This is a genomic window from Nitrobacter sp. Nb-311A, assembly GCF_000152905.1.
Classification (GTDB): domain Bacteria; phylum Pseudomonadota; class Alphaproteobacteria; order Rhizobiales; family Xanthobacteraceae; genus Nitrobacter.
On record NZ_CH672425.1, the window covers coordinates 10400 to 55894 of the forward strand.

Sequence of the window (45495 nt, forward strand, 5' to 3'; positions counted from 1 at the left end):
GTAGGCGATGCACTTATCCAGAAGCCACGCGTTCAACTCGTCCAGGGTTTTGAACCGCAGCCGTGGCGTGAAGAACCGTTCCCGGACCAGCCCGACCTGGTTCTCGACCTGACCCTTCTCCCAGCCCGACGCCGGCGTGCAGGCGACCGGATCGATCAGATAGTGGCTGCACATCTGCAGGAAGCGGCGATTGTAGCGGCGATCCTTGCCGACGAAGATCGTCTCTACCGCCGTCTTCATGTTGTCGTAGATGCCGCGGCTGCAGGTACCCTTGAACAGTGCGAACGCCCGGTCGTGGGCGTCGAATACCATCTCCTGCGTCTCCCGCGGATAGGCCCGCACGAACAGCATGCGGCTGTGGCACAGCCGGACATGAGCGACCTTCACGATCGCCGTCACGCCGTTGAGGAGAACGATCTCATGGCTCCAGTCGAACTGGTAGGCTTCGCCCGCCGCAAAGCTCAACGGAACATAGGCCGCCGCGGTCGATTGCCCGCGCTCCTTGCTCCAACGCCTGGCGTAACGCCGTACGGCATCGTAGCCGCCGTCATAGCCGCGTCCGCGCAACTCTTCGAAGATCCGGATCAGCGTCAGCTGTTCGCGAGCCGATTTGGCCGCGTTCGCCGCCAGCAGTTCATCAAGCTCCGCCGCCCAACGCCCGAGTTTGGGGCGCGGCTGGATCGAACGCTCATACTCGAACAAGGTCTTGCCCGACCTCAGCACCTTCCGGACCGTGTTCCGCGACACCTTCAGGTCACGGGCGATCTCCTTGATCGTCTTGCCCTTGATGAAGTGTTCGCGCCGTATCCGCGCAATCGTCTCCACGATCAGCATCCCCGACCACCTGCTTCATGACAAAGCAGGCAGCGCAACAGCCAACCTGTAGGGGGTCAATTTTGGACGCCGATCCCCCGGCTTACGGGGTCAATTTTGCATGCCGAATGACAATCACCACGGCCGGTTATGACCGCCAATCGGTGTGTCGCCAGCATCACGAATTCTCGGTCAAAGCGCTGGAAGGCACGGTACCGACGGAGTCGGCTGACAGCTGGTTCGGCTACATCGCAACAATAGACGACGGCGACGACTGGACTGACCCAGAAGTCTGGGTGAAGGCCAATCCGAGCCTCGACGTCACCGTCAAGGTCGATGATCTGAAACGCCAGATCGATGAGGCCAAGGAAATGCCGGCGCAGCAGAATGCGATCCGGCGGCTCAGATTGAATGAATGGACCGAGCAGGTCACGCGTTGGCTCGACATGGGGGTGTGGGAAGAAGGCGGCCTGCCGGCCTCCACCGACTGGCGGATCGTCAAGCATGATCTGGAAGAGGTGGAGCAGAAGCTCATCGGCCGCGAATGCTATGGCGGACTCGATCTCGCCCGCGTCAATGATCTGTCGGCATTCGTATTGTTGTTTCCGCCGACGTTGGAGGACGAGCTCGGTGACCTTGCCAACAAGTGGATCGTGCTCTGCCGCTTCTGGATTCCGGAGGACGACATTCTGCGCCGCGTGCGGCGTGACCGCGTGCCTTATGATGTCTGGCGCGATCAGGGATTCTTGATCGCCACACCGGGCAACGCGACCGACTTTGCTTTCGTCGAGAAAGAAATACTCGATCTGGCGTCACGCTTCGACCTGCGCGAGCTTTCCTATGACCGCACCTTTGCCGGCGAGATTGTCCAGCATCTGCAGGATGAAGGGCTAAATCTGGTCCAGTTCGGCCAGGGCTTCTTGAGCATGGCCGCGCCCACGGCGGAACTGGAGCGGCTGTCGGTGTCGCGTGCGCTCTGGCACGGCGGTCATCCGGTGTTGCGCTGGAACGCCTCCAATGTCGCCGTGCGCCATGATCCGGCCGGCAACATCAAGCCGGACAAGGAGCGCTCGACCGAGCGCATCGATGGCATCGTCGCGATCTGCAACGCGCTCGGCCGGGCGCTGGCCCGTGACGTCAATGCCGGCCGCTCGGTCTACGAGACCCGCGGCATCCTGATGCTGTGAGCTGAGCAGCTTACGAAAGAAACCAATGGCATTCTGGTCGAACTGGTTCGGTGGTGCACAACCGCCGGCCGTCTCTCCGCGCGCGTCGTTCCAGGATGCTGGCGGTGGCCTGGTCATCACGACGGCGCAGCAATTGGAAGAGGCGTTGCGGGCCGGCAATGTTACGGCATCGGGCACAACGGTTACACCCAACAGCGCCATGCGGGTGGCCGCCGTCTATGCCTGCGTGCGTATCATCGCGGGCGCCGTTGCCACCCTGCCCTTGCACATCAAGCGCCGGGTCGACGAGCGCACCCGCGAGGATGCCTCCGACACGCCGATCTGGTCGGTGCTACGACGCAAGCCGAACCGCTGGCAGACGCCGTCGCAGTTCCGCCGCATGCTGCAAGCGCATCTGCTGTTACGGGGCAATGCCTATGCCATGATCGTGCGCTCGCGCGGATTGGTCCAAGAGTTGATCCCGCTGCATCCCGATCGGGTCGAGGTGAAGCAGACCGACGCTTTGGCGCTCGACTATGTTTACACACGTCCGGATGGCCGACGCATCAGGCTGGCGCAGGGTGAAGTCTTCCATCTGGTCGGACTGACGCTCGATGGCGTCCATGGCGTGTCGGCCATTTGCTACGCCCGCGAGACCATCGGGCTCTCGCTCGCCATGGAGGATCATGGCGCTGCCACCTTCCGCAACGGTGCCCGCGTCAGCGGCGTCTTGAAACACCCGAACAAGCTCGGGCCCGAGGCTGTCGCCAATCTGAAGGCAGGCCTCGACGAATTCCGCTCCGGTGGCGAGCAGGAGGGAAAGAACCTCATCCTCGAAGAGGGCATGGATTATGCCCGCATCGCCATGACGGCGGAGGATGCGCAGTGGATCGAAAGCCGCAAATTCTCGCGTACTGATATCGCCATGTTCTTCGGCGTGCCGCCGCACATGATCGGCGACACAGAGAAATCCACAAGCTGGGGCACCGGCATCGAGCAGCAGTCGATCGGCTTCGTCGCCTATACGCTCGAAGACCATCTGACCATGTGGGAGGAAGCCATCAACCGCGACCTGATTGGCGCGGACGACACGCTCTATGCCCGCTTCAACCGAGCGGCACTGGTCAAAGGCGACATCAAGGCGCGCTGGGAGGCTTACGTCAAAGGCCTGCAATGGGGCGTCTACAGCCCCAACGAAATCCGCGCGCTGGAAGACCAGAACCCGCGTGCGGGCGGCGACATCTTTTATCCGCCGCCGAATACGGCCGGCGTACCGCCGAATGAAGATGATCACGATCGCCGTGATGTCGGCGATGGCACCGATGCCGGAACTGACAGCAATCCCATTGATTGAGGACAAGAAAAGATGAGCATTCTGAACACGCTGAAGCTGACCTCGACGCTGATCGTGATGGTCGTCGTCGGCCTGGCCGTCATCAGCCCGGCCTTTGACTTCGGCATCTTTCTCAGCGGCTTTGTCCTTGGCTGGTTCCTGCTTCTCCTGCTGGAGAACTATTGATGAGCCTTCGCAAACTGCCTGAGGCGCGGGTCTTTGCGCGGCCGCATAACTATCAGTGGGACGCGCCATCCTATGTCCTCGCGAAATGGGCTGAGGCTCCGATCGCTGCCGGTGCCGATGGCAACACCACCATCTCCATGTTTGACGTCATTGGCGAGGATGTTTGGTCGGGCGGTGGCGTGACCGCCAACCGCATCTCGGCCGCGCTGCGCTCGATCGGCAATCGTGACATCACCGTGCGGATCAATTCGCCGGGCGGCGATATGTTCGAGGGCATTTCGATCTACAACATGCTCCGCGGCCATCCCGCCAAGGTCACGATTGAGGTGATAGGCTGGGCCGCGTCGGCTGCGTCCATCATTGCCATGGCCGGCGACGAAATCCGCATGGGTCTCGGCACCTTCATGATGGTGCACAATGCCTGGGGCGCCGTGGTCGGCAATCGTCACGATATGCGCGAGACCGCGGATATGTTCGACGGCTTCGACGCAGCGATCGCCGACATCTATGAGGCGCGCACCGGCATGAAGCGCGCAAGCATCGAGAAGTTGATGGACGCCGAGACCTTCATGGGTCCGTCCGAGGCCGTGAAGAACGGCTTTGCTGATGTCGTTGCGGATGACCTTTCCGCCGACGCCGGCGATGCGAAAAACATGGACCGGGGGCTGATGGCTCGCCGGCAGACCGAGGCCGCGCTCGCCCGCGCTGGCTTTTCCCGCACCATTCGCTCCGAGATGCTCTCGGAGCTTATCGGCTCGGCCACGCGCGATGCAGGCCAGCCGTCCGCCGCGCGTGATGCAGGCATAGACGAGGTCGCCCTACAGCGGCTGATCGACATTCTCAGATCATAGGAGACCCATCATGGGTATCGAGTTGAACCCGCGGGCCCGCGGGATCCTTGCCGTGCGCGCCGATTCCGGCAACACCACAAAGATCCTCGCCGAGTTGCAGAAGACCTTCGAGGACTTCAAGCTCGAACGCGACAAGGAACTGGCCGACATCAGGGCAGGCCTTGCCGACGTTGTGCAGACCGAAAAGGTCGACCGCATCAATGCCGAGCTGACCAAGCTGACCAGGGACATCGACAGCGTGAATGCTGCGATGGCCGCGATCAAGGTCGGTGGCGTCGGTAATGATCACGACCCGGAAAAGGCGGAGCACGCACAAGCCTTCGACCGCTTCTTTCGCCGTGGCGTCGATGCCGGTCTGCGCGATCTCGAGGTCAAGGCCAAGCTGACCACGCAATCCGATCCTGACGGCGGCTATCTCGTCCCGGAAGAGACCGAAGCCGGCATCGACCGGGTGCTCGGTACGGTGTCGACCATCCGCTCGCTCGCTCGCACCATCTCGATCTCGACCAATACCTACAAGAAGCTGGTCAATATGGGTGGCGCGACCTCAGGCTGGGTTGGCGAGGAACAGGATCGTCCTGGCACAGCCACCCCGACGCTGCGCGAGATCGCCATAAATACCGGCGAAATCTACGCCATGCCCGGCGCCACCCAGACCTCACTGGACGATGCGCGCATCGATCTGGCGGCTTGGCTGGCCGATGAAGTGTCGATCGAGTTCGCCGAGCAGGAGGGGGCTGCTTTCGCCAACGGCGATGGCATCAACAAGCCGCGCGGCATTCTTGCCTACGACAAGGTGGCGAACGCTTCCCATGCCTGGGGCAAGATCGGCTTCGTGGCGTCCGGCAAGGCCGATGGCTTTCTCGCTCCGACAGCATCGGTCAGCCCGGCTGATGCTCTGATCGACCTCTATTATGCGCTCAAATCCGGCTATCGGAACGGGGCGTCGTGGCTGATGTCGGACGCGACCATGAACACGGTTCGCAAGTTCAAGGACGCGGAAGGTGCCTATATCTGGGCACCGCCTTCGGGCGCAGCCGAGGTCGCCACCATTCTCGGCAAGCCGGTCTACACCGACGACAACATGCCGGCGGTGGAGGCCAATGCCTTGCCGATCGCATTCGGCGACTTCAACCGGGCCTATCTGATCGTCGATCGCATCGGCATCCGGGTCCTGCGTGATCCGTTCACCTCCAAGCCGAACGTCCTGTTCTACACCATCAAGCGTGTTGGCGGCGGCATCGTGAACTTTGAAGCTCTGAAGCTGCTGAAGATCAGCACCTGATCTCATGACGGGCGGCTTCGGTCGCCCGCCTCTTCCCTAATCCCATTCATTGAAAGGACTGTTGTCATGAAGGACGGTATCTCCGGCCTCGGCCTCGTTGCATCCCTCGTTCCCGCCGTGGTCACCGCCACGACCAAGGGCAGCCATGCTGATCTACAAGGCTTCAACCGAGCCACCCTGATCATCAACACCGGTGCGATTGCTGGCGACGGCCTCTACGTCATCGCCATGCAGGAGAGCGACACGACCACGGATGGCGATTTCGTCGATGTTCCGGCCGCCGATCTGCTCGGCGCCCTGCCGGACGCGCTTGAGGCCAGCACGGTCTACAAGCAGGGTTACAAGGGCAGCAAGCGATACGTCCGGGCGGTTATCACCAAGACCTCCGGCACGTCGGTCGCCGCCGGCGCTGTCTTTGTCCTCGGCCATCCACACGACGCGCCGGTGGCCTGATATCGCTCGAAGCGGCCGGTCATCACTCATCCGGTCGGCTGGTCGCTTCTCTTTATTATACGGTCGACCAAAACGTGCTCACCCCCATTCGCACCGTCGCCCCAGCCGAAATGCCGGTGACACTGGCCGAGGCCAAGGCCCATCTGCGTGTTGATCATGACGACCAGGACGATCTGATCACCGCCCAGATCAAGGCGGCGACTGCCTGGTTCGATGGCTATTCCGGCATTCTCGGCCGGGCGCTGATTACCCAGACCTGGCGGCAGGATTTTGCCAGCTTCACTGATCGCCTGAATCTGCCGCTGTCACCGGTGATCTCGCTTGTCGGCGTCACCTATTACGATACCGACAATTTGCAGCAGACGCTGGAGGCGGGCAGCTATGAACTGTTTGCCGATGCGCGCGGTGCCTATGTCACCCTGCGGCCAGGACAAGTTTGGCCGGTCACCTTCTATCGCCCCGATGCCGTCACCGTCACCTTTACAGCCGGTTTTGGCGCAGCGGCCGACGTGCCGGAGCCGATCCGGCAAGCTATCCTGCTGATCGTCCAGCGCCTGTTCGATGGCACCGATACCAGCATTGATGTTGCTATCGATCGCACCGTCCATGCCCTGATCGCGCCCTACCGCAGAAGTCCGATCTGATGGCCAGGATCACCGCCAATGATCTACGCGACCGCGTCAGCTTCGAAAAACGCGAGGAAGTCGACGACGGCTACGGCAATACCGTCGGCATGTGGGTGGCCCAGTTCGAGCGCGACGCCTGCATCCTGCCCTCCAAGGGCGGTGAGACCGTCATCGCCTCGCGCCTGCAGGAGGTGCAGCCGGCGCTGATCATCGTGCGCTTCGATGCCGAGACCACCACCATCACCGCCGAATGGCGGCTGATCGAGGTCCGCTCCGGCACCATCTATAACATCAGCACCTCAGCCGACATGGAACGTCGCGGCCGCTTCATCACCATGTTGTGCGAGGCTGGTGTCGCGACCTGAACGGCCGCGGGCAGCTTCGCAACCGGATATCAAAATCACCGGGAGAACCGCCATGACGCCGCCGGAAGCGAACGAGCAGTTCCGCATGTCCGAGACCGAGTTCGAGGTGCTGCTGGCACGCGCAGCCGAAACTGGCGCCCGCCGTGCTCTGCAGGAAGTCGGTCTCGATGGTAAGGATGCAGCGGAAGATATCCAGGATCTTCGTTCGCTCCTGGCTGGCTTCCGGCTCGCCAAGCGGACCGCCGTGCAGACCACCGTCCGCATCATCACCACCGGCATCATGATCGCGCTGATGGCCGGCGTCGGCATCAAGCTGAAGCTGTTTGGTCCCGGGCCGTAATCGCAAAACCAGAACCCGATTGATCTTTTGCCCGCTCGCGCCTCGCGCGCGCGGCGGAGCGTGTGTCATGAACACCTGTCGCTGTTGATGTGAGTCAATGTGAACTGGTTCACGGTATGATGGATAAATTTGGATGGCGGGGGTCCAGGTTATGGGAGATCAGGACAATGATTGCCAATGTAGGAAACTTGGACCGGGCGGTTCGTCTTGTGCTCGGCGTGGCGCTGATTGCAGTCGCGCTTCTTAGCGGCTGGGCCGTCTTTGATGGAGTTGCGCTGAAGTACGGAACAATTGTCCTGGGCATCGTGATGCTGGCGACAGCCACAATCCGGTTCTGCCCGCTCTACACCGTTTTGAGGGTCAATACATGCCGGAACTGACCGTTATCGAAACCCTTTTCACCCCCTGGCAATCGTTGGCGGGTGGTGTGCTGATCGGGCTGGCTTCGGTACTGCTGATGCTGACGCTGGGCCGGGTCATGGGCGCCACCGGCGTTCTCGCCGGCGTGCTGACCCCATCAGCGCATCCGGATGCCGGCTGGCGCCTAGCACTTCTGGCCGGGATGATCAGCGGTCCTCTGGTCGTCCTGGCGGTCACCGGACAGATGCCTGCGGTCGAAGTGCCGGCGTCCTTGCCGATGCTCCTGGCTGGCGGTCTGCTGGTCGGAATCGGGGTCACCTATGGGTCGGGTTGCACCTCGGGGCATGGGGTGTGCGGGATGGCGCGGTTGTCGCGCCGGTCAATCGCGGCCACGGCGACCTTCATGCTGACCACCGGATTGACCGTCTTTGTCATCCGCCACGTGCTGGGGGTCTAAGCCATGCGTCTCGTTTCAACCTATCTCATCGGACTGATTTTCGGCATCGGCATCGCAGTCTCGGGCATGGCTAACCCGGCTAAGGTGCTCAACTTCTTTGATGTCGCAGGCACCTGGGACCCGAGTTTGATCTTCGTGATGGGCGGCGCAGTTACGGTAGCCTTCATAGGCTACCGCATTGTGCTGCGAAGGCCCGCACCGATCATCGACGCCAACTTCCACTTGCCCGACAACCCGCGCATCGATGCGCGTCTGCTCGGCGGCTCGGCCCTGTTCGGCGTGGGCTGGGGCATCGCCGGGTTCTGCCCGGGCGGCGCACTCCCCGCCCTCGGAACCGGCCGGATCGAGGTCTTCGCCTTCGTGGCGGCCCTCATCGTCGGGATCTTTTCTGCCAAGGGGGTGATGGCGCTGACCCATGCTCGAGCTGCGCGCCTGTTGCGCCGTGAAACCTGAACCGAAAAGCAAACCGTCATGAACGACTATCCAATCGACATGTCCGTGAAACCCCAGGTCGAGGCGTTCTTCGATCCGGCGACCAACACCATCAGCTACGTCGTCAAGGACCCGTCCTCGAATGCCTGTGCCGTGATCGATTCCGTCATGGATATCGACTATGCGGCAGGCCGGATCACCTATGATCATGCCGACGCCATCATCGACTACATCCGCAAGAACGACTTGGAGCTGGAGTGGATCATCGAAACCCACGTCCATGCCGATCACCTGTCCGCCGCGCCCTACATCCAGAACGCCCCGGGCGGCAAGATCGGTATCGGTGACAAGATCATGGTCGTGCAGGATACCTTCGGGAAGATCTTCAACGAAGGCACCGAGTTTCAGCGCGACGGCAGCCAGTTCGACGCGCTGTTCGAGGATGGCGATACCTACATGGTCGGCAACATGCAGGCAGTGGCGATCCACACGCCTGGCCACACGCCCGCCTGCATGGTGCATGTCATGGGCGATGCGGCCTTTGTGGGTGATACACTCTTCATGCCCGATGGCGGGTCGGCCCGCGCCGATTTCCCTGGTGGCGATGCGGCGACGCTTTACGACAGTATCCAGAAGGTGCTGGCCCTGCCGGATGAGACGCGCCTGTTCATGTGCCACGACTACGGCCCCAACGGCCGCGACATCCAGTGGGAGACCACGGTGGCCGCCGAAAAGGAGCACAACGTCCATGTCGGGAAAGGGTCCACGAAAGAGCAGTTCGTGAAGTTGCGCACCGAACGCGACGCAACGCTGGCGATGCCGAAGCTCATCATCCCGTCGCTCCAGGTCAACATGCGCGCAGGTGAGGTGCCGACCGACAAGGACGGCCGTCCGATGCTCAAGGTGCCCGTCAACGGGCTCTGACCAGACACTCCGTAGAAGAAGCGACAACGGTCCACTGGAAGCCTGAAGCAGAAATAACCGTCGCATGAACGTCGCATCGCTCGCCCGCTATGTTCCGATCCTGAAATGGGGCCGGACCTATGGCCGAAACGCTCTGACGGGCGACGTGCTGGCGGCGGTGATCGTGACGATCATGTTGATCCCGCAATCGCTCGCCTATGCGCTGCTTGCCGGATTGCCGCCCGAGGCCGGGCTTTATGCCTCGATCGCACCCATTATCCTCTACGCGATCTTCGGCACCAGCCGGGCGCTGGCGGTGGGGCCGGTGGCCGTGGTGTCGTTGATGACGGCCGCTGCAATCGGAAATATCGCCGACCAAGGCACCATGGGCTACGCCGTTGCAGCCCTGACCCTGGCGGCACTGTCGGGCGCGATCCTGCTGGTGATGGGGCTTCTGAAACTTGGGTTCCTTGCCAACTTCCTTTCGCATCCCGTCATCGCAGGTTTTATCACTGCATCGGGCATCCTAATCGCGACCAGCCAGATCAAGCATATTCTGGGCATCAGCGCGGGCGGCGATACCCTGCCCGAAATGGTAATCTCGCTGGTCGGGAGTCTGTCTGCTACGAACTGGATTACGCTGGTGATTGGGGTCGGTGCCACCACGTTCCTGTTCTGGGTGCGCAAGGGGCTTAAGCCGCTGTTGTGCCGAATCGGGCTTGGCCCAAGACTGGCCGGTATGGTCACCAAGGCTGGGCCGGTGCTTGCCGTGATGGTAACGACGGCGGCGGTTTGGGGCCTCGGGCTGGATGCACAGGGGATCCGGATCGTCGGCGTGGTGCCGCAGGGCCTGCCTCCACTGACGCTGCCGTCGTTTTCAACCGATCTGATCCGCCTTCTCCTTCTACCAGCGCTGCTGATCTCGGTCATCGGCTTCGTTGAATCCGTGTCGGTCGCGCAGACGCTCGCCGCCAAGAAGCGCCAGCGGATCGACCCCAATCAGGAATTGATCGGTCTCGGCGCCGCGAACCTCGGAGCGGCCTTCACAGGCGGCTATCCCGTGACGGGCGGGTTTGCCCGGTCAGTCGTCAACTTCGATGCAGGGGCTGAAACACCGGCCGCGGGGATCTTTGCAGCTTTGGGCCTGTCCATCGCGGCCATCGCGCTGACCCCGCTGATCTATTTCCTGCCCACCGCCACCCTGGCCGCCACAATCATCGTGGCTGTCCTGTCGCTGGTGGATTTCTCAATCCTCAAGCGCAGCTGGACCTATTCCAAGGCAGATTTCAGTGCAGTTGCCGCCACCATCCTGCTGACACTGGGGCTGGGTGTGGAAACCGGCGTTTCGGCGGGGGTGGTCCTGTCCATCGCGCTCCACCTCTACAAATCATCTCGCCCCCATTTGGCCGAGGTAGGTCTTGTTCCGGGCACGCAGCACTTCCGGAACATCCACCGTCACAGCGTTCTGACCGACCCGACCCTTCTCACCATCCGCATCGATGAAAGTCTCTACTTCGCCAACGCCCGCTTTCTGGAAGATTATGTTGCTGATCGCGTCGCCACGGATCGCCCTATCAGGAACGTGGTGCTGATGTGCTCTGCCATCAACGAGATCGACCTGAGCGCGCTGGAAAGTCTGGAAGCAATCAATCATCGGTTGGAGACAATCGATGTGAAACTGCACCTGTCGGAAGTGAAGGGGCCCGTGATGGACCGGTTGAAGAAATCCGATTTTCTTGATTTGCTGACCGGCCAGGTTTTTCTGTCGCAATACGACGCAATGCGGACCCTTGCTCCTGAGCAGGCATTGACGTGAAGCGCTGTTGGCGGCGCCATGCCGGCGTTCCACGCACATGGCTTCGGCGATGATGATCCCCGGCGTGCGACGGGACGGCGACCAGAAGACCGACATTCGGACCACCGGCGAAGCCTGCTCTGAACTGGCGCGCTCGCCATTAGGCCTGCTGCTCCAGGTCCCAGCGCAGGTTTCTCTTTGCTCAAACGGCGGCTACGGCCTTGTCCAGCAAATCGCGCACCTGACCCGCGACCTCACGCAAGGCGGGGTTATCGATGGCCTGCATCGATGCAACGGGATCAACCGCGCTGACCTCGACCCCACCCTCGACCTCCCGAAGGATGACGTTGCAGGGCAGCATCGCGCCCACCCGGGGCTCTATGCCGATGGCCTGATGCGCCATCCCCGGATTGCAGGCGCCGAGGATCCGATAGGCCGGCATCTCGACATCCAGCTTCTTTTTCAAGGTTGCCTTGACGTCGATTTCGGTGAGGACGCCAAAACCATGCTTGCTCAGCGCGCTGCGCGCGCGAAGCTCAACATCGTCTATTGTGGCGTCTGCAATCATGCGATTGATTGTGTAGTTCATAGGTCATCCACTTTCTAGATTGGCCTGGGGTCGGTTTGCAAAAACACCAGACAGCGTTTGCTCTCTTCAGCTTGACCATGACAGCCCGAAATAGGCCACCACTTCCTGGGTTTACAAGCGGCCGTGGGCAGGGCGCAAAAGGAGCCGTCCTTCTGACTTTGGAACTTAGTGAACGAACACAAACTGACCTTGACGAACATCATCGTCGACACCATCGAGCGGCGCATTTAGTTCGGTCGACTTATGCCTCTCATTTAAGCGAGGGCTTTCGCGAGGCGTGCCCGTGGTTCGGATATTCTCTTTTAGAAGGTCGTTTCCGACCATGCCGACCATCATCTCGCGGACGCGAACCAGAAAGCGTTCAGCTTGGCCCTTTGGAAAGGGCAAGCTCACTGTTCTTGCCGTGCGCACCTGATGCACAACGCCGCTTCCGGACGAGCGTCTAGACGCTTGGCTGAAATCTGCTCTCCGCAGCGGACACACTCACCATATGTTCCGTTCTTGATTCGCGTCAATGCGCGCTGCACGGAAGCGATCTCTCGGACGAGGAGTGCTGCTTGTCCTTCGAGCGAAGCGTCATCCTCCAATTCAACCGCTTGTTCGGACGAGTCAGGATTGAGCGGTGTGGTCAAGTCCTGCGCAATCCTTTCCTGCCGTTCTTTAAGCTCCACAAGTTGCGCCTCAAGATGGGCTTTCGCTGCCGCAGTGTCGGCCATGCCAAACCTCCTTTGTTTGCCTCAATATTAACAGCCAAGATCGCTTTGCAAAGCTGCTCATCTCGGATGAAGCCAAGCCGCGACGCGGTCGTGGGTGATCAAGAAATTAGGCCTTACGCCAACAGACGACCTCGAAGAATTGACTGCCAGACTTTTGTTTCGGTGTGGGGTCTCAGCCCTTATCTTCATGCGGTCCATCATCATGCCGCTCAATGAGATCCATGGTCTGAGCGCGGCCATGATGCCGATTGAGGTCATCTTTCGATTAGATCCACATTCTGGGCATCGGGCATAACTATATCGAGGTGTTCTGGCAGCACTTTCCCTTCTCGCGGCTGCGATGAACCAGAAATTCCTCTCTTAAGCTTCGCTTTGGTCTGCTGGCGCCGGACGTGTCTTATGACGACACTATTTGCCGCTGTCCGTTTTGATCCAGCGCAATACGCACCGTCGATAACCTCCATAGCTTTGGAACTGTTGGTCGCGCGCCAGACAACAATATGGTCATGATGCAACGGCGGAAGATTCCGGAACGCCGTCGAATCGCGAATATAAAAGTTCGGCGAGCCGGTTAACCGATTTCTCTATTGACAAGTGGGAAGAGGATAATGCGGTGGCGGGTAGCACCTCTGGCAATTCGCTGGCGTCGTTCGCAGCGCGACGCAGAGTCAAATGCACGATTATCCGCCCATCGTGAAGAGCTTCGAAGAGGTTCAGAACACATCACTTGTTCCACCGAAGATCGCGCCCGCAGAGCGCGGCGCTTGTACAGTTACAGGGTGCGATCGTAGTAGCATTGATCTTTGCCGCTGCGCCCGCTGAGTGATTTAGAGCCGGATATCCGCGATACAGATCAGTGATAAATAGAGCGCGATCATGAACGACCCTGCACACGCCGCTGCTAGGCCGCTATCCGAGCAGAAACGAAAAAGCGCGACTTTCCTCACCATCTTTCGCATGCCGTTAACGAAATATGCGCTAACAGCGATCGGTGTCCTCGCTGTCGTAGCAGTGGCTATCTTTATCTATTCCAACCACACGATCAATGTTCAGGTGGCGACAATCGAGCGGGACGTTCCGATCCGAGTGTTCGGTTTGGGTACGACCGAGGCTCGCGTTCTCTCAAAGATCGGCTTTGAAGTCGGCGCCACACTGACCGAACTGCACGCCGACCATGGCGATCGTGTCAGCAAGGGCCAGGTACTTGCCCGGCTTAGCACCAGCGAACAGGACGCCAAGGTTGCCAAGGCACGTGCCGCACTGCTGATTGCCGAGGTCAATATTACCAAGAGCGCAGCAAATGTGGAGAAGGCGCGTGCGGTGTTCACTCAGAAGCAGGAGACTAATCGGCGCAAGCAGACCCTGGCAGGCCGCGACGTGGTGTCACAGCAAGCAGCGGAGGAAGCGGTCCGCGACGAGGCCGTGGCCAAGGCGGACGTCACGGTGGCCGAGAGCGAGGTGGAGAGCGCCAAGGCGCAGCTGACTGATGCCCACGCCCAGCTTCAGTATGAAGAAACCATGCTGCGGCACCGGACATTAGTTGCGCCGTTCGACGCGGTGGTCATTGAGCGCCACAAGGAATTGGGATCGGTGATCAAGGCTAGCGATCCGATCTTCACTCTCGTTGCGGTCGGTAGCTATTGGGGCCTCGCCTATGTCGATGAGGCGCGAGCCGGTTTCATTGAGGAAGGGCAACCCGTCGAGGTGCGTCTGCGCTCCCGGCCGCTCGAATCCTTCAACGGCCGCGTGGTTCGGGTCGGGCTGGAAAGCGATCGCGTCACCGAGGAGCGGCGCGTCTATGTGAAAGGCGAGAATCCGCCGGCCCGTGTCTACCTCGGCGAACAGGTGGAGCTTTGGATCACGGTTGCCAAGCTCGACAAGGCGCTGCTCGTGCCTTCGGCCGCGGTGCATGGCTACAACGGCCGGCAAGGCACGGTATGGACAGAGGAGCACGGACGTTTGGAGCGTCGCCTGGTTCAATTCCGTCATCGCACCGAAGATTCCCGCCTCGAGATCGTCGGTGGATTGCCCGCAGAAGCACGCGTCGTGACCCGGTTAGAGAATGGGCTACGCGAGGGTCGCGCAGCGCGCGCAGCCGAGGCGATGCCCAAATGAACCTCGCCTATCGTGACATCCGACACAAGCTCGGCCGCTTTCTGCTGACGTGCGTGGGGCTTGGTCTTTTGCTCGGCGTCGTGCTGGCCATGATCGGCATCTACCGTGGCCTCGTCGTTGATGCCCTGACGATCGCCCGGGCTCCGGCCGTCGATCTGTGGGTCGTGGAGGCCAATACACGCGGTCCTTTCGCCGAAGCTTCACGGATTTCGGGTGATCTCCGCGAGGCAGTGGCGCGTATCGCTGGGGTGACCGCCGCCGGGAGCATCACCTATCAGACTGTCGAAGCCGAGCATCAAGGCGGCAAACTCAGACTTTATGTCATAGGCTATGAATTGACACGTCCGGGCGGGCCGCCAGAGATCGCCGAAGGCCGCGATATCGCGCGCAGCCATTATGAGATGGCCGCCGACCGTTCATCGGGGCTGACCTTGGGCGAGCGAATTCGGATCGGCCGCAGAACGTTTACCGTCGTAGGGTTAACCCGGAATCAGGTTAATTCCGGCGGCGACCCCGCTGTCTACATCACGTTGGCCGACGCACAAAAACTACAGTTCGAACTCGCTCCGCCGGCGGCGCGGGTGCAGCTCGCCCGCGGCACAAGCAGTAGCAGCCTGAACACCGTCAATGCTGTAGTCGCCCGTCTACACCCGAATGCCTCCCCCGATGCTACCGCGGCAACGATACGACGATGGAAGCATCTGGCGGCGATCACGCAGGATGATCAGGAGCTCATCCTGTCGCGCTCGCTAGTCGACCGCGCGCGGCGGCAGATCGGGCTGTTCACCTCGCTGCTGCTGGTTGTCTCGGCCGTCATCATCGCGCTCATCATCTACACGATGACAATGGAAAAATTGAAACAGATCGCCACGCTGAAGCTGATCGGGGCGCCGGATCGCACCATCATCGGCATGATCGTGCAGCAGGCGATGGCTCTCGGGCTGATCGGTTTCGCCATCGGCGCCACGCTTATCATCGGAATCAAGGATTACTTCCCCCGGCGCGTGGTGCTGGAGCCCGACAACGTGGCCGTGCTCGGCGTGATTGTATTTGTGGTGTGCCTGCTGTCCAGCGGCCTCGGCGTCCGTGCGGCGCTGCGGGTCGATCCGGCAACAGCGCTCGGAGGCTGACATGGCAGAACAAGAATCAGACACGCCCCTGGTGCGGCTTGATGGCATCTCCAAGCATTTTGGCGAAGGCGAGACGCGCGTGGATGCACTGCGTGACGTCTCGCTCGAAGTATTTCCCCGCCAGGTGGTTGCACTGCTTGGACCTTCTGGCTCCGGCAAGACCACGCTCCTCAATATCATTGGCTGCATTCTTGATCCGTCGGCCGGCGCAATGGAGCTCGACGGCGAGCTGGTTCTGCATGAGGGGCAGTGGCAGCGCAGTGACCTGCGGCGTTTGAGGCTCGAAAAGATCGGATTTATCTTCCAGTTCCACAATCTACTGCCATTCCTTGATGCCACCGACAACGTCGCCGTTGTCCTGCAACTCGCAGGCGCCGACAGTGGGACGGCACGCAGGCGGGCGGGCGACCTGCTCGACGACCTGGAGATCGGCCACCGCAAATATGCTATGCCGGCTAAGCTCTCGGGTGGCGAGGCGCAGCGCGTGGCCATCGCTCGCGCGCTAGCCAACAGCCCGCGCATCATTTTAGCCGACGAGCCGACCGCCGCGCTCGATTCCAAGCGGGCCGGCATCGTCATGGACCTGTTGCGCAACCTTGCTGTTGAGCGCGACGCTGCCATCATCGCCGTCACACATGATGAGAAGATTTTCGACCGCTTCGATCGCATCTTCCATCTCCGCGACGGCCGCCTGGCCGATGCCTGATCTTGAATGCGGCGCATGATCCAAGTGATGAACTCGCGGTCAGGCGAAGGAAAGCCCGCCACCGAGGAAGCGGGCTGAGCAGAACGGCCGTCCTGCGAGGATCGTCTCCGTCGGCCGGTGTGATGTTTTCGATGCTTTCATGATAGCGGACATGATTGTAGTGCTCGACGAAGGCGCCGATCTGCCGTGCGAGATCTTCAGGCATGTATAGTTGTCGAGCAATATACGGTTCTTCAGAGCCTGGGCCAGCGCTCGATCTTTCCCTGGTGCCAGTATTGCAGCGTTGAGGGCATCGCCGAGCATCAGCGACGCAAGGATGGCTGTCACTCACCGGCAACAACTGCTATCCATGTGCACCAGGAGAATCATCTATGACTGCACGTGTGATGTCCATCACTGCCATTGCCCTTTGGCTTGTTACCATTGCCGTCGCCGCATTCTTCTTCGTTCGCGGTCAGACGGAACTGGCGCCGGACGGGCGCACGACTGTTTTGCTCAAATCAGATGAGCGCAATCTCGTGCTCACCGAAATGCGCGGCATGCTTGAGACCGTGCAGATCGTTGTCGACGGTTTGAAGGAAGGCGACATGAAGCAGGTTGCGCAGGCGGCGCGCGCTAGCGGTATGACAGCGGCCGCCGACGTCAATCCGGCACTGATGGCCAAGTTGCCGCTAGAGTTCAAGCAGCTCGGACTCAGCGTCCACAAGCGCTTCGATGAGATTGCTACCGCAGCCGATTCAGGTGCGAGCCGCGAGCAGTTGCTCGCGACACTCAGTACGCAGCTATCGGCCTGCGTTGCCTGCCATGCGAGCTATCGCTTCGACGCGATGACGCCGGCGGCGAAGTGAGTGAGGACAACCGAAAAAGCCTGAGACTGCACTGAATCGGCGCGCTTCACTTATGGTCCCGTCTATGCCCCCCCGTGCAACGCACGATGGCTTTGCCAACAACGGAGTTTCTGTCGCGTGCGTTTGCGAACGGTGGCTGCGGTCGCAGCCCACATTTCGCGCATGTCGCCAGGATGTGAACTACGTGTCACCTCCTGACGTTGCTAAGGCACTGTACGAACGATGGCGCTGCCAGAAGCAAAACACTGCAGGTGGCGATACCTGAGGGCCCGAGGCCAGCAAATATTGTGGCTAAAAGAACACGGAATGCCCGGTTTCTACGGTGGGCCGCGCACCAAGACTGAAACCGGACCACCTCATAGAGTAGTGATTTTGACGGAACGTTCTACAGCTGTCGAACGACTTCCAACTTTCTGTGTAGGGACTTGCCGTACTTGTTTGTGCGGATACGATGTTGAGACAAAAACTGGGAAGAAATCCATGAAAGCGTCTGTACTGTGCTTCCGCGCCGCCGTGCTTATGGTCGTGTGCGGCATTATCTGGGGTATCGCAATGGGCATCAGCCATGACCATTCGACTTTTCCCGCCCATGCGCACCTTAATCTGCTTGGATGGGTGTCCCTCTTCCTCTTCGGCATCTACTATCATCTGCATCCGGCCATCGACGACAACCGCTTGGCTTCCTTGCAGGTCTGGATTTGGATCGCTGCTACAGTGGTCCTGAGCATCGGAGTAGCCTTGGTGCATTTGGGACGACCGTCAGCGGAGCCTGCGGCCGCGATAGCTTCACTGGTCATTCTTGCTGACATGTTACTATTCGGATGGCTTGTTTTTCGGCGCGAGAAGAAGCAATTGGCACACCAGCCGTCAGCTGCACCCGCCGATTAAGGCAGGCGCAGCGGTTCATTCAGGCTCGAGGGCAGGCAGAATGGTCGGCTACGATCTCTGGCAGGAGAAACGCGTCGCGAAGCAGAAGATGAAGCAAGCTCCGATCGCCGTGAGCGACAAATGATGGCCTTCCTGCACCATAGCCGCTTGCACGTTTGAAGTGAAAGCAAGGTATCAAGGAAAAGGAGAAGGTTAGACGCCAGGCCCCTCTGCTCCGCCACTTGCCTTGGCTCCAATATTCTCCGTTGCCAATATCCACGCTCAAAACGCGCAGAATTGCAGGGTTTTCGCGCAAAGCTCTTGACTGCGCCGTCTGGCCAAAACGTCGATTTCGTTCTCTCTCGGCCGATATTCTCCAAACCTCACGACTTTGCGGATTTGGTACGGTTTCGTAAGGCGCTGAAATCTCGCCGTTATCCGTGAGGGTCAATCCGTACTTTCCGCACGGTGGTTGCATAGCGAGAGAACCTGTAATCGAACTTTCCAGTCGCTGCTACGCGCTCTGAACAACCTCCCGCAGCATGACCTCGGCCTGCGCCAGCACCGTCTGCACCGCCTCCTGCTCCAGTCGGGCGGGTAGCCGTACTTCTTGAGAATACGCTTCACCAGAACCCGCATACGGGCGCGGGCGGATGCCTTGTGCTGCCAGTCGACGGTGGCCGAGCTACGCATCTGCTTCACCAACTCGGTAGCAATGATTCGAAGCTGCTCGCTGCCCATGGCTTGGACCGCGCTCTCGTTTTCAGCAAGCGCATCGTAGAAGGCCAACTCCTCCGGCGACAGGCCGTGTTCCTCGCCACGGGCGGCCGACGCCTTGATGTCCCTGGCCAGCGCAATCAGCTCCTGAATCATCTCGACCGTCGAGATGGCGTTGGCATGATAGCGGGCCACAGCTTCTTCCAGGCGCTGGCTGAAGGTCTTCGCCTCCACGACATTCGAGCGCGACCGGCTCCTGATCTCGCCGTTGAGCAGCTTCTTTAGCGCCTCCAGCGCGAGGTTCTTCTTCTCCATCTGCTGGATTTCGGCGAGGAACTCGTCCGACAGGATCGACAGGTCGGGCGACTGGATGCCCGCCGCTTGCAGGATGTCCACGATCTCGGCATTGGCAACGGCCTGATTGAGCAACTGCTCCACGATCAGGGATTTCGCCCTGTCCGACATCCTGCCGCTGGCGGTAGTTTTCACGAGTGCGGCCCGCACCGCCTGAAAGAAGCCGACCTCATCGCGGATGGACCGGGCCTCGTCGCTGGCCGAGGCCAGCGCATAGGCCTTGCTCAACTCCAGAACGGCGTCCTGATAACGGCGATGGGCCTTCTTCTTCTCCTCGGCGTTCTCGACCTTGGCCGCCTCGCGATCCTGCGATTTCAGTACCCAGTCAATGGCATCGGCAAGGGCGACAAGACGCTGCTGCGGCAGACCGGTGATCCCGAGGATGTAATCGTGGCCGTGGAACATGCCACGCACGATCTCGTATTTTTCCATCAGGACCGCGACGGCTTGCTCCTCGTCGATGCCGGTCTTGTCACGGTCGGACGCCGTGTACTGGCTGAGCGCATTCTTCAGGTTCTGCGCGATGCCGATATAGTCCACGATCAGGCCGCCGGGCTTCTCCCGGAAGACGCGGTTGACGCGGGCGATGGCCTGCATCAGGCCGTGACCACGCATCGGCTTGTCGATGTACATGGTGTGCATGCACGGCGCGTCGAAACCGGTCAGCCACATGTCTCGCACGATCACCAGCTTGAGCGGATCGTTTGGGTCACGCGCCCGTTTGGCAAGATCATCACGACGCTTCTTGTTGCCGATATGCGGTTGCCAGTTCAACGGATCGGATGCTGAGCCGGTCATCACGATCTTGATCGCGCCCTTGTCGTCATCGTCAGAATGCCAGTCAGGACGAAGGGCGACGATCTGGCTGTAGAGGTCAACACAGATGCGGCGGCTCATGCACACCGCCATCGCCTTGCCCGGCATGCCCTCGATACGGCTCTCCAGATGTTCGACCAGATCGGCGGCGATCTGCGACAGTCGCTTCTCCGCGCCGACCAATCGCTCAACGGTGGTCCACTTCGCCTTCTGCTTCTCCTGCTCGCTCAGCGTCTCGTCTTCGAGGATCGCCTCGATCTCGGCGTCGATATGCGGCTTCTCGTCGTCGTTAAGTTCGATGCGGGCAAGCCTGCTCTCGTAGAAGATCGGCACCGTGGCCCCGTCCTCCACGGCGCGGCTGATGTCGTAGATGTCGATGTACTCACCGAAGATCGCGGGCGTGTTCACGTCCTCGGCTTCAATCGGTGTGCCGGTGAAGCCGATGAAGGAGGCATTCGGCAATCCCTGCCGGATATAATGTGCATAGCCATAGCGGCGCTTGCCGGTCGCCTTGTCGAGCTTGGCGTCGAATCCGTACTGGCTGCGGTGCGCCTCATCGGCCACCACGATCACATTGCGCCGATCCGTCAGCAACGGAAATTCTTCCTCTCCGGCCTCCGGCGTGAATTTCTGTACCGTGGTGAAGATCACGCCGCCGGAAGCACGGTCGAGCAGACGGCGCAGATCGTCGCGGCCGTCGGCTTGTTCCGGCGTCTGCCGGATGAGATCGCGGCACATGCCGAACGTGGAAAACAACTGGTCGTCGAGATCGTTGCGGTCGGTGAGCACCACCAGTGTCGGGTTCTCCAATTCCCTTGATCGCACGACAAGCCCGCCAAAGAACGCCATCAGCAGGCTCTTGCCCGATCCCTGCGTGTGCCAGATCACGCCGATCTTGCGGTCGCCCTCCGGTTGCGCCGCCTGAATCGCGCTGGCGAGCGCCTTCCTCGCGCCGTGGAACTGGTGGTATCCGGCGATGATCTTGAACGGCCCGCCGCCTTTGTCGCCGAACACGATGAAATCGCGCAGCAGGGCGAGGAACCGGGTCTTGTCGAAGACGCCGCGCAGCAGGGTTTCCATCTCACGCGGGCCGTGCGGCGTGAAATCGTTCTCGGCGCCCGTGATCGTGCGCCACGGCATGAAGCGTTCCTCATCCGCCGTCAGCGAGCCGATACGCGCCATCATGCCGTCGGAGGCGACCAGAACCGCATTGGTGCGAAACAGCGACGGGATCTGCGCCTTGTAGGTCTGCAGCTGGTTGAAAGCGCCGGTGATATGCGCATTCTCCGCGCCGGCATTCTTCAGTTCGATCACGCCAAGCGGCAGGCCGTTGACGAACACCACGACGTCCGGGCGGCGATTGTACCGTCCCTCCACGATGGTGAACTGGTTCGTCACCAGCCAGTCATTGTTGTCGGGATTGTCGAAGTCGATCAGCCAGACCTTGTCGCCCTTGATCTCGCCGTCGCCGGTCGCGAACTCGACATCGACGCCCTCGGTCAGGAGACGGTGAATGCGCCGGTTCTCCTCGACCAGTGATGGCGTCTCGATGATGGATAGCTGCTTGATGGCATCGGCCCGCGCTTCAGCCGGAATGTTGGGGTTCAGCCGCTCGACGATCGCGCTCAGACGTGCTGCCAGGATGACATCGCCATAAGCCAGACGTTCCGGAGCGGAACCGTCCGGGGCGATCCGGGCAGAGCCAGCATACGCATAGCCCAGATCCGCAAGAATGCCGAGCGCGGCCTGTTCGACCACGTCCTCCGTAATACCCATCCCGCGCTCCCCCCAATCCCCAGACGCGTTGTGGCTCACCTGTTCGCATCAAGCCTTGTTGTGTATCACATATCGGCAATATGTGAGCAACAAGCTGTCTTGTCGCTCATCCATGAGCCTCAAAATACGCTCCGCCCCTCCGCAATGTTCAACAGTTCGGCAAATGCCAGAATGGCTGCGCGCCTGCCGCTCGCAGACTGCAATTCCGTCAACAGCCCCTCATCGCGCACCAGCCGCAAAATGCGGTTTGCCGTTGGGCGAGGAATATCGGCGGTTTCGACAAAATCCGATGTCTTGAAGATCGGGCGAGCAAACATCCAGTCGAGCGCCCGCACCCCGTATTGCGACCGTGTAACCTGCGCAATCCAGTCTTTCCGGTCACGGTAGAGGGTATGGATCGCCTGCGCCTTGGTCTGGTTTGCCTCGGCCTGCGCGATCAGCGCCTTCAGGAAAAACGCGACCCAGCCCGACCAGTCATCGTCGCGGGAGACGGCCAGCAGGCGCTCATAATACTCCTCCCGGCGGCTTTCGAGGTAGTCGCTCAGATAGAAATTGGGGCGCGAAAGCAGTCCGTTCGCGTAGAGGAACAGCGGAACAACCAGGCGACCGAGCCGCCCGTTACCATCCAGAAAGGGATGGATTGCCTCGAACTCGGCGTGAACAATCGCAAGCTGGACGAGCTTGTCGGGAGCATCGGCATGGAGATACTGCTCCCATGCGTCCATCGCCTGCGGCAGCTTGTCGGCAGCACAGGGCACGAACCGCGCCTCATCCACGGAACACCCCCCCGGGCCGATCCAGTTGGCGATACGTCGATACTCGCCGGGGTCCTTGTTGCGCCCGCGCACACCCTGCATCAACACGCCATGGGTCTGGCGGATCAGCCGTTGCGAGAGCGGTAGCTCGGCCAGCAGCCGCGTGGCCTCGTTCAAGGCGGCGCGATAGTTCAACACCTCGCGAATGTCGGCCTTCTTTGGCGTGCTCTCGTCAAACAGCTCGCCCTGCGCCTCGAACTCCAGCACCTCACCGAGAGTGGCCTGCGTGCCTTCGATGCGGCTCGACAGCACCGCTTCCTGCGCGGTCAGCGGCGACAGCAGCACATTCGGATTGGAAATGCCGTGCAGCACGCCCTCGTAACGGGCGACCGCCGCATTGGCTGGGCCGATCAGCGGCAGCAGGCGCGGCCAGTCGAGATTTTCGGGCGGGAACCTGCCCTGATGATACTGCACCGCCATCAGGCAACCGCCTCATTCGCGCGTTCGGCATCACGTAGGCGGATTTCGCCGGACATCAGCTTGGGCAGCAACAGGTCGCGGGTGGCGGCGAGGATGCGATTCTCTTTTTTATTGTGTTCGACCTTAGTAATGAGAGGAGCACATACCGAAGCAAAGCCATCTACTATGTCCAAGGGTACGATTGGCATATTCGTTGCCAAGACAACATCGGGCCGAACTGCAGGGTAAGCTCCGCCGTCCGCGAGCTTGTCTAGCCTTTCAATGTTCTCAACAGACGTCGCGGCTAGATAAACCAGCGGAGCCATCGTTTTTTCTTTGGGGCGAAGCGCAGCAAATCCAGTGCTGGCCGTCAGTCCATCAATTCCCACATAAGAATACGAGCCATTTCCGGGTCGGACGGTACCTACAATCGTATCGCCACCCCGCACAATTCTCCGGGCACGGCTAGGTGCATCTGACCATCGATACACGGTGGTCAGTTCAATTGTGCCCCATTTGGTATTCGCGAGGTCAACATACTCAATTGCGTGCGGTGCATTCCGGACGCTCCAACTTTCTGGGTTAAGGAACGCATAGTGGCCAAGATCACCCTCGCTCCACCCCTCAGGCAGTCCATCCTCGCCCAGTTCAGAGGGAAACAGCGCCGCCAGTTTCCGCGCCCGGTCGGGATCGTTGACCAGCCCGCCCATGACCTCGACAGGATCGGTCGCGCCGTCGATTTTTCGTCGCGTGGGGCCGAAATCGACAAACCAGTCGAGGAAGATCGCCTGCGCCATCGCCTCCAGCGTCTCGTTCGTCCGCCGGTTCAGCTCGATCTTGTCGTCGAGGGAGCTGAGGAGTGCAGCAATCGCGAGTTGGTGCTCCCTGTCCGGTACCGGCACACGCCATTGCGCAGCGAAATCCGTGTACTGGAAGCGCGCAACGCCGGTGTGTTGAATGTGATACGGGAACATTGCGCCCGTGGAGTAGATCGACTGGAGGTACCAATACAGGTAGTTCGGATCGACCAGTTCCCTGTTCACGCGCAAGAAGCGCGCAAAGCTGGCGCACGTTGCAGGCATGTCCAACATATCGAAGACACGCTGATTGAGATACACTGTTCGACCCGTTGGCTGGTCCTTTGTTCCACCCGCCGTCTCGATCAGAATGTCGCCGGGACGTAACGTCTTTCTGTCGGCTGCTTTCTTAGGGATGTAGCGAACCGGAGCCGATGAGACATCGCCGTATCTAACTGCCGAGAAATCGGTCCCGCGTATCACGGCCATCTTCACGAGATCAGGACCGGCTTCGCCCTTTCCCCATTCGCCATCTCTCGTAAAGATGAGCAAGTCTTGGAGCGGGACAAGATCAGCCATCAACCTGCTCCAGCAGGGTAGCAATCCGCTCCTCCAGTGCTCGCCCTTCATCGAACCGTGCCTGCAACTGCTCCCGTAGCGCCTCGAACTTCTCCGCGAACGGCACGCCATCATCCTCGGCATCCGCCGCACCAACATAGCGTCCCGGCGTCAGCACATGGCCGTGCTCGCGCACTTCGGCGAGCGTGGCCGATTTGCAGAAGCCCGGTTCGTCGGCATAGGCGTCGGCGTGATCCTTGCCCCGCCAGCGATGATAGGCGTCGGCGATCCTTGAAATATCCTCGGCACTGAATTCGCGACGCACGCGGTCCACCATGAAGCCGAGCTTGCGGGCGTCGATGAACAGGATTTCCCCGCGCCGATCGCGGTGACCATTGGCGCCCTTGTCTCGCGCCAGGACCCACAGACAGGCCGGAATCTGGGTCGAGAAGAACAGTTGTCCCGGCAGGGCGACCATGGCGTCCACCACGTCGGCTTCGATCATCGCCTTGCGGATGTCGCCCTCGCCCGATTGCTGCGAGGACATCGAGCCGTTGGCGAGCACCACGCCCGCCGTGCCGCGTGGCGCGAGATGATGCAGGATATGCTGGAGCCAGGCGAAGTTGGCGTTGCTCTTCGGCGGCGTGCCGTATTTCCAGCGTTGATCCTCGCTCAGCCGCTCGCCGCCCCAATCGGAAATGTTGAAAGGTGGATTGGCGAGGATGAAATCCGCCTTGAGGTCCGCGAACTCGTCGCGGTGGAAGCTGCCTTCATTGTTCCAGCGAATGTCGGCGTCAATGCCCTGCACGGCGAGGTTCATCTTCGCCAGCCGCCATGTGGTGTGGTTGATCTCCTGCCCGTAGACGGCGATGGCATCGCGTCGCCCGCCATGTTCCTCGATGAATTTCTCCGACTGCACGAACATGCCGCCTGAGCCGCAGCATGGATCGTAGACGCGGCCCTGATAAGGCTCCAGCATCTCGACCAGCGTGCGCACCACCGAGCGGGGCGTGAAGAATTCGCCACCGCGCTTGCCTTCGGAGCCGGCAAAGCCCGACAGGAAATACTCGTAGACCCGGCCGAGCAGATCTTTCGCCTTATCGGTGCTGTCGTGCATGCCGATGTTGGAGAACAGGTCGATCAGTTCGCCCAGCATGGTCTTGTTGAGCGTCGGGCGGGCATAATTCTTCGGCAGGACGCCTTTCAGGCCCTCGTTCGATGGAGCCTTCTCGATGGCCTCCATCGCCTCATCGATCAGCTTGCCGATTTCGGGGCGCTTGGCGTTCGCCTGGAGATACGACCAGCGGGCTTCCTTCGGCACCCAGAACACATGCTCGGCCAGATACTCCTCGGGGTCTTCGGCATCGGCGTATTGATCGGTCGTGAGCCTGACCCGCTGGGCCTCGAAGGCATCGGATATGTATTTGAGGAAGATCAGGCCGAGCGCGACATGCTTGTATTCCGATGGCTCCAGATTGCCCCGGAGCTTGTCGGCCGCCTTGAACAGCTCCGCCGTGAAGGCAAGATCGCCATTGCCGTTGCTTGCTGTTGTCAATTCCTGCCCCTCACGCGTTCGCTCGTCTGGACGCGACCCTTGAAGGGTTTAATGCCAGCTGGCGCACATTGGAAGGCTGCGCCGAACGTCTGGATACAGAACGACGCCTGACATCGTCAAAATCGCTGCTTTTCCCACTCCACCGGAAACGGCCTCATCAGCTTGGCCAGCATGATGTCCGGCCGCTGCCTTGCGTCGAGGATCGCAACAACGTTTATGGTCCGGGCCGCATTGCCCCTGGCTCCGGAAGCTCCTTGAGACACAAGCGCGCAAACTTCCGATCCGCCAGTTTGCAACCATATCTCCCGAGCACTAAGTGAAAGCGTAGATTGTCTCGAAGAAGCGAAGGATCACCCATGCTCTATGTCGACATCCCCGCGCTCTCCGATTTGCGCAAGCTCAATGATGTGCGCGCCGATGCCTGCGTATCCATCTACGTTCCGACTACTCCTTTGACCCAGGATGTCGAGGCCTCGCGCATCGAGGCCGGCAATCTCGCTAAGCAGGCCTATGCCCAGCTTGAAGCCGGTGGTCTGGACAAGCGGCGACTGGCGCTCCTGGCGGAACAGCTCGACGATTTGTTGGATGATGACGAGTTCTGGCGCTTTCAGGCGCGTTCCCTCGCGATCTTTGCAACGCCGGACACCATCCAGACCTTCCGGCTGGCAAATCGACTCCAGTCGGCGATTGAAGTGGCGGATCGCTTTTTACTCAAGCCGCTGATGCGCGCCATCACCTTCCCAAATGAAGCGTTCGTGCTGGCAATCTCCGAGAACAATGTGCGACTGATCGAGGTGTTTCCTGACTTGCCGCCGCAGCGTCTGCAGGTGCCGGACCTGCCAAAGGATGCGGCCAGCGCGGTCAAGGTCTCCTCACTTAACAATCGTACCTCGTTGCGCCGCGTAATGGGGTCGGAGGGTCAGAAGGTACGGCTTGCACAATATTCGCGCATGGTGGATGCGGCCATTCGCCCGATACTTGCGGGACGCGACGTGCCACTGATTCTGGCTGCGAATGAGCCGGTGGCGGCCATTTTCCGTTCGATCAACAGCAATCCAAATCTCGTCCCCGAAACCCTGACGGTGACCGATGACCGTTCGACGGAGAGCGAGATCGCCGCAGCGGCGCGGCCCATACTCGATGCCGCCTACGCGCGGGAGATCGAAGGCGTCAGGGCTCTGTTTGAACAACGCGCCAATGACCGTCGGGCCACCACAGATATCTCGGACGCAGCGCGTCTTGCCACGTTTGGCGGAATAGAAACCCTGCTGGTGAACTTCGACGAGATCGTCCATGGCACCGTCGACGAGGATACCGGAGCCGTAGTCTTTGGCGAGGAAGGGCCCGACACCTATGGAATTGTGGATGAGATCATGCGTCGTGCACTAACCAGCGGTGCTCGCGTCATTGCCGCACGCAAGAATGATATTCCGGGCGCAGGATCGTTGGCGGCTACCTTGCGCTATCCGCTTTAGAAATCGCAAGATAACTACATTGCCTCTCCCACTCCACCGGAAACGGCTTCATCAACGCCGCCAGCGTGATTTCCGATCCCTGCCGGCCATCTATGATTGCCTCCACGATGTGCGGCGCCAGTAGGGTGAGCCGCAGGACACGGCTGACATAGGATGCATTGATCTTCTCTGCGGCGGCAATGTCCTCGACGGTGGCATGAACGCCGGTTTCCAGCAGCTTGCGCCAGCGGAAGCCTCTGGCGATAGCTTTGACCATGGTGTTGTCGACACGGGCGCGTGGTAGCACCCACGACGAGGTGCCGTCGGGTAGGACAATCTGCTTGCGACCGCCGCGCTTGGCGAAGGTCAGCGTGTCAATCGGCTCGCAAATTTGACCCCGTATCGGCGTTCAATTTTGACCCCTTTGCGCGGCGTGGTTTGATAGCGTGTCATTCGGCCTGCAATATTGACCCGCTGAGCCGGGGGATCGGCGTTCAAAATTGACCCCCTGAAGGTTGGTCTGTTGCGCTGCCTGCTTTGTAACGAAGCAGTTGGTGGGAGATGCTGGTCGTGGAGACGATTGCGCGCATACGGCGCGAACACTTCATCAAGGCAAGACGATCAGGGCGATCGCCCGCGACCTTCCTGGACCAGATCTGCAGCGCGCGCGTCGTCGTCCAGCGCGCCGGTCTCGTACTTTTCGACCCAGATGCGGATCAGGTTACGCAAAAGGTCGTGGCGCTTGGCCAGGCCGTGAAGCGTCTCGCCACTCAGAAACTCCTGAGCGACCTGGCGCTTAAACTCAACGCTGTGGGATCGGTGTCTCGGCATGGGCTTTTCTCCAAAAGCCCGGCCACCCGGTCAATCCAACTCTGCTTACCTGTCCGGCACCAGGGGCCCACTCCAATACGGGGTCAAATTTGCGAACGATGACGTAATTGCGGTCAGCGCTCGGGGCACGAGAGCTCCGTTATCGTCTACCTCTCGCAATCAAGCGATTCGGAGGAGCTGTCATGCGGCAATACGTCGGGCTAGATGTCTCGCAGAGAGAGGCTGCGGTTTGCGTAGTCAATGAGACGGGTGAAGCAATTTTTGAAGGAAAGGCCAAGTCTCATCCTGGAGATCTGTCAAAGTTACTTCGTAAACATGCGCCACTGGCGGAGCGTATCGGCTTTGAGACGGGCGCAATGGCGAGCTGGCTTTGGCATGAGCTTCGTAGGGTCGAACTCCCCGTCGTTTGCATCGATGCAAGGCATGCACACGCAGCGCTATCGGTTCGCATGAACAAAAGCGATCAGAACGATGCTCGGGGCCTTGCCGAACTGGTGCGGGTTGGTTGGTATCGAGAAGTCAAAATCAAGAGTGAGGAGAGCCAGAAGGTTCGAGCTATCCTCGTCGCGCGATTCCGCCTTGTGTCCATACGCCGGGATATCGAGAACCAGGTCCGCAGTCTGATCAAGGAATGTGGGTTGCTATTCCCTCGCGCCATTGGCCAACAGTTCCGTGACCAGGTCGGCGAGCTATTGGGAGAAGATCATCAACTCCTCAGCGTGATCGCGCCGCTCCTGTCGATTCATGAGCTCATCTGCCAGCAGCAAAGCAAATTTGACGACGAGGTCCGCCGATTGGCGAAGTCGGACGAGACGACGCGTCGCCTGATGACAGTTCCTGGTGTCGGCGTGGTCACCGCCTTGACGTTCCGCCATACGATCGATGACCCGTCTCGCTTCCGATCGGCCTCGACAGTCGGCGCCTATCTCGGCCTCACACCCCGGCGCAACCAATCTGGTGAAACTGACACTAGTGGCAAGATATCCCGATGGGGCGACAGGCTCCTCCGAACGTACCTTTACGAGGCGGCGACCGTTCTGCTTTATCGAACAAAGAAATGGTCCTCCCTCAAAGCCTGGGGTATGAAACTTGCGAAGCGGATCGGCATGAAAAAGGCAAAGGTCGCTATCGCCCGCAAGATCGCTGTCATCCTCCACTGCATCTGGGTCGACGGCACATCATTCGGCTGGGGCAACGCGCCGGCCTGACCTTATTTTGCAAGTTCCTGGCCCGGTCCGCCGGGCTGGTGATGTCCCGCTGGGACGGTGGTCGTGGTGACCTCGGTCAATCGGCTGGTGGCGGCTCGTCCGCACCCCGTTGCAAACGATGAGGCACCCGATCCGGACATCATCATGAGGCGCTTGCGACCTCGGAAAGGACCATGACCCCAGCGACGGGCAACTGATCGCATTGAAACCAGGTGACAGCTAATCGGCCCACTACTACGAGTTGGCTATCGATCCACCAGCCGCGCTCGCCCCGTCTGCGCAACCCAGACCTGCTCCGTCGGGCCGAGCGCTACCACTTTGCCGAATGGCTTCAAAAAGAGAGTTGACAACAACCCGCAATTAAAGGGCCGATTGACAGCCTATAACCTCAAGCGCACGCTTTCCATCGTCACGGTAGCAACATGACGACAAACCCGTAGCACCGGCGAAATCACGCACAAAGTCGTTTGCCCATAATCCTTCAAATCAACGCTCTACATCCATCCGCGCACAGGTCTCTCAGTCAGAACACGCGCCGACCGACGAGGACGCCGGTTCGGTCAGCAGAATGGGTGTGGTGCCGGGTTCAGCGCCTTTCTCGGCCAATGTCGAAGCCTCCAGCTTTCGCTAACCTCCATTCCGAAACCGCAATGAAGTGGCTGTAGACCTGCCGCGACGGCGCGGACGACATGGATGGAGGCGCGCGCCACGTCGGGTGGGGTAAGGTCGGCCACCGCGATTTCGACTCCATCGCCGGCCAAACGGGCCGCCAATTCAGCAACGCTCGGAATCGGCCTGTCATAGCTCTCCACCTCCGGTTCGTAGCTCGGCGCGTTTCGAAGAAACGCCAACTCTTCCTCTCGCTTTGGCACATAGTAGCAAGCATGGTCGAGAAACTGGCCGTAGCGCACCTCCTCCGGACGCATTGGCCGTGGTCCACTTCCCTCGCGCAGCATCCTCATCAGGCCGAAGCCCGAGACAGCCTGCTCCAGCACCGCCCCTCGGGCCGCATGCCGGAGACTGGGATGCGCCGCCGCAGTGGCGGAGAGACCGGGCCATGACAGTCCGTCTCCTGTGGCTGCGCACAGAACCACCGGGATCTTCCCCGCGCCCTCGAGCAGGTGAAATGCGACAGAGGCGCCGGCGGACATCAGTTCACCGGCGATGTAGCGGGTTTCGGCGTCACAGAGATTGAGCGGCAGTCGGCGCCCCGGTTCGCGGCAGAGCCACGCGACCATGATCGCGTCGCGCTCAATGAGTTCCAAAACGGCCCGCATCGTTGCGCTTTCCACGTCCGTTCCAGCGGCGAGCCCGCTCGAGGTGACCTGCGCGACGAAATCCGAAAACACGGACGGAAACTTATAGTACAGCTGACTGGCCAGTACCCACGTCTTCGCCCCGGTCCGCAAATTCTTCGCCAAACTCCAAAAATGAACTGCATCGCGATCGAAGGGCGCGAACGGAAAACCTTGGGAGGCATATTGTGCCTTATCATACATTCCGACCTGACGCGGATCGAGCACTTGGCCATCGAGTTCGGCCATACGGGCTTGGACCAGAGCATCAAGATCGCAGCGCGAGGCGGCATATCTTTCCAACGCTTCCCCGATCGCGCCGAGCACAGCGTCTCCCTCCGTCATCCCCTTGCCAGAGGCTGGCTCCGGTAGGGTAGGATCGGTTCCAAACGCGCAGAAAGGGGCAATCTCCGCAACTGCAACAAAAGTTTTGTGCGCGAACTGCGGCAGCTCCCTGAGGACCGGCCCGACAATCGGCCCTGTTTCGGGATCGATCCAGTCCCGGAATGCCGCTCGAATCGTCTCCACGTCAGGCTCGCCAGTGGTGGTCGAAAGGTCCGGCCGCGGTAGTGCCGGATCATCTGCTCCACAGGTCCCGCACCAGGGCATCGGAACGAAGCCATGGAGCGCCGAGGTCTGCCCGGAGACGTCGACGATCCGCACATGTGCACGCAGCGACCTTTCACCGGTCGACCAGAGATGTCGCCGGACCTCCACCGCAACCGATTGCCCGAAGCACCGCGCCACGTCCCACGGCAGAGGTGGGTAATTCGCAACCGTCAGATGATCGGCGCGCGCCACCGCCTCGGGATCGGGGTCATGGGCACGGCGCCGCTGACGTGCGCAGAGCCAGCAACCCACGGTGCCTGGAAGGGAGATCGGGCCGATGCATCCCCGCGTGCCGACGATCTCCGCACCGAGAAAGGCGATCCTGACAGCGCGGCAAGCGCGCTCCAGCTCGACTTGCCGCCCGACTCTGACCGGGGCTAGCGCGCCGACGACGAGGTCCACATCCGGAGGTAAATCCCATTCTCCGTCGGCGCATGCGTGCAAGCGAGTGATGCATTCCGGGGCCATGATTTTGATCCTGCCGCGCAGAGCCTCCGAACTGGTTGCCGCGTCGCAATTGCCACCCGGCTCAGGATACCAGAACGACAGGTGCGCTATCCCCGAATGGGCGAGTTCTTCGGCCAAGGCCGGCACCCAATCGGCATTGCCAGCAATGAGCACGTGGCCCTCGCGTGGGCGTGGCGCCTGCGCCGCACCACTTCCGGCATCCGCCACGCCCGCCATCTCAAGCAACTGGGTCAGTTCAGTGTAACATGCCTCCATCCGGCCGCCATGCGGCCGAATCCCGTAGACTTCTCCAGAAGTCGGATCAGCAGAGTCCAGAAGCGCTTCGATCATCTCCCTGACCGTTTCGCTCCGGATCAGGATCGGGCCGGCTACGCCGATGAGCAGAACGCCGTCCGGCTCCAGATGAATACGGTCCCGCGTGATCCGCATAACCGTTCTCCGAACCGGCTCACGCCACCGCTTAGGCAGCCTCGGCCGGATCAGTCGCCGAATCAGTGCGACTGAAAGCCGCCGCCAAAAGCAACCGTTCCGCCATATTGCGCTTGGAGCTGGGGCAGGGCACTCGGCCCTCGATCCATTCCTTCGGACATGCGCCTCCACAGACAGGAAGCATTCGGCAGCGGCTGCAGCCGAAGGCGCCGCTCTGAACTTGATCGTTGAAGCTACCAAGGACGTCGCGCGTCGTGCCCCGCTCGCCATTCATGACATCACCAATGGCAAATCGGTTTGGCGTGCCGTAGCCCGGCACATAGGAGACCTCAGTGCAGTTGAAGAGCGTGCCATGCGCGTCGACCAGGGCTCCTTGCGGCTGCACCGCAAGGCAGACTACATGCTGCACCTTGGGGACGAGCGGCACCGAAAAGCCCAGCCGTTTCATCTCCACGAACCAGGACAGCTCCATGCGGGCGTAGTCCTCCGGGTCAAGGCTCCGCCGATGGGCATCATTGCCCCAGGAGTGGATCGGCGCCGTATAGAACTGGACCGCACGGTGCAGCCCCTCGTCATGCAGGCGCTGCAGCAGCCGTAAGACATCGGGCGCATTCTCCCGGTCGACATTGCAGCGGACCTTGATCTCCACCGGATCGGAGCCGATCGTATCCGCCAGCGCAACGAGGTTCGCAAGGATCTGGTTGAAAGTCGGTTTACCGGATTTCGTATGCCGTCGCCGGTCGTGGTACATCGCAGTTCCATCGAGCGACACGGTGATAGACACAACCCCGAGTGCGTTCACTAGCTCAGCGCCTATCTTTCGTGACATTGCCAATCCGTTGGTAACAATGCTTGCCCGGTATTCAACATTCCTTTCTTCCGCAATTCGGCGAAGCTGAGGCGTCAGGGAGCGCATCTGCACAAGCCCGGAAAGCGGCTCGGCGCCAAACCAGCAGAGGTTCAGCTCTGCAAACTTCCCGGCATCCAGTCTGTCTCGGACGTCCCGCAGAATGGCCGCCTCATTCTCTATGCTGAGGTTTCTTTGCTCATGCGTCTGGCCGCAGTAGCCACAGCCGAGCTGGCAATGCGCGGTCGGCTGGATTACGTAATTCAGATGAGTATTGGTCCGGATCGCCTCCCGATTGCGCGATAACACAACGGCGAGCTCGTCCTCCACCTGCGGCACGAGTATTTCCGCTTCCGACAGCTCGCTCCGGATCTTGGCGTTCAGTTTCTCGAATGCGCCCGTCCGCAAGACTTGCCAGATCGATAGCGGCAACTCGAAAACGGCGCCCGTCCGGGTGGCGAGAACCACTAGAAGGGGTGTGTTATCCTCGGAGAATATAGGTGATGCGACAACATATGAGGATAGCTTCTGCATGATCGGGCCTCATTAGCAGCTGAGCACGGTTATCAAACCGAGCAGCGTACCCGCATCAGAAACGTCCGGCGGAATAACATTGGCTTCCGCCGGACGAGGCGAACGGACTTACTTCCGGCCCCCGGCTTTCGCCGCCAGCGCAGCCTCCGCACCACCGCAGCCGCTGTTCTGACAACCGGTGTTCTGGTCCGACAGCGCCTTAAGCCGGCTCAACTGAGCCTCGGAAAGGCTCGACGCCGCCGTGCCGGTTGTCATTTGTTCGACTGCCTTGCTCAGACTCAGCTTGGCACTAGAAAGGGCTTCGATAACAGAATCGAGTTCTTCGGCCATTTTGGCATCCTTTCAAATTGAAGACGCCCATCGCACCCGGCGCCGAAAACAAATAAATAATCTTCTCCAAAACCGCCACCGTTTGCTCCGTGATGGACCGCTCCACTGTATGCGATTACTTATGATCAAGCTGTGATGCCCGATGATCGGATTTAGTTCGTTAAACGTTAAAATGTATCTCGATATTCGCTGTAGCAATTCGCCGAGTTAGGTTTCGATGGGCTACGCAGGCTGGTCTTGAGGTGGTGCCGGTTTCTGAGACAGGGGCATAAGGTGGATCGCCCGATGAAAAGGACGATCCGGTATGAAGACACGCAGACGATTTACGGCTGAGTTCAAGGCCAAGGTTGCGCTTGAGGCGATCCGCGGCGAGCGGACGATTTCGGAACTGGCGACAAAGCACCAGCTTCATCCGAACCAGATTACGCAGTGGAAACGGCAGGCCATCGAGAACCTGGCCAAGACGTTCGACGACAAGGCTGCTGATGCGCAGGTCGGCCGGGAAGCGAGGTGACCAAGCTGCACGCCAAGATTGGCCAGCTTGTCGTTGAGCGGGATTTTTTGGCCAAGGCCTTCGATCGCTGAGCCTGGATCGGAGGAGAATGATGATTGACCCCGATCACAACCGGCTCTCGATCCGCCGCCAGGTCGGGTTGTTCCGTCATGCCGGTCAGTTCCATCTGGGCCGGGCGATACTGGGTCGCGACCTCCCTCAGCACCGCAGCCTGTACATCGGGCTGCTGGAGATAGGTGACGCTCGGCAGCTTCTCCGGTTGGAGGTCATGGCATCCCCAGACTCCCTGAGCCCCGCACCGTTATCCCCCCGGGATTATTTAATCTCCTTAATCGCTGACATTCGTAGCCTCGCGAGATGGACAAACGGCGGTTGGCTGAGATCGAGCAGCGCGCGGAACTAATAGGCGTTGTCCGGGATCAGCACCTATGGCACAGAATTGATGGTGTGATCTAAGGAGTGTTCGGTTCTCGTCGCAGACGAAGGAACGAACATGAGCACGAAGTCGACTGGCGGCAAACGCTCCGCCGAACACGTAGTCAAAGATATCCGCCGTGCGACGCGGCGGCACTTTTCATCAGAGGACAAAATCCGGATCGTGCTGGATGGGCTTCGGGGCGAAGACAGCATCGCCGAGCTGTGCCGCAAGGAAGGGATAGCCCAGAGCCTCTACTACACCTGGTCGAAGGAATTCCTGGAAGCTGGCAAACGGCGGCTGGCTGGCGACACGGCTCGTGCTGCGACGACCGGTGAAGTTCAGGACCTGCGCCGTGAGACCCGTGCCTTGAAAGAGGCGGTTGCCGATCTGATGCTGGAGAACCGTCTGCTCAAAAAAAGTATGATCGCGGATGGGGGCGACGACGAATGAGATACCCCGCATCCGAGAAGCTCGAGATCATCAGGATGATTGAGCAGTCGCATGTTCCCGCGAAGAAGACGCTCGATCAGCTCGGCATTGCTCGGCGCACCTTCTACCGCTGGTATGACCGCTACCTTAAAGGCGGGCCCGAAGCGTTGGAGGATCGTCCTTCCCGGCCGAGCCGGGTCTGGAACCGCATCGGCGACAATATCCAGGCTCAGATCATCGAATTGGCGCTGGAGCAATCCGAGCTGTCGCCGCGCGAATTGGCGGTGCGATTCACCGACGAGAAGCGCTACTTCGTCTCGGAAGCCACCGTCTATCGCCTGCTCAAGGCCCACGATCTCATCACCAGCCCGGCATTCGTGGTGATCAAGGCTGCCGACGAGTTCAAGGACAAGACGAAGCGGCCCAACGAGATGTGGCAGACCGACTTCACTTACTTCAAGATCATCGGCTGGGGCTGGGTCTATCTGTCGACCGTGCTCGACGACTTCTCCCGCTACATCATCGCCTGGAAGCTGTGCACGACCATGCGGGCCGAGGATGTCACCGACACACTGGAACTGGCGCTCACGGCATCAGGCTGCGACAGCGCCAGGGTGCTGCACAAGCCAAAGCTGCTCAGCGACAACGGGCCGTCTTACATCGCGGCCGAACTCGCTGAATGGATCTACGCCAACGGTATGAGTCATGTTCGCGGAGCGCCGCTTCACCCGCAGACCCAGGGCAAGATCGAGCGCTGGCACCAGACGCTCAAGAACCGCATCCTGCTGGAAAACTACTTCCTGCCGGGCGATCTCGAACACCAGATCGAGGCCTTCGTCGAACATTACAATCATCGCCGCTATCACGAGAGTCTCAGCAACGTCACGCCGGCCGACGCCTACTTCGGTAGGGCCTCTGCCATCATCGAACAACGCGAAAGGATCAAACGACAGACAATCCAATTCAGGCGCTTGCAACACCGCAAGCTCGCCGCTTAACATCACCAACCAGAGGCCGACACTCCGCTAAATCAGGCAGCCATCTGCGCCAAATGTTCTGACGACGGACATAGCGTTTTCGAGCGAAGTGGAATCCGGTTCGCGTGAAGAAAACGCGTCAAAGCTAGAGACTTTCACCGTTTCTGTGGAACGGTGAAAGTCTCTAATAGATGGGGGCGAGCGTCTCCTCATCCGCCTCTTCCCTTTTTGTCTAGCTAGGTGCCGATCCTCGCGAGGACGAGCGTTAAGCCATCTGCGCTGTTCGGGCGAATGTGCATCGGCTTCGTGCGTCATGGCGGCGACGTCCACTTATCGGGACATAATGGTCTTCTTCAGGGACGCGTCGTTTTTTCCCTCGGAAAGGTCGATGATGGTCAGCCTGTCGGACAGGAGACGATTTCGCCGCAGAGCGCGCTCGATCTCGCCGACCCGCTCGGGGCTTTGCGGAGACCTGCTCAGGGGTTGGACATTGTCAACTTTTCCATTCGACATATAAAAGCGATAGCGCGCCGCGCCTTCCGTCGCCGGGCCCAGTCCGTTGGCGTGGTTCGCCAGATTGATGTGCGTTCCGACCATTACGCCAGGCGCCAGCTCGTCCTTTCTGTTCGCCGAGACGATGCTCACCGAGCCGTCGTCTCTGACTTCCAGCACTCCTATGTCCGGACTCTTGCTAAGGGGTCTATATTCGCCCCGCCCCCCACCGGAGGTCGTTATCCTGTCGCCCGCGGATTGCCCTTGCTCGACGGTCGATGTGGCCTTTGCGCCTGGGTCGCGGCGGCCGGATGTCTTGCTCTTGGGATCGCCTTTGAAGGCGCCTTCTTCGCCCGCCGTCGTCGAAACTTTCGGAGCGTCGGCGCCGCCTCCTAGCCTTCCCTTGGGCGCTCCCTTGCCGGCGTCCTCGCCCATTTGTGATGTGATTTTCGGACCCCCGACCGCTCCACCTGTCTGGCCGCCGACGCTCGACGATCGCGATCGTCCTACGCCAATGCCCGGTAGGGGCCGGCCAGGAAGCACCGCCGGGCCCGTTCGTCTGAACGCGCCGATCGAAGCCTTGAAGCTGCCTTGTGCCGCGCCATAGAATCCCAAGATCGAGGCAAAGGTCCCGCCCACCTGCAGAAGGCTGTAAAGCTGCTGCAGTTCTTTGACTTGATATTTGAGGCCGTTTTTATATGAGATGATGTTGGGAGTTAGATTCTGATGGAAATATATCTTCCCGTTGGTCGCGGGATACACCAATCCATTCTTTCTCTTTATGTATAAATGGTCGAGTATGACAGACGCTGTGTGCCCATAGTGAAAATCGCCGACGTCGTTCAGCACGAAGTACTCTGACGTGCCGTTCTTGTATTTTACGAGCAGGACGTGGAAGCTGTCGTACTGGACATTTTCCCAGGTCGTCCCCGGCACCGCATAGCCAACGGCGCTAGATATGTTTCGATCGAAATAATTGCTTGAGTACTCCTCATCGGTGTTGATTTTCATGCATCGCGTATTCCAAGGCTCGTCTTCATATTGCAGCATGAATTCGCGTTTGGCGATGTCGCAGTTCAAACCATGGATATCGCGCCTGTATTGTTCGAATAGATCGCCGCTAGACTGCGGCTTTTCTATTTTGATCTCGCTGGCGCAAGTCTCCATAATCACCATCCCCGCGTCCGACCCGCCAAAATCGATCACGGCGTTGCCAACCATCTGCAGATAGCTAGCTTTTGCCTTATCCTTGAAAAAGCGCGTCTTCGTTGCAATCTCCGATGATAGCTGCACCGATACCGATTGCCTTTTTTGGATCAACGCCCTGTCTTTCCTGCCGAGCAAGACGGCGTAGTTCGCGTCATTGCTCTTGTCGTGTTTGAGACGGAGCGCTTCTTCGGCGTCGAATTGCGCCTCGTCCTGCGCCGTTGTGCAGAATGCGCCCGCCGCGCGCGCGCGCTCGATGGCGGCTTCGCGCTCCATGTCGGCTTTGGACTTTGGCTCGCGTTGCAGCATCGGCGCATGGGTACCTCTCTGCTGCGCGACATGAGCCAATTCATGCGCGAGGAGCCAGCAGCCGCCAGCCGTCTCGGGTCCATATGCGCCGCGCCCGAAGGCGACATCCTTACCGAGCGTGAAGGCGCGCGCATCTATTTTATCGGCGGCCGATGCGGCTGCGCCATCGAAATGGAGTCGCACGTCCGAGAAACTCCGTCCGAACCTTGGTTCAAAATAGGCGCGCTGGCTGGGCGTGAGCTGCGCGCCACCACTGAAAACCGCTTGAGCCGCCGCAGCTACGTCGGACCGCGCGACGCGACCACTAGAGTTATCCGAGCCCTTGCGTTGGATGCTTGCATCTTCTTCTTCATCGCATTGCGCGCATTTCCGTTGCGGAGCCGCTATCGGCGCGCTGCTTACGGCTCCCACTGCGTTACCAGCGAGAACGGCGGTGGCGATCCGATCTGCTTCGCGCTCTAATGGATCGTCAATCGCGCCGATGTGCAGCTCATCTCGCCCGACACTGCCGGCGAAGCTTAGCGAAGGTCGGGTCGCTGCGGTTGCTTTTAAGGGAGGCGCGCTGATGGGTGTGCTATCCGAATGGGCTCTGGAAACGAACGCCATAGCGTTTCCCTCCAAAAGGATGAGCGGCAATCATGCTGCCCGCGCCGCGCTCAAGCGGTTGAGCCCGGTTGCGCGCCGACTGAAGATACCGCGCTGGAAAGAACTGGGCAAGTCGGCGCCGGAGGCCTCGCCAGGGTGGGAATACCGCGACTTCAACACTGCGTTCAGGAGGCCGCACGTCTGCGGACGGAAGCGCAGCAGCTTCTGCGAGGATAGCAGCAACAGGAGCTTATAAAGAAGGCGCGGCATACATATACAGCTGCGCATCTCGATGAGTGGCTTCGGTCCCCTGGACTTCGGCCGCAGCCCTTTCCTAACATTGGCGGCGCGCGGGGTCGAGGTCTCGCACATGCGGTGTGGCTGTTCATGCGCCACGAGGGGCTGCGATTCAAAAAAAGCTGTTCGCTCTTGAACAAGGCCGGCTTAATGTGGCCCGCCGACGGCGATACTGGCTATCGTGGCAGCCTGGCCTTGATCCTCAGCGCCTCGTCTTCATGGACGAGACTGGATCAAGACCATGATCGCCACCGATGTGATACTCGCGCTGCTGTCGCGCGGCGCCCGCGTGCCCAGCGCGGGGCTGCCTAGAAAACGAAGTGCGCCGCCGACCATACGCAAGTCGTCGGCGCAGACATCGGCTCAATTTTTCTGATGGAAGAAGCAGACAATATCCCTGACTTCGAAGTCGTCGAACTGGCCGCCGCCAGGCTGACCATCATCGACCCGTCCGACAACTAGCGTGTTGACCTCAGACGAGGCGTGGGCTCAGGACATTCGTGGGAATGACGAACTGCTCATGTCGCCAAAATTCTCCATGGGATGCTGAACTGGCCTGGATCCGTCCAATGGTGACTTCGCCGTTCAGCGAACTGTGGATCGCTACTCGTGCGGATCCGCGGGTCAGCCGCCTCACCATCAAGGTCAGAAGGCCGGGCGACTGGTGCCGACCCCCTGTGTTGAATGTATGCCGGAACGCCGTAGTGAGATTGTCACCAATGACATAGGGCCGATCGAAGCTGCCGTCACGGCCCGCAAGTCCACCCGATCCTGGCTTATTCAGAACTGTAAAGTCGCAGAGTACTGGCATGTATTCGTCTCCTCTGTCAGATGCTGGTCTGAGGGGCGCACCCTTCTGTCGATCGGTTCGGGATGCAGGTTCATTCGTCATTGCCCACGGGAATCAGCATCACGATGGCGTCCAGTCTACCGTAACCATCGCAACTAACCTCGCCCGGGAATGGTGAGGAAAAGTGACGCAAGAGGACTCAATAAATAGGCGCACAAAAAAGACCGTCTTTTTGGCTTAAGCACCTGAGCAAGCGTGGGCAATAGCCATCCCCGAACGAGCGATTTGGGGCTCCTTTTTAGAAAGGCTGGAAAAACCTTTCACTGCGTAACCTCTGTGACCGCGACGCCGGCATCATCTCCCTTGATAGCGGATCGCTCTTCTTACATCTCGCGAAGGTTGGCGGCTCCAGCTTGCACAATCGCGGGGATGCATTGCTACAGTTGCTACGGTTTGAGAGATTCACATGAGAATCAGAGGAGCAGAGACAAAAGCCCTGATCATTAAACCGGAGCGCTCAAAACTCACTGATCTGTTTCCGCTATCTACCTTGGCCGGAATCTGCCGGTTGTCAGTGCACCCCGCCCTGAGGGGGCGGCCTTGCTGCTAGCATGGAATTCTTGACCGCGATTTGCTGCCTGTCGGGACGAACTCTTGGAACGCTGCTGCACCGGGCCGTGTTACTCCTTCATTGCTCGACGCTTGAATCGCCCTTCGACCAAAAACGGAATGCCGCTTATGGGTTTGTGACCTAGGAGGCGAACAACAGGAGAAGCATGGCAGGCGGTCTGGTAGCGTTACTCGATGATGTGGCCGCGCTGGCACGACTTGCAGCAGCATCGGCTGACGACCTGATGACTGCTGCCACAAGGGCGGGCAGCAAGACGGTAGGCGTGGTGATCGATGACGCTGCGGTCACGCCAGGGTATGTCGTTGGACTGCCGCCCGCCCGCGAATTGCCGATCATCGCCAAGATCGCGATCGGATCTCTTCGTAACAAGCTGCTGTTTATCCTGCCGGCCGCGTTAATATTAAGCGCATTCGCTCAATGGGCGCTGACGCCGATCTTGATGCTCGGGGGCGTCTATCTCAGCTTCGAGGGGGTCGAAAAGATTATCAAGTCGCTTAGAGGTGAAAAGGCGATCAAGGAAGTCGCCCGGATAAACGACCCTGCCGAACTTGAAGCACGGCTGGTTGGCGGCGCGATCCGAACCGATCTTGTACTTTCAGCGGAAATAATGGTCATCGCATTGAATGAGCTAGCGGAGGCCTCAATCGGCACTCAGGCACTGGTGTTGGCGTTGGTCGGGGTCGTCGTCACCATCGCGATCTATGGTGTGGTCGGCGTGATCGTGAAAATGGACGATGTCGGCTTGCGCTTGTGGAGGTCGGGCGGAACCGCCGCGGGTTTGGGCCGTGCGATTGTCCGAGCGATGCCTCTGCTACTTACCGCGCTGTCGTTCATCGGCACCGCTGCAATGTTGTGGGTGGGAGGCGGGATTCTGATACATGGGCTCGCCCACTTTGGGTTCGCTATGCCGGAGGAGATCATACACGACCTTGCGGTCGCTGCCGGCGGTAGCGTTTCTATAGTGGAATGGGCGGTCGCCGCTTTGTGCACAGGAATTGTCGGAATCCTTGCGGGCACGATCCCTGCCGCGGCAACGAATTTGAAGCCAAGTGGGAAGCACTGAGACCGCTTTCAAACTTTTGCATAAACGGAGCCCTAAGACGCCTTCTCACATGACGAAGGCCAGAGGGGTCCCAAGTGCGGCACATGGAAGTTGAGCGGCCATGCCCGAGACGACGAGCGCCGCTTCGAAGAGGAGGCCGAGAGCGAGATTGACGAGGAAGAACGTTCGATCAGCCTCAGACTCCAGTGGCGGACGATAACGACGGTGGCGAAAGCCGCCCCATCAAGGCGCAGGTCGCAACGAGCGAGCGCCTGGACAGGCGCGATAGGGCGAAGACGCCGTGGCCAGAGGTGGAAACAAAGCGACTTTGCACCGATACCTCGCCGGATAATGGTGAGGAAAAGTGGCGCAAGAGGACCAATAAACAGGCGTACGAAAGACCGACGTAATGACCGTGACCGTGACCGTCAGCCGCCTGCGCCCACCCGCCGAATTATGCCGGCCACTGATCGCAGTCAGGGTGCGTTCCACCGAACCGCTCGCACCGTCTCCGTAAGCGACGGACTCTACTCAAACTGAAGGTGCACGACTCGAAAATGGTTACGCCATCCGTCTATTTGGTCGAACCCGAGAAGGAAGCCGGGCGGCGAGATGCTCAGGATTTACTTGTTAGTTTTGTGGAAACCTCGGGTTGGCGATGGCCAGCCATTTATCGCTTACAGTGGAATCTTCGTACTGGGGAGGCTTCATACTCATTACAGCGCTTGCTTCCGTGGACCGCCGACGACCATCCGCCATCCATAGGGGAGCGCAGGATCCATTGATTACGTGCATTTAGCCTCATGACAATCCGGCTCAAATATGATTCCGCTGCGTTGAAACGAATGATTCCATAAGAGTGGGCCGTCGAACCGGAATTGTTTCGAGCCGCCCTGCTCTGTGGTGCCAGCAGCCGCAGCTTTGGATAGATACGGAAGTGGCCGATTAGTCCAAGCCTAAACCCAGGCTCTCGTAGCTGCAGGTGCGAACTGCCAGTGGTCCAAACGTCGTATTCGACGTTCTCGAAGGGGAGATGCGGCAGCTTCTCCATAACGCATTCCGCAGGTAATACGGAATGATCAGGTGGAAAAATGGGCGCGCTATGCTCGATATGAGCGCCGATTTTTAGGGAAGGAAGGCATCAAGAATCTCAATTACAGGTTCGAGATGGCCCGCGTCTTTCCGTGCCATTGCCTGCCACTTAGGAGCCTCAGCCTTGCTGCGCTCGTGAAACACTTTTCGGTCAGGACTGGGGTGTCCGCCCGCTCTCTCAATGTCCCATTGATATGCAGCTCCCGATGGTACAACAGAGTATCACCATTTATCAGGTCATCACGGATACGGAGCCAGCGGTGCTGGGCACAATTTGACGTGGGAGAAGAAACTGAAAGAGAAAAGAGAGATCGTCGAAAATTGGCTGCCGCGTTACACGGGCACGCCGCTTAGTGAATTTGGACAATATGTTCTCTTGACGAATTTCGGCACCTACGTCGCCTGGTTCGCCGCTCAGTACGACGTATCGATCAAGGGAATGGATCGACCGATGCCTAACGCGACTGCCGATGGTATTACTTTGATCAATTTCGGTATGGGAAGCCCTAATGCCGCGACCGTGATAGACCTCTTGGGCGCCATTTCCCCAAAGGCTGTTTTATTTCTCGGAAAGTGCGGCGGATTGAAACGCAAGAATCAGAGGGGCGATCTGATCTTGCCCATTGCGGCCATTCGCGGCGAAGGCACTTCGAACGATTATCTTCCGCTGGAGGTTCCTGCGCTGCCCGCATTCCAACTGCAGCGCGCAGTGTCAACCATGATCCGCGACCTGGGTCATGATTATTGGACAGGCACCGTGTACACAACAAACCGTCGCGTCTGGGAGCATGATGATGCTTTCAAGGAGCGGTTGCGTCGCACACGGAGCATGGCGATCGACATGGAGACTGCGACTATCTTTGCTGCGGGATTTGCCAATCGCATCCCCACCGGAGCGCTGCTTCTCGTGTCCGACCAGCCTATGATCCCTGAAGGTGTGAAAACCGAAGCGTCGGATTTAGCTGTGACCGAGAACTATGTTGAAACACACATCAAGATTGGGATAGAGGCCCTCAAACTCGTGCGGCGTCATGGCCGAAGCGTGAAGCACCTGCGCTTCGAAAGCGATTTCGAAGAACCGAATAAGCCATAAAGGCGATAGAGTGTTGAATGCGACGCTGTATTTCGGCGCGGGCTCGACCATGATTGGAAGCGGTCCCGTCCCAGCTCAACGATATCCACGGGCTGAAGAGGCTTTGACGCCCATGGAGGCCATTTTTCCGTCAGAGTGCAAAAGTGAACGTCGATGTCATTCGCACGCGTTCAAATTGCCTCAAAGGAGGCAAATTGGTTACGCGTGCTGCCATTAAAAGATGGGTTACACGTGCGGTTACGCTTCACGGCAACGCAAGAGGTCATAGCCTTAATGAAAAGTGGTCGGGCCTAGCATTGATCGATCACATCGCCAGGTCTGTCACATCTGTCACATGGTTACATTCGTCCGGTCTCTGGCCCATCCGGATCGGCATTTTCGCCGGAATCGATTCGCAACGTAAGCTGGTCTGCCCCCTGAAAGGTGGTCCTCCCTGAAGTAGGTTTTTGAGCCATAGGAGGACGTTGGAATGCCCCAGAAGAAGCACAAACCCGAAGAGATCGTTGCGAAGCTGCGCCAGGTGGATGTGCTGTTGTCACAAGGCCGATCGGTTGGCGAAGCGGTTCGCTCGATCGGTGTGACGCAGTTTACGTACTATCGTTGGCGCAAGGAATTTGGCGGCCTGAAGAGGGATCAGGTGCAGCGATTGAAGGAGCTGGAGAAGGAGAACGGACGGCTGCGCAAGGCGGTGTCGGATCTGACGCTTGAGAAGCTGGTTTTGAAAGAGGCTGCCTCGGGAAACTTCTGAGCCCCGCCCGTCGCCGTCGCTGCATCGATCATGTCATGGCGAAGCTTGGTGTATCGGAACGCTTTGCCTGCCGGGTTTTCGGACAGCATCGTTCGACACAGCGCAAGAAGCCAACAGGGCACGCCGACGACGCGGGGTTGACTGCCGATATCATCAGGCTCGCCACCCGGTATGGCCGCTACGGCTATCGCCGGATCACGGCGATGCTAAGGTCTGAGGTGTCAATCGGCTCGCAAATTTGACCCCGTATCGGCGTTCAATTTTGACCCCTTCGCGCGGCGTGGTTTGAGGGTAGCGCTCGACTCGTCGGAGCTGGCCGGGATTGCGGAGACGAGACGAGCGCGGGTGGCGTGATCGTCGTCGCGGCTTTTGAAGCGCCAGCTGTCGTTACCGGTTTCGACGATGTCGCAGTGGTGGGTCAACCGGTCGAGCAGCGCGGTGGTCATCTTGGCGTCGCCGAACACGCTGGGCCATTCGCCGAAGGCGAGATTGGTGGTGACGATGACGGAAGCACGCTCGTAGAGCCGGCTGACGAGATGGAACAGCAACTGGCCGCCGGATTGGGCAAAGGGCAGATATCCGAGTTCGTCGAGCACGATGAAGTCCATCCGGGTCAGATGTTCGGCAAGCCGGCCCTGACGTCCGTTACGGGTCTCGATCTCGAGGCGATTGACGAGGTCGACCACGTTGTAGAAGCGACCGCGGGCGCCGGATCGGATGCAGCTTCTGGCGATTGCGATGGCC

40 protein-coding genes and 3 pseudogenes are annotated in these 45495 nt (G+C 59.8%); 28 read left to right on the top strand and 15 right to left on the bottom strand.

Annotated features, from left to right (window positions below; translation table 11 throughout):
• Positions 1-834 (bottom strand): IS21 family transposase (gene istA, locus NB311A_RS19045; RefSeq protein WP_009800296.1); only part of this gene is annotated, 834 nt, incomplete at its 3' end.
• Between the two features lie 107 nt (positions 835-941).
• Between istA and NB311A_RS19835 the strand changes: the two genes are divergently transcribed.
• From NB311A_RS19835 to NB311A_RS19110, 14 genes are all read left to right on the top strand, one after another.
• Positions 942-2000 carry a terminase TerL endonuclease subunit gene (locus tag NB311A_RS19835; RefSeq protein ID WP_009800297.1) on the top strand — a complete coding sequence of 353 codons (1059 nt, stop codon included), beginning with the start codon at positions 942-944 and terminating at the stop codon, positions 1998-2000.
• 25 nt (positions 2001-2025) lie between these two features.
• Entirely contained in the window at positions 2026-3333 is a 1308-nt protein-coding gene (locus tag NB311A_RS19055; RefSeq protein ID WP_009800298.1) for a phage portal protein, read from the top strand.
• Positions 3334-3345: 12 nt separating this feature from the next.
• On the top strand, positions 3346-3498 hold the full coding sequence (locus tag NB311A_RS22140) for a hypothetical protein (RefSeq protein ID WP_009800299.1): 153 nt from the start codon (positions 3346-3348) through the stop codon (positions 3496-3498).
• Positions 3498-4349: a head maturation protease, ClpP-related gene (locus tag NB311A_RS19060; RefSeq protein WP_009800300.1), complete on the top strand. Its 852-nt coding sequence runs from the start codon at positions 3498-3500 to the stop codon at positions 4347-4349. The genes NB311A_RS22140 and NB311A_RS19060 overlap by 1 nt, the downstream gene beginning before the upstream one ends.
• 10 nt (positions 4350-4359) lie before the next feature.
• Positions 4360-5634, top strand: coding sequence for a phage major capsid protein (locus NB311A_RS19065; RefSeq protein WP_009800301.1), 1275 nt, complete (start codon positions 4360-4362; stop codon positions 5632-5634).
• Between the two features lie 66 nt (positions 5635-5700).
• Entirely contained in the window at positions 5701-6087 is a 387-nt protein-coding gene (locus NB311A_RS19070) for a hypothetical protein (RefSeq protein ID WP_009800302.1), read from the top strand.
• A gap of 74 nt (positions 6088-6161) precedes the next feature.
• A complete protein-coding gene (locus tag NB311A_RS19075) occupies positions 6162-6731 on the top strand; it encodes a head-tail connector protein (RefSeq protein WP_040676142.1) in 570 nt (189 codons plus the stop codon).
• Positions 6731-7078, top strand: a complete 348-nt coding sequence (locus NB311A_RS19080) for a phage head closure protein (RefSeq protein ID WP_009800304.1) — start codon at positions 6731-6733, stop codon at positions 7076-7078. The genes NB311A_RS19075 and NB311A_RS19080 overlap by 1 nt, the downstream gene beginning before the upstream one ends.
• A 52-nt stretch (positions 7079-7130) precedes the next feature.
• The gene (locus tag NB311A_RS19085; protein ID WP_009800305.1) at positions 7131-7418 is read left to right on the top strand and encodes a DUF6127 family protein; all 288 of its coding nucleotides are present in this window, start codon (positions 7131-7133) and stop codon (positions 7416-7418) included.
• Between the two features lie 167 nt (positions 7419-7585).
• Positions 7586-7798: a DUF2892 domain-containing protein gene (locus NB311A_RS19090; protein ID WP_040676171.1), complete on the top strand. Its 213-nt coding sequence runs from the start codon at positions 7586-7588 to the stop codon at positions 7796-7798.
• Entirely contained in the window at positions 7786-8235 is a 450-nt protein-coding gene (locus NB311A_RS19095; RefSeq protein ID WP_009800307.1) for a YeeE/YedE family protein, read from the top strand. Before NB311A_RS19090 ends, NB311A_RS19095 begins: the two co-directional genes overlap by 13 nt.
• Before the next feature lie 3 nt (positions 8236-8238).
• Complete coding sequence (locus NB311A_RS19100; RefSeq protein ID WP_009800308.1) at positions 8239-8688, top strand: DUF6691 family protein; 450 nt, start codon at positions 8239-8241, stop codon at positions 8686-8688.
• An 18-nt stretch (positions 8689-8706) separates the two neighbouring features.
• Entirely contained in the window at positions 8707-9591 is an 885-nt protein-coding gene (locus tag NB311A_RS19105) for an MBL fold metallo-hydrolase (RefSeq protein ID WP_009800309.1), read from the top strand.
• A 64-nt stretch (positions 9592-9655) separates the two neighbouring features.
• Positions 9656-11386 carry a SulP family inorganic anion transporter gene (locus NB311A_RS19110; protein WP_009800310.1) on the top strand — a complete coding sequence of 577 codons (1731 nt, stop codon included), beginning with the start codon at positions 9656-9658 and terminating at the stop codon, positions 11384-11386.
• Positions 11387-11567: 181 nt separating this feature from the next.
• Here NB311A_RS19110 and NB311A_RS19115 read toward each other — a convergent pair whose 3' ends face one another.
• Entirely contained in the window at positions 11568-11954 is a 387-nt protein-coding gene (locus NB311A_RS19115) for a DUF302 domain-containing protein (protein WP_009800311.1), read from the bottom strand.
• Between the two features lie 389 nt (positions 11955-12343).
• Entirely contained in the window at positions 12344-12670 is a 327-nt protein-coding gene (locus NB311A_RS19125) for a TraR/DksA family transcriptional regulator (protein ID WP_009800313.1), read from the bottom strand.
• 876 nt (positions 12671-13546) lie between these two features.
• On the opposite strand from NB311A_RS19125, the gene NB311A_RS19135 reads away from it, so the two are divergent.
• Genes NB311A_RS19135 through NB311A_RS19145 form a run of 3 tightly spaced genes read left to right on the top strand, consistent with a single transcriptional unit; the run spans position 13547 to position 16621 of the window.
• Positions 13547-14785, top strand: coding sequence for an efflux RND transporter periplasmic adaptor subunit (locus NB311A_RS19135; protein WP_083780529.1), 1239 nt, complete (start codon positions 13547-13549; stop codon positions 14783-14785).
• Positions 14782-15915, top strand: a complete 1134-nt coding sequence (locus NB311A_RS19140; protein WP_009800316.1) for an FtsX-like permease family protein — start codon at positions 14782-14784, stop codon at positions 15913-15915. Before NB311A_RS19135 ends, NB311A_RS19140 begins: the two co-directional genes overlap by 4 nt.
• A gap of 1 nt (position 15916) precedes the next feature.
• Complete coding sequence (locus tag NB311A_RS19145; protein ID WP_040676146.1) at positions 15917-16621, top strand: ABC transporter ATP-binding protein; 705 nt, start codon at positions 15917-15919, stop codon at positions 16619-16621.
• A 79-nt stretch (positions 16622-16700) separates the two neighbouring features.
• Here the strand turns inward: NB311A_RS19145 and NB311A_RS21160 are convergent.
• A pseudogene (locus tag NB311A_RS21160) lies at positions 16701-16887 on the bottom strand (integrase core domain-containing protein); the annotation flags it as partial.
• A gap of 105 nt (positions 16888-16992) precedes the next feature.
• On the opposite strand from NB311A_RS21160, the gene NB311A_RS19155 reads away from it, so the two are divergent.
• Positions 16993-17469, top strand: a complete 477-nt coding sequence (locus NB311A_RS19155; RefSeq protein WP_040676149.1) for a hypothetical protein — start codon at positions 16993-16995, stop codon at positions 17467-17469.
• A 480-nt stretch (positions 17470-17949) separates the two neighbouring features.
• Complete coding sequence (locus NB311A_RS19160) at positions 17950-18357, top strand: hypothetical protein (protein ID WP_009800320.1); 408 nt, start codon at positions 17950-17952, stop codon at positions 18355-18357.
• Between the two features lie 426 nt (positions 18358-18783).
• On the opposite strand, the gene NB311A_RS19165 is transcribed toward NB311A_RS19160, so the two are convergent.
• From NB311A_RS19165 to NB311A_RS19180, 4 genes are all read right to left on the bottom strand, one after another.
• Positions 18784-21999, bottom strand: coding sequence for a type I restriction endonuclease subunit R (locus NB311A_RS19165; RefSeq protein ID WP_009800322.1), 3216 nt, complete (start codon positions 21997-21999; stop codon positions 18784-18786).
• 119 nt (positions 22000-22118) lie between these two features.
• The gene (locus NB311A_RS19170) at positions 22119-23234 is read right to left on the bottom strand and encodes a Fic family protein (protein ID WP_009800323.1); all 1116 of its coding nucleotides are present in this window, start codon (positions 23232-23234) and stop codon (positions 22119-22121) included.
• Complete coding sequence (locus NB311A_RS19175; protein ID WP_009800324.1) at positions 23234-24589, bottom strand: restriction endonuclease subunit S; 1356 nt, start codon at positions 24587-24589, stop codon at positions 23234-23236. Before NB311A_RS19175 ends, NB311A_RS19170 begins: the two co-directional genes overlap by 1 nt.
• The gene (locus NB311A_RS19180) at positions 24582-26123 is read right to left on the bottom strand and encodes a class I SAM-dependent DNA methyltransferase (protein ID WP_009800325.1); all 1542 of its coding nucleotides are present in this window, start codon (positions 26121-26123) and stop codon (positions 24582-24584) included. Before NB311A_RS19180 ends, NB311A_RS19175 begins: the two co-directional genes overlap by 8 nt.
• A gap of 356 nt (positions 26124-26479) precedes the next feature.
• Between NB311A_RS19180 and NB311A_RS19185 the strand changes: the two genes are divergently transcribed.
• Positions 26480-27598, top strand: a complete 1119-nt coding sequence (locus tag NB311A_RS19185; protein ID WP_009800327.1) for a hypothetical protein — start codon at positions 26480-26482, stop codon at positions 27596-27598.
• On the opposite strand, the gene NB311A_RS19190 is transcribed toward NB311A_RS19185, so the two are convergent.
• Both NB311A_RS19190 and NB311A_RS19195 read right to left on the bottom strand, forming a co-directional pair.
• Positions 27576-27854 (bottom strand): hypothetical protein, encoded by a 279-nt coding sequence (locus NB311A_RS19190; protein ID WP_009800328.1) that lies wholly within the window; start codon positions 27852-27854, stop codon positions 27576-27578. The two genes, NB311A_RS19185 and NB311A_RS19190, sit on opposite strands and share 23 nt — an antisense overlap.
• Before the next feature lie 344 nt (positions 27855-28198).
• Positions 28199-28408, bottom strand: coding sequence for a transposase (locus NB311A_RS19195; RefSeq protein ID WP_009800329.1), 210 nt, complete (start codon positions 28406-28408; stop codon positions 28199-28201).
• Between the two features lie 182 nt (positions 28409-28590).
• Between NB311A_RS19195 and NB311A_RS19200 the strand changes: the two genes are divergently transcribed.
• Positions 28591-29616: an IS110 family transposase gene (locus tag NB311A_RS19200; protein ID WP_040676154.1), complete on the top strand. Its 1026-nt coding sequence runs from the start codon at positions 28591-28593 to the stop codon at positions 29614-29616.
• Positions 29617-30176: 560 nt separating this feature from the next.
• On the opposite strand, the gene NB311A_RS19205 is transcribed toward NB311A_RS19200, so the two are convergent.
• The 3 genes from NB311A_RS19205 to NB311A_RS19215 all read right to left on the bottom strand — a co-directional run bounded on the left by NB311A_RS19205 (position 30177) and on the right by NB311A_RS19215 (position 34128).
• A complete protein-coding gene (locus tag NB311A_RS19205; RefSeq protein WP_009800332.1) occupies positions 30177-32417 on the bottom strand; it encodes a TOMM precursor leader peptide-binding protein in 2241 nt (746 codons plus the stop codon).
• Positions 32418-32448: 31 nt separating this feature from the next.
• Positions 32449-33798: a radical SAM/SPASM domain-containing protein gene (locus NB311A_RS19210; RefSeq protein ID WP_040676155.1), complete on the bottom strand. Its 1350-nt coding sequence runs from the start codon at positions 33796-33798 to the stop codon at positions 32449-32451.
• 108 nt (positions 33799-33906) lie between these two features.
• Complete coding sequence (locus tag NB311A_RS19215) at positions 33907-34128, bottom strand: hypothetical protein (RefSeq protein ID WP_009800334.1); 222 nt, start codon at positions 34126-34128, stop codon at positions 33907-33909.
• Between the two features lie 304 nt (positions 34129-34432).
• On the opposite strand from NB311A_RS19215, the gene NB311A_RS23280 reads away from it, so the two are divergent.
• Together NB311A_RS23280 and NB311A_RS19235 are read left to right on the top strand one after the other, a co-directional pair.
• Positions 34433-34642, top strand: a complete 210-nt coding sequence (locus NB311A_RS23280) for a transposase (RefSeq protein WP_009800335.1) — start codon at positions 34433-34435, stop codon at positions 34640-34642.
• Between the two features lie 493 nt (positions 34643-35135).
• A protein-coding gene (locus tag NB311A_RS19235) for an IS3 family transposase (protein WP_086008686.1) occupies positions 35136-36487 on the top strand; the annotation gives its coding sequence in 2 pieces (ribosomal slippage) (positions 35136-35472 and positions 35472-36487; 1353 coding nt in all).
• A gap of 309 nt (positions 36488-36796) precedes the next feature.
• Here the strand turns inward: NB311A_RS19235 and NB311A_RS19240 are convergent.
• On the bottom strand, positions 36797-39079 hold the full coding sequence (locus NB311A_RS19240; protein WP_083780531.1) for a DUF4157 domain-containing protein: 2283 nt from the start codon (positions 39077-39079) through the stop codon (positions 36797-36799).
• 319 nt (positions 39080-39398) lie between these two features.
• Here NB311A_RS19240 and NB311A_RS21460 point away from each other — a divergent pair.
• The 5 genes and pseudogenes from NB311A_RS21460 to NB311A_RS20950 all read left to right on the top strand — a co-directional run.
• A pseudogene (locus tag NB311A_RS21460) lies at positions 39399-39594 on the top strand (IS630 family transposase); the annotation flags it as partial.
• A 2-nt stretch (positions 39595-39596) separates the two neighbouring features.
• The gene (locus NB311A_RS22965) at positions 39597-39731 is read left to right on the top strand and encodes a hypothetical protein (RefSeq protein WP_009800341.1); all 135 of its coding nucleotides are present in this window, start codon (positions 39597-39599) and stop codon (positions 39729-39731) included.
• Positions 39732-40921: 1190 nt separating this feature from the next.
• Positions 40922-41839: a DUF808 domain-containing protein gene (locus tag NB311A_RS19255; RefSeq protein ID WP_009800343.1), complete on the top strand. Its 918-nt coding sequence runs from the start codon at positions 40922-40924 to the stop codon at positions 41837-41839.
• A gap of 1345 nt (positions 41840-43184) precedes the next feature.
• Positions 43185-44003 (top strand): AMP nucleosidase, encoded by an 819-nt coding sequence (locus tag NB311A_RS19265; RefSeq protein ID WP_009800346.1) that lies wholly within the window; start codon positions 43185-43187, stop codon positions 44001-44003.
• Between the two features lie 469 nt (positions 44004-44472).
• Positions 44473-44963, top strand: a pseudogene (locus tag NB311A_RS20950) (transposase); the annotation flags it as partial.
• A 9-nt stretch (positions 44964-44972) separates the two neighbouring features.
• On the opposite strand, the gene NB311A_RS19280 reads toward NB311A_RS20950, so the two are convergent.
• The coding region (locus NB311A_RS19280; RefSeq protein WP_009800348.1) for an ATP-binding protein at positions 44973-45495 on the bottom strand (523 nt) is incomplete at its 5' end.

Bases quoted from the DNA above. Each gene is read 5' to 3' on its own strand.
- NB311A_RS19835 (WP_009800297.1), top strand. From the start codon at position 942: ATGACAATCACCACGGCCGGTTATGACCGCCAATCGGTGTGTCGCCAG.
- NB311A_RS19055 (WP_009800298.1), top strand. From the start codon at position 2,026: ATGGCATTCTGGTCGAACTGGTTCGGTGGTGCACAACCGCCGGCCGTC.
- NB311A_RS22140 (WP_009800299.1), top strand. From the start codon at position 3,346: ATGAGCATTCTGAACACGCTGAAGCTGACCTCGACGCTGATCGTGATG.
- NB311A_RS19060 (WP_009800300.1), top strand. From the start codon at position 3,498: ATGAGCCTTCGCAAACTGCCTGAGGCGCGGGTCTTTGCGCGGCCGCAT.
- NB311A_RS19065 (WP_009800301.1), top strand. From the start codon at position 4,360: ATGGGTATCGAGTTGAACCCGCGGGCCCGCGGGATCCTTGCCGTGCGC.
- NB311A_RS19070 (WP_009800302.1), top strand. From the start codon at position 5,701: ATGAAGGACGGTATCTCCGGCCTCGGCCTCGTTGCATCCCTCGTTCCC.
- NB311A_RS19080 (WP_009800304.1), top strand. From the start codon at position 6,731: ATGGCCAGGATCACCGCCAATGATCTACGCGACCGCGTCAGCTTCGAA.
- NB311A_RS19085 (WP_009800305.1), top strand. From the start codon at position 7,131: ATGACGCCGCCGGAAGCGAACGAGCAGTTCCGCATGTCCGAGACCGAG.
- NB311A_RS19090 (WP_040676171.1), top strand. From the start codon at position 7,586: ATGATTGCCAATGTAGGAAACTTGGACCGGGCGGTTCGTCTTGTGCTC.
- NB311A_RS19095 (WP_009800307.1), top strand. From the start codon at position 7,786: ATGCCGGAACTGACCGTTATCGAAACCCTTTTCACCCCCTGGCAATCG.
- NB311A_RS19100 (WP_009800308.1), top strand. From the start codon at position 8,239: ATGCGTCTCGTTTCAACCTATCTCATCGGACTGATTTTCGGCATCGGC.
- NB311A_RS19105 (WP_009800309.1), top strand. From the start codon at position 8,707: ATGAACGACTATCCAATCGACATGTCCGTGAAACCCCAGGTCGAGGCG.
- NB311A_RS19110 (WP_009800310.1), top strand. From the start codon at position 9,656: ATGAACGTCGCATCGCTCGCCCGCTATGTTCCGATCCTGAAATGGGGC.
- NB311A_RS19115 (WP_009800311.1), bottom strand. From the start codon at position 11,954: ATGAACTACACAATCAATCGCATGATTGCAGACGCCACAATAGACGAT.
- NB311A_RS19125 (WP_009800313.1), bottom strand. From the start codon at position 12,670: ATGGCCGACACTGCGGCAGCGAAAGCCCATCTTGAGGCGCAACTTGTG.
- NB311A_RS19135 (WP_083780529.1), top strand. From the start codon at position 13,547: ATGAACGACCCTGCACACGCCGCTGCTAGGCCGCTATCCGAGCAGAAA.
- NB311A_RS19140 (WP_009800316.1), top strand. From the start codon at position 14,782: ATGAACCTCGCCTATCGTGACATCCGACACAAGCTCGGCCGCTTTCTG.
- NB311A_RS19145 (WP_040676146.1), top strand. From the start codon at position 15,917: ATGGCAGAACAAGAATCAGACACGCCCCTGGTGCGGCTTGATGGCATC.
- NB311A_RS19155 (WP_040676149.1), top strand. From the start codon at position 16,993: ATGACTGCACGTGTGATGTCCATCACTGCCATTGCCCTTTGGCTTGTT.
- NB311A_RS19160 (WP_009800320.1), top strand. From the start codon at position 17,950: ATGAAAGCGTCTGTACTGTGCTTCCGCGCCGCCGTGCTTATGGTCGTG.
- NB311A_RS19165 (WP_009800322.1), bottom strand. From the start codon at position 21,999: ATGGGTATTACGGAGGACGTGGTCGAACAGGCCGCGCTCGGCATTCTT.
- NB311A_RS19170 (WP_009800323.1), bottom strand. From the start codon at position 23,234: ATGGCGGTGCAGTATCATCAGGGCAGGTTCCCGCCCGAAAATCTCGAC.
- NB311A_RS19175 (WP_009800324.1), bottom strand. From the start codon at position 24,589: ATGGCTGATCTTGTCCCGCTCCAAGACTTGCTCATCTTTACGAGAGAT.
- NB311A_RS19185 (WP_009800327.1), top strand. From the start codon at position 26,480: ATGCTCTATGTCGACATCCCCGCGCTCTCCGATTTGCGCAAGCTCAAT.
- NB311A_RS19190 (WP_009800328.1), bottom strand. From the start codon at position 27,854: ATGGTCAAAGCTATCGCCAGAGGCTTCCGCTGGCGCAAGCTGCTGGAA.
- NB311A_RS19195 (WP_009800329.1), bottom strand. From the start codon at position 28,408: ATGCCGAGACACCGATCCCACAGCGTTGAGTTTAAGCGCCAGGTCGCT.
- NB311A_RS19200 (WP_040676154.1), top strand. From the start codon at position 28,591: ATGCGGCAATACGTCGGGCTAGATGTCTCGCAGAGAGAGGCTGCGGTT.
- NB311A_RS19205 (WP_009800332.1), bottom strand. From the start codon at position 32,417: ATGCGGATCACGCGGGACCGTATTCATCTGGAGCCGGACGGCGTTCTG.
- NB311A_RS19210 (WP_040676155.1), bottom strand. From the start codon at position 33,798: ATGCAGAAGCTATCCTCATATGTTGTCGCATCACCTATATTCTCCGAG.
- NB311A_RS19215 (WP_009800334.1), bottom strand. From the start codon at position 34,128: ATGGCCGAAGAACTCGATTCTGTTATCGAAGCCCTTTCTAGTGCCAAG.
- NB311A_RS23280 (WP_009800335.1), top strand. From the start codon at position 34,433: ATGAAGACACGCAGACGATTTACGGCTGAGTTCAAGGCCAAGGTTGCG.
- NB311A_RS19240 (WP_083780531.1), bottom strand. From the start codon at position 39,079: ATGGCGTTCGTTTCCAGAGCCCATTCGGATAGCACACCCATCAGCGCG.
- NB311A_RS22965 (WP_009800341.1), top strand. From the start codon at position 39,597: ATGATCGCCACCGATGTGATACTCGCGCTGCTGTCGCGCGGCGCCCGC.
- NB311A_RS19255 (WP_009800343.1), top strand. From the start codon at position 40,922: ATGGCAGGCGGTCTGGTAGCGTTACTCGATGATGTGGCCGCGCTGGCA.